The 57671-nt window shown below is 41.1% G+C and carries 43 protein-coding genes and 1 pseudogene (1 of these 44 cut by a window edge); 27 read left to right on the top strand and 17 right to left on the bottom strand.

The features are described from left to right. The 6 genes and pseudogenes from ACFG4S_RS06815 to ACFG4S_RS06840 all read right to left on the bottom strand — a co-directional run. Positions 1–5949, bottom strand: the 5' portion of a protein-coding gene (locus ACFG4S_RS06815; RefSeq protein ID WP_392534069.1) for an amino acid adenylation domain-containing protein. The gene continues 642 nt to the left of window position 1, outside the view; 5949 of the gene's 6591 nt are visible here — the first part of the coding sequence; the start codon lies at positions 5947–5949; its stop codon lies off the left edge, out of view. Positions 5950–5996: 47 nt separating this feature from the next. Continuing rightward, positions 5997–9920 (bottom strand): annotated as a pseudogene (locus ACFG4S_RS06820) (amino acid adenylation domain-containing protein); the annotation flags it as partial. A gap of 479 nt (positions 9921–10399) precedes the next feature. Continuing rightward, a complete protein-coding gene (locus ACFG4S_RS06825; protein WP_392534070.1) occupies positions 10400–10792 on the bottom strand; it encodes a hypothetical protein in 393 nt (130 codons plus the stop codon). Positions 10793–10977: 185 nt separating this feature from the next. Continuing rightward, positions 10978–12687 (bottom strand): aconitase/3-isopropylmalate dehydratase large subunit family protein, encoded by a 1710-nt coding sequence (locus tag ACFG4S_RS06830; protein ID WP_392534071.1) that lies wholly within the window; start codon positions 12685–12687, stop codon positions 10978–10980. Next, positions 12684–13766, bottom strand: coding sequence for an isocitrate/isopropylmalate dehydrogenase family protein (locus ACFG4S_RS06835; RefSeq protein WP_392534072.1), 1083 nt, complete (start codon positions 13764–13766; stop codon positions 12684–12686). The genes ACFG4S_RS06830 and ACFG4S_RS06835 overlap by 4 nt, the downstream gene beginning before the upstream one ends. 41 nt (positions 13767–13807) lie before the next feature. Continuing rightward, on the bottom strand, positions 13808–15955 hold the full coding sequence (locus tag ACFG4S_RS06840) for a patatin-like phospholipase family protein (protein WP_392534073.1): 2148 nt from the start codon (positions 15953–15955) through the stop codon (positions 13808–13810). Between the two features lie 830 nt (positions 15956–16785). On the opposite strand from ACFG4S_RS06840, the gene ACFG4S_RS06845 reads away from it, so the two are divergent. Then, positions 16786–18465, top strand: a complete 1680-nt coding sequence (locus ACFG4S_RS06845) for a protein kinase (protein ID WP_392534074.1) — start codon at positions 16786–16788, stop codon at positions 18463–18465. Between the two features lie 93 nt (positions 18466–18558). Then, the gene (locus tag ACFG4S_RS06850) at positions 18559–20718 is read left to right on the top strand and encodes a protein kinase (protein WP_392534075.1); all 2160 of its coding nucleotides are present in this window, start codon (positions 18559–18561) and stop codon (positions 20716–20718) included. Between the two features lie 399 nt (positions 20719–21117). Here ACFG4S_RS06850 and ACFG4S_RS06855 read toward each other — a convergent pair whose 3' ends face one another. The 4 genes from ACFG4S_RS06855 to ACFG4S_RS06870 form a co-directional block, all read right to left on the bottom strand. Next, a complete protein-coding gene (locus ACFG4S_RS06855) occupies positions 21118–21735 on the bottom strand; it encodes an NUDIX hydrolase (protein WP_392534076.1) in 618 nt (205 codons plus the stop codon). A gap of 55 nt (positions 21736–21790) precedes the next feature. Beyond that, positions 21791–22375, bottom strand: coding sequence for a DUF4276 family protein (locus ACFG4S_RS06860; protein WP_392534077.1), 585 nt, complete (start codon positions 22373–22375; stop codon positions 21791–21793). Between the two features lie 11 nt (positions 22376–22386). After that, on the bottom strand, positions 22387–23559 hold the full coding sequence (locus ACFG4S_RS06865) for an AAA family ATPase (RefSeq protein ID WP_392534078.1): 1173 nt from the start codon (positions 23557–23559) through the stop codon (positions 22387–22389). Positions 23560–23698: 139 nt separating this feature from the next. Then, the gene (locus ACFG4S_RS06870) at positions 23699–24901 is read right to left on the bottom strand and encodes a phosphoglycerate kinase (RefSeq protein WP_392534079.1); all 1203 of its coding nucleotides are present in this window, start codon (positions 24899–24901) and stop codon (positions 23699–23701) included. Positions 24902–24990: 89 nt separating this feature from the next. On the opposite strand from ACFG4S_RS06870, the gene ACFG4S_RS06875 reads away from it, so the two are divergent. The 16 genes from ACFG4S_RS06875 (at position 24991) to ACFG4S_RS06950 (ending at position 40934) form a co-directional block, all read left to right on the top strand. Then, a complete protein-coding gene (locus ACFG4S_RS06875; RefSeq protein ID WP_392534080.1) occupies positions 24991–25398 on the top strand; it encodes a universal stress protein in 408 nt (135 codons plus the stop codon). A 546-nt stretch (positions 25399–25944) separates the two neighbouring features. Then, a complete protein-coding gene (locus tag ACFG4S_RS06880; RefSeq protein ID WP_392534081.1) occupies positions 25945–26634 on the top strand; it encodes a PEP-CTERM sorting domain-containing protein in 690 nt (229 codons plus the stop codon). Between the two features lie 688 nt (positions 26635–27322). Next, positions 27323–28384 carry a uroporphyrinogen decarboxylase gene (hemE, locus tag ACFG4S_RS06885; protein WP_392534082.1) on the top strand — a complete coding sequence of 354 codons (1062 nt, stop codon included), beginning with the start codon at positions 27323–27325 and terminating at the stop codon, positions 28382–28384. Positions 28385–28550: 166 nt separating this feature from the next. Further along, on the top strand, positions 28551–29489 hold the full coding sequence (locus tag ACFG4S_RS06890; RefSeq protein ID WP_392534083.1) for an NAD-dependent epimerase/dehydratase family protein: 939 nt from the start codon (positions 28551–28553) through the stop codon (positions 29487–29489). 22 nt (positions 29490–29511) lie between these two features. Continuing rightward, positions 29512–30267 carry an ATP-grasp domain-containing protein gene (locus ACFG4S_RS06895; RefSeq protein ID WP_392534084.1) on the top strand — a complete coding sequence of 252 codons (756 nt, stop codon included), beginning with the start codon at positions 29512–29514 and terminating at the stop codon, positions 30265–30267. A 578-nt stretch (positions 30268–30845) separates the two neighbouring features. After that, positions 30846–31886 carry a phosphate ABC transporter substrate-binding protein PstS gene (gene pstS, locus ACFG4S_RS06900; RefSeq protein ID WP_392534085.1) on the top strand — a complete coding sequence of 347 codons (1041 nt, stop codon included), beginning with the start codon at positions 30846–30848 and terminating at the stop codon, positions 31884–31886. Between the two features lie 185 nt (positions 31887–32071). Further along, a complete protein-coding gene (gene pstC, locus ACFG4S_RS06905) occupies positions 32072–33073 on the top strand; it encodes a phosphate ABC transporter permease subunit PstC (protein WP_392534086.1) in 1002 nt (333 codons plus the stop codon). 98 nt (positions 33074–33171) lie between these two features. Continuing rightward, the gene (pstA, locus tag ACFG4S_RS06910) at positions 33172–34053 is read left to right on the top strand and encodes a phosphate ABC transporter permease PstA (RefSeq protein WP_392534087.1); all 882 of its coding nucleotides are present in this window, start codon (positions 33172–33174) and stop codon (positions 34051–34053) included. A gap of 105 nt (positions 34054–34158) precedes the next feature. Continuing rightward, the gene (gene pstB, locus ACFG4S_RS06915; RefSeq protein ID WP_392534088.1) at positions 34159–34938 is read left to right on the top strand and encodes a phosphate ABC transporter ATP-binding protein PstB; all 780 of its coding nucleotides are present in this window, start codon (positions 34159–34161) and stop codon (positions 34936–34938) included. A 327-nt stretch (positions 34939–35265) separates the two neighbouring features. After that, positions 35266–36048 (top strand): phosphate ABC transporter ATP-binding protein, encoded by a 783-nt coding sequence (locus ACFG4S_RS06920; RefSeq protein ID WP_392534089.1) that lies wholly within the window; start codon positions 35266–35268, stop codon positions 36046–36048. A gap of 343 nt (positions 36049–36391) precedes the next feature. Continuing rightward, positions 36392–37501, top strand: a complete 1110-nt coding sequence (locus tag ACFG4S_RS06925) for an NYN domain-containing protein (RefSeq protein ID WP_392534090.1) — start codon at positions 36392–36394, stop codon at positions 37499–37501. 195 nt (positions 37502–37696) lie between these two features. Beyond that, a complete protein-coding gene (locus tag ACFG4S_RS06930) occupies positions 37697–38401 on the top strand; it encodes an SDR family oxidoreductase (RefSeq protein WP_392534091.1) in 705 nt (234 codons plus the stop codon). Positions 38402–38507: 106 nt separating this feature from the next. After that, positions 38508–39659 carry a 4-hydroxyphenylpyruvate dioxygenase gene (gene hppD / locus ACFG4S_RS06935; RefSeq protein WP_392534092.1) on the top strand — a complete coding sequence of 384 codons (1152 nt, stop codon included), beginning with the start codon at positions 38508–38510 and terminating at the stop codon, positions 39657–39659. Further along, positions 39656–39814 (top strand): hypothetical protein, encoded by a 159-nt coding sequence (locus ACFG4S_RS06940; RefSeq protein ID WP_392534093.1) that lies wholly within the window; start codon positions 39656–39658, stop codon positions 39812–39814. Before hppD ends, ACFG4S_RS06940 begins: the two co-directional genes overlap by 4 nt. An 83-nt stretch (positions 39815–39897) precedes the next feature. Further along, positions 39898–40164, top strand: a complete 267-nt coding sequence (locus ACFG4S_RS06945) for a GNAT family N-acetyltransferase (protein WP_392534094.1) — start codon at positions 39898–39900, stop codon at positions 40162–40164. A gap of 77 nt (positions 40165–40241) precedes the next feature. Next, positions 40242–40934 (top strand): HAD family hydrolase, encoded by a 693-nt coding sequence (locus ACFG4S_RS06950; protein WP_392534095.1) that lies wholly within the window; start codon positions 40242–40244, stop codon positions 40932–40934. Between the two features lie 139 nt (positions 40935–41073). Here ACFG4S_RS06950 and ACFG4S_RS06955 read toward each other — a convergent pair whose 3' ends face one another. The 3 genes from ACFG4S_RS06955 to pdxA all read right to left on the bottom strand — a co-directional run bounded on the left by ACFG4S_RS06955 (position 41074) and on the right by pdxA (position 43172). Then, positions 41074–41571: a hypothetical protein gene (locus tag ACFG4S_RS06955; protein WP_392534096.1), complete on the bottom strand. Its 498-nt coding sequence runs from the start codon at positions 41569–41571 to the stop codon at positions 41074–41076. A 217-nt stretch (positions 41572–41788) separates the two neighbouring features. Next, entirely contained in the window at positions 41789–41929 is a 141-nt protein-coding gene (locus ACFG4S_RS06960; protein ID WP_392534097.1) for a hypothetical protein, read from the bottom strand. 139 nt (positions 41930–42068) lie between these two features. After that, positions 42069–43172, bottom strand: a complete 1104-nt coding sequence (pdxA, locus tag ACFG4S_RS06965) for a 4-hydroxythreonine-4-phosphate dehydrogenase PdxA (protein WP_392534098.1) — start codon at positions 43170–43172, stop codon at positions 42069–42071. 210 nt (positions 43173–43382) lie between these two features. Here pdxA and ACFG4S_RS06970 point away from each other — a divergent pair, with 210 nt between their 5' ends. The 6 genes from ACFG4S_RS06970 to ACFG4S_RS06995 all read left to right on the top strand — a co-directional run bounded on the left by ACFG4S_RS06970 (position 43383) and on the right by ACFG4S_RS06995 (position 48415). After that, positions 43383–43487, top strand: a complete 105-nt coding sequence (locus ACFG4S_RS06970) for a PetM family cytochrome b6-f complex subunit 7 (protein ID WP_094344256.1) — start codon at positions 43383–43385, stop codon at positions 43485–43487. A gap of 319 nt (positions 43488–43806) precedes the next feature. Next, on the top strand, positions 43807–44805 hold the full coding sequence (locus ACFG4S_RS06975; RefSeq protein ID WP_392534099.1) for an SDR family oxidoreductase: 999 nt from the start codon (positions 43807–43809) through the stop codon (positions 44803–44805). 130 nt (positions 44806–44935) lie between these two features. Then, positions 44936–45853: an NAD(+) kinase gene (locus ACFG4S_RS06980; protein ID WP_392534100.1), complete on the top strand. Its 918-nt coding sequence runs from the start codon at positions 44936–44938 to the stop codon at positions 45851–45853. A gap of 328 nt (positions 45854–46181) precedes the next feature. After that, positions 46182–46868, top strand: a complete 687-nt coding sequence (nblR, locus tag ACFG4S_RS06985; protein ID WP_392534101.1) for a response regulator transcription factor NblR — start codon at positions 46182–46184, stop codon at positions 46866–46868. Between the two features lie 328 nt (positions 46869–47196). Then, the gene (locus tag ACFG4S_RS06990) at positions 47197–47712 is read left to right on the top strand and encodes a DUF192 domain-containing protein (RefSeq protein ID WP_392534102.1); all 516 of its coding nucleotides are present in this window, start codon (positions 47197–47199) and stop codon (positions 47710–47712) included. A 475-nt stretch (positions 47713–48187) separates the two neighbouring features. Next, complete coding sequence (locus ACFG4S_RS06995; protein WP_392534103.1) at positions 48188–48415, top strand: DUF2949 domain-containing protein; 228 nt, start codon at positions 48188–48190, stop codon at positions 48413–48415. A gap of 396 nt (positions 48416–48811) precedes the next feature. On the opposite strand, the gene ACFG4S_RS07000 is transcribed toward ACFG4S_RS06995, so the two are convergent. Beyond that, a complete protein-coding gene (locus tag ACFG4S_RS07000; RefSeq protein WP_392534104.1) occupies positions 48812–49963 on the bottom strand; it encodes a pyridoxal-phosphate-dependent aminotransferase family protein in 1152 nt (383 codons plus the stop codon). Between the two features lie 978 nt (positions 49964–50941). On the opposite strand from ACFG4S_RS07000, the gene chlP reads away from it, so the two are divergent. Together chlP and ACFG4S_RS07010 are read left to right on the top strand one after the other, a co-directional pair. Continuing rightward, complete coding sequence (gene chlP, locus ACFG4S_RS07005; protein ID WP_392534105.1) at positions 50942–52162, top strand: geranylgeranyl reductase; 1221 nt, start codon at positions 50942–50944, stop codon at positions 52160–52162. Between the two features lie 331 nt (positions 52163–52493). After that, positions 52494–53198, top strand: a complete 705-nt coding sequence (locus ACFG4S_RS07010) for a choice-of-anchor K domain-containing protein (protein ID WP_392534106.1) — start codon at positions 52494–52496, stop codon at positions 53196–53198. A 511-nt stretch (positions 53199–53709) separates the two neighbouring features. Here the strand turns inward: ACFG4S_RS07010 and ACFG4S_RS07015 are convergent. Continuing rightward, positions 53710–54834 carry a site-2 protease family protein gene (locus ACFG4S_RS07015; RefSeq protein ID WP_392534107.1) on the bottom strand — a complete coding sequence of 375 codons (1125 nt, stop codon included), beginning with the start codon at positions 54832–54834 and terminating at the stop codon, positions 53710–53712. Between the two features lie 241 nt (positions 54835–55075). On the opposite strand from ACFG4S_RS07015, the gene ACFG4S_RS07020 reads away from it, so the two are divergent. Beyond that, the gene (locus ACFG4S_RS07020) at positions 55076–55801 is read left to right on the top strand and encodes a Uma2 family endonuclease (protein ID WP_392535927.1); all 726 of its coding nucleotides are present in this window, start codon (positions 55076–55078) and stop codon (positions 55799–55801) included. A 91-nt stretch (positions 55802–55892) separates the two neighbouring features. Here ACFG4S_RS07020 and ACFG4S_RS07025 read toward each other — a convergent pair whose 3' ends face one another. Both ACFG4S_RS07025 and ACFG4S_RS07030 read right to left on the bottom strand, forming a co-directional pair. Continuing rightward, positions 55893–56645, bottom strand: coding sequence for a phosphorylase (locus ACFG4S_RS07025; protein WP_392534108.1), 753 nt, complete (start codon positions 56643–56645; stop codon positions 55893–55895). Beyond that, positions 56638–57528, bottom strand: a complete 891-nt coding sequence (locus ACFG4S_RS07030; RefSeq protein WP_392534109.1) for a ferritin-like domain-containing protein — start codon at positions 57526–57528, stop codon at positions 56638–56640. The genes ACFG4S_RS07025 and ACFG4S_RS07030 overlap by 8 nt, the downstream gene beginning before the upstream one ends. Between the last annotated feature and the right edge of the window lie 143 nt (positions 57529–57671).

The following is a 57671-nucleotide window of genomic DNA, read 5'->3' on the forward strand; positions in this document are numbered from 1 at the left end:
GGCAAAGCTTTGCGCTAGGGCAGTCAACAGCACATCATTAATTTGAGTGTTGTAGGCAGAGGGTACATCTTGCAAGAGGGCGCGGGTTTGTTCTTCAGTTAAAGAAAGTGAGACAGAAACTGTTGAGGCTATGGTGTTGTCATTTATGCCTAAAGGATAATCTACTGGCAAGGCATTAACTTTCAAACTAGACTGACTTAGCCAATAATCTAGTTCATCTTGAATCGTCTTTGATTTTGCGTATTCTGTCAGGCGATCGCTCCAATATTGCCACGAAGTTGTCTTAGCTGGTAATTTAATCGCTTTACCCCGACTAATTTGCTGGTAAGCCGTAGCTAAATCTTCGAGCAAAATCCGCCAGGAAATGGCATCTACTGCTAAGTGATGGATGATGAACAGTAACCGACCAGGTTGATTGTTGCCTAACCTAAACAGTACTACTCGTGCGATGCCTGGGCTGGGCGTAGCCATCGCTCCAGTAGATAGATTTAAACTCGCTTGGAGTTCAGCATCCGCAGCTTTCATTGCTGTTTGTTGTTCTTCTGCCGACAGGTGTGACAAATTGATGACGCTAAATGACACAGTTTCTTGGATAGGAGCGTTAATCTGCTGCCAGTTTTCGCCTTCTTGTACAAACCGCAGACGCAAAGCATCGTGATGTATGAACAATTTTTCTACGACTTGCTCCAATAGCTCTGGTTGCATGTCTGGTGGCACTTCTAGCAGGGCTGATTGGTTAAAGTAATCGAGTTCAGGCAATTTCTGCTCAAAAAACCATTGTTGAATGGGTGTCAGCGCTACAAAGCCAGTTACTAGCCCTTGTTCGGCTTTGATAGAGCGAGTAATACCCGCCACGGCAGCTAACTCAGCAATGGTCTGGTACTGAAATAGCTGTTTGGGGGCAATTTGGATACCCGCTTGATTGGCACGGGAAATTACCTGAATACTGAGGATAGAATCGCCGCCTAGTTCAAAGAAGTTATCGTGGATGCCGACTTGTTTTAATCTTAAAATTTCCGACCAAATCGCCGCTAATTTCTCTTCTGTAGGAGTTTGAGGCGCAACAAAGCTATCTTCTGCGCTTCGGGAGAAGTCGGGGGTTGGGAGGGCGCGATAATCTACCTTTTGGTTCGGAGTCATCGGTAGCGCTTTCAACAGCACAAAAGCCGAGGGCAGCATATAATTGGGCAACTTTACTTTTAGAAAATGCCGTAATTCATCGGTGGTCGGTTGCGATTGGTGTGGAACAATATAAGCCACTAGACGCTTTTGTCCGGGAATGTCTTCACGAGCAATGACTACAGCCTGAAATACTTGTGAGTGTTGTCTCAGCACCATTTCGATTTCTCCCAATTCGATGCGGAAGCCCCGAATTTTTACCTGATCGTCAACCCGACCAAGATATTCTAAGTTGCCATCTCGGCGAAATCTTGCTAAGTCCCCTGTTTTGTAGAGCCTCCTGCCTTCTGCCAACCCTCCCGGACTCGTTGGTGGAGCCTCTCGTAGAGAAGAGGCTGCACTATCCTGAAATGGACTTTGGATAAATTTCTCAGCCGTAAGTTCACGACGTTGCCAATATCCTCTGGCTAATCCGGCTCCACCAATGTGCAGTTCTCCTGTAACTCCTATTGGCACTGGTTGCAAATATCGATCCAGAATATGAACTTGAACATTGCTGATGGGTCTTCCAATGCTAACCGAGATGCCTGTCGCGGTTAACCGGTCTAAGGTGGTGATAACGGTTGCTTCGGTTGGCCCGTAACTATTAATCAATTGGGGTGAATGAGAGAAGTGAACAATACTACTGTGCCAGTGGTTGACTTTTTCCAGTTGAGCTTCTTCTCCACCAATAATCACCATTCTCAGACTTTCGGGAATTCGGGAATCTTCAGGGGTAAGTTCTGCTACTAACTGGTGCCAGTACGCTGTGGGAAGATCCAAAACAGTTAACTGCCATTCTCGGCAACACCGCCAAAATTCATCGCTGGAGTGCAACATCAGTTCGGTTCGCAGTACTAATGTTGCGCCGACTGAAAGACCAGGAAATATTTCTTCAACGGATGCATCAAAACAGATAGATGCAAATTGCAGCATCTTATCGCTTGCATTAATTCCATATTCATGGATGGCGGTCATGACAAAATTCGTCAATGACTGATGTTCAATCATCACCCCTTTGGGTTTACCCGTAGAACCAGAGGTGTAAATAATGTAAGCAAGGTTATGGAGTTCAACGTTACTAGTAGGATTGGCTGTACTGTGTCGAGCAATTATTTCCCAGTCTGTATCTAAACAGATGGTTTTTCCGGCATAATCTGGTAATTTGCCCTGGAATCTTTCTTGAGTCAGCACAATGCCCAGTTGCGTATCTTCGAGAATATCAGCCAGTCGCTCTTGGGGATAAGCTGGATCGAGGGGAATGTATGCACCCCCCGCTTTGAGAATTCCGAGTAAACCAACAATCATCTCCAAAGAACGCTCAACACAGATACCGACTAAGGTTTCTGGTTTGACTCGCAAACTTTGCAGATGGTGGGCTAATTGATTGGCGCGATCGCTCAATTCGCGGTAAGTTAACTTTTGACCTTCTTGCTGAATAGCTACAGCATCAGGCGTTAACTCCACCTGAGCCGCAAATAAATCGTGAATACACTCTTTAGTGGGATAATCCCTATGAGTCTGATTCCACTTAGCCAGTAACTGCTGCTGAGTCTGCGTTAGCAGTGGTAATTCTGAAACTCGCTGCTCTGGGTTAACAACAATCCCTTCTAGTAAAGTTTGATACTGCTCTGCCATCTGTTGGATTGTGGGAGCGTCGAATAAGTCGGTGTTGTATTCCCAAATAACACTAATTCCCTTCTCTCCATCATGGTGGGGAATCAGAACGACATCAAGATCAAACTTTGTTGATTGGTTGCTAAGGGCTACATTCGTGGTGATGTTCAACTCTGGGAGAGTTAAGTCTGGGCGAGGAGAATCATGGAAACTGAACATCACTTGAAACAGGGGATTATAACTCAAGTTCCGGATTGGCTTGAGAACCTCCACGACCTTATCGAAGGGTAAATCTTCGTTAGCAAAGGCTTCCAGACTAACTTGGCGGACTCGATCCAGTAACTCCCGAAACGTGGGATTTCCAGACAAATCGGTGCGTAAAACCAGGTTATTGACGATCATGCCAATTAATTTTTCTGTCTCCCGCATCCGCCGATTGGCAACAGCTGTCCCCACACAGAGATCGTCCTGTCCGGTGTAGCGGTGCAATATTACTAAAAAAGTTGCCAGCGTCGTCATGAATAAGGTGATTCCCTCTTGACGACTGAGAACTCTCAAAGATTCGCACAAGCTAATGGGCAACTCTACCCTGACTTGAGCGCCGTTGTAAGTTTGTTCTGCTGGGCGCGGGCGGTCTGATGGTAATTCCAACAGGGGCGGACTACCAGATAACTTTTGCTGCCAATAAGCTAACTGTGCTTCGGCTTCCTGGCTTTTAACCCACTCTCGCTGCCAATGGGCATAATCTGCAAACTGGAATGTTAATTCCGACAGTGGGGAAAGATTACCTAAACAGAAGGCTTGATAAAGTTCCACGAACTCATTCAAGAACACATTATTGAAAGACCAGCCATCATGAACCATGTGATGTTCGATGTGGATCAAAAGATGGTCTTGGTCGCTCAACTTCAACAATAACCACCTAACTAACGGCAGTTGATCTAAGTAGAAGGGCTTTTGCACCTCTGCGTTAAATAGGCGCTGAATTTCTGCTTCTTGCTCGGACTCAGGAAATGTCTGGAGGTCTACCACCGTTAACCTAATTGTTTCGGCTGGGTGGATTACCTGAAATAAGCGTCCATCTATTGCCGGAAAAGTCGTGCGGAAGATTTCATGCCGTCGGACAATCTCATTGAGGCACTGCTCTAATGCTGCCACATCTAGTTTTCCGGTGAATCGCAGAGTTACCTGAGCTTGATAAGCAGTACTTTCAGGTGCTACTTCTTGGATAAAATATACTCGCTCTTGAGCAAAGGAAGCAGGCAAGTATCCTGACCGGGAAATTGGCTGCATAGCAGGACGTTGCAATTCCTGCTTGAGGTGGCTCTGCTGTTCAATTACCCCAGCTAGACCCGCTATGGTAGGATTGGCAAAAATGTGGTGAAAGAATAACTCTACTTGGAAACCTTCGCGGATGCGGGAAAGCATCTGAGCTGCTATTAAAGAATGACCGCCTAAATTGAAAAAATTGTCATCGATTCCGATCTGCTCAAGTCCCAATAACTCAGCCCAAATGCTGAAGAGTGTTGCTTCAGTGGAGTTACGAGGGGCGATAAAGGTTTCTTCAAGATCGGGGCGTGTGCGATCGCCAGCTGGAAGATTTTGGCGATCGACTTTACCATTGGGAGTCAGGGGCAAGGAGTCGAGGATTACAAAGACTGCTGGCACCATGTAGTTAGGCAGTTTTTCTTGAAGAAAGCGTTTAAGGGTAGTGGCGATCGCGTCAAGTTTTTGATTAGGCACAATATAGGCAACCAGCCGTTTATCGCCAGGGATGTCTTCACGAGCAATCACCGCTACCTGGTTGACATTCGGTTGCTGAATTAAGAGCTTCTCAATTTCATCCAGTTCAATGCGGAAGCCACGAATCTTCACTTGATTATCGACTCGCCCCAGGAACTCAATATTACCGTCTGGTAAATAACGCGCCAAATCCCCAGTTTTATATAATCTACTTCCTTGTGCATCCTCAAAAGGATGAGGAATGAATCTTTCCTGGGTTAACTCTGGACGGTTTAAGTACCCTCGCGCCAAGCCATCACCACCAATATATAATTCACCAGGAGTACCAACGGGAACTGGTTGCAGATTTTGATCGAGAATATATACCTGAGTGTTGGCGATCGCTCGACCAATGGTCAGTTGAGTGTCACCAGTATATTCTGCTACTGTGGCACAGACTGTTGATTCCGTTGGTCCGTAAGCATTAAAAAAGCGCCGCCCTTGTGACCATTCAGCAATCAACTTCGGATTACAAGCTTCTCCGGCGACGATGAGGATTTGCAAGTTTGGCAATTCCGCTATTGGTAACGCTGCTAGTGCTGTGGGTGGTAATGTTACCTGAGTTATTGATTGCTCGCGCAAAAATTGCACTAAATCTGTTCCTGGCCGCAAGGAATCTTGAGTTCCAATGTAAAGGCTAGCTCCTGAACACACAGCCATGAAAATTTCCCAAACTGAAGCATCAAAGCTGAAAGAAGCAAACTGGAGAACACGGCTGTTTTGGTCTACATCAAACAGTTTGATTTGTGCCTGGATTAAATTACACACACCTTGATGTTGAATCAGTACGCCTTTGGGTGTTCCCGTTGAACCTGATGTATAAATTACATAAGCCAGATTTTCTGGTGCAACCCCACTACTAAGATTCTCGTTGCTCTCTCGCTGAAAAGATTCCCAGTCAGTATCGAAACAAACTAACTTCACCCCGCTTGCAGTCAAATCTTCAACGAATTTTTCTTGGGTTAACACCACCTGCACTTGTGAATCTGAGAGCATGAACGATAAACGCTCTTTGGGATATGTTGGATCTAGCGGTACATAAGCTCCACCCGCCTTGAGGATGCCCAACATTCCTATAATCATTTGTAGCGATCGCTCAATGCAAATCCCTACCAGCACCTCTGGTTTTACACCCAAACTTTGTAGATAATGCGCTACTTTATTGGCTTGGTAGTTCAACTGTTGATAAGTTAGTTGTTGGTCGTTAAACACAACAGCGATACTATCTGGAGTTTTTTCTACTTGCGCTTCAAATAACTGATGTATACATAGATGTTTAGGATAATCTACCTTTGTATCATTCCATTCAAATAATATTTTGTATAACTCACGCTCAGTTAAAGCAGAAGAATCATCAATAGATTGAGTAGAGCTAATTACCATTTCCGTCATAGATTTAGTATATAAATTGCGATAGTAGACTACTAAGTAAACTCAGATTATTTGGTTTTACTTTTGTTGATTTTGGCTATAAATTTATCAAGTTGATTTTGATTGACTCTGGCCGCAGAAAAATCAGAAGGGGTATAGCCTTGGGACTCTTTTAACTGACAATGAGCAATCAACTTTCTTAATGCTTCCATATATTTAAAAGCCAACCTTTCAATAGTGTCTCGCTTGTGAACTTTATCACTATAAGCAAAGTCTATTTCTAGCTTTCCTGAATGAATTAATCCGCTTACTGCCAATAGATGGCTGCGATTTCCTCGCTTACTCTGCTCTGATTTCCACTCTTTGACAGATCCAAACATTGCCGATGCAGATAGTACTTGGTCAACCCCTAAGTCTAAATTTCTGTCTGAAATCTCTGGAGCAGGTAAAGCACGATAGTCTAATTTCCCATTACGAGTAATCGGTAGCTTTTCTAATGGAACGAAAGCAGAAGGAACCATATACAGGGGTAACTTCTGTTTGAGGAATTGGCGAATTTCATCAATTTGAACTTGTCCTTGATTTCCAACCACATAGGCGACGAGACGCTTATTACCAGGGATATCTTCACAGGCAATGACGACAGCTTGAGCCACCTGGGAATGTTGATTTAAGACTGTTTCAATCTCACCAAGTTCAATCCGAAAACCGCGAATCTTCACTTGGTTATCAATTCGCCCAAGGTATTCAATATTACCATCAGGCAAGTAACGAGCCAGATCGCCTGTTTTGTACAAACGCTCCTGTGAGTGCTGAGTGAGGAGTGCTGTTAGCGGTAGCGGGGCGTTTAGCCCGTGCTGAATGCTGTTAGCGGGGCGTTTAGCCCGTGCTGAGTGCTGAGTGAGGAGTGAAGAAGATGAAGAAGAACTTTGTCCTCCTTGTCCCCCTGCCTCCTGCCTCCTGCCTCCTGTCTCCTCCAAAGGATTAGGAATAAATTTTTCCAATGTCAATTCTGGACGGTTCAAGTAACCCCGCGCCACACCTGCACCGCCAATATGAAGTTCTCCTGGTACTCCAATAGGTACAGGTTGCAAGTATTTATCCAACACATATACCTGAACATTACTAATGGGTTTGCCAATTGTCACATCTTGACGATTGAGAGCGTTTTCTGACAACTCAGATAAGGTTGCAACCACAGTGGTTTCAGTCGGACCATAACTATTAACCAACTGAGGATAATTACCTACCAATTGATGCCACATCGCAACTTTTTCTGGTAGCACTCGCTCTCCGCCGATAATAACCAGCCGTAGTGAATCAGGTAATGATAAATTCTCGCTGGCTAATTCACTTACTAACAAATGCCAGTAAGCCGTTGGTAAATCCCATACTGTTAATTCCCAATCTTTTGACTGCTGTACAAATGCTGAGACAGACTGCAACATTTCCTCGTTACGCAGTACTAGTGTCCCACCGCTACTTAAACAGGGATAGATTTCTTCGGCGGCAGCATCAAAACTAATTGAGGCAAATTGAAGAATGCGATCGCTTTGTCCGTCGTAGGTATCGCACTCTGTTAGTTTATATTGGGCGATCGCCATCTGGGTAAAATTCACCAACGAATGATGTTCAATTAGCACCCCTTTGGGCTTTCCTGTGGAACCTGAGGTATAGAGTTTACCTTCAGAAAACGCTTGATATAGGGTTAATAATTCTCGCAAAAATAAATTGAATGACCAACCATCATGCACCATGTGGTGTTCAACATGAACTAATACATATTCTTGGTCACTTAATTTTAATAAAGTCCAACGAATTAAGGGTAATTGACTAATATCAAAAGGTTTTTGAATTGCTTCATCGGTCAATCTTTGTACTTCAGCTTCCTGTTCAGATTTAGGAAGGCTTTGCAGGTCAATAACTTGTAATTTTACAGGTTGAGGAGAATGAATTACTTGTACCAGCTTTCCTTCTACTACCGGAAATGTGGTGCGGAAGATTTCATGACGGCGCAAAATTTCGCTAAGACTTTGTTCCAGGATAGATATATTCAAATATCCTTTGAAACGCAAACTCTCTTGAAATTGGTAAGCGCTCATAGAGGGAGCTAATTGCTCAATGAAATATACCCGTTCTTGGGCAAAGGAAACAGGTAAGTAACCCTCGCGTGAAATTGGCTGAATTTTAGCTAAGGGGGATGAATGTTTTAATTGTTGCTGGACAATAATCTTAACTAAATCGTTGATTGTGGGGTTATTTAAGAGTTGCCCAAAGGATAGCTCAACTTGAAAAACATCCCGTATCCGAGACAGAATTTGAGTGGCGATTAGGGAATGACCACCTAACTGGAAAAAATTGTCATCGACTCCAATCTGTTCTAACCCGAAAACTTGACGCCAGATTTTGGCGATCGCTTCTTCCTGGTCATTACGAGGGGCAACAAAGGTTTCGTGCAGTTTGGGAGCGGGAAGTGCTTGGCGATCGATTTTGCCATTGGGGTTGAGAGGTAAAGCATCTAGGGCAACAAAGACTGTTGGCACCATATAGCTTGGTAGCTTCTTTTTCAAAAAGCTTTGCAGATTAGTGCAGTTAATCTCCGTCTTTTGGTAGGGGACAATATAACCTGCTAGGTATTTGTTGCCAGGAGTGTCTTCACGAACAATGACTACGCTTTGAGATACGTGGGAGTGTTGATTGAGGACGGATTCAATTTCTCCTAATTCGATGCGGAAGCCATTAATTTTTACCTGATCGTCAATCCGTCCTTTAAATTCTAGGTTACCGTCTGGTAGATAACGTCCTAAATCACCAGTTTTATATAATTTTGAATTGTCAAAAGGATTTTTAATAAATTTTTCTGCGGTCAATTCTGGACGGTTCAAATAGCCCCGTGCTAGTCCAGCACCGCCAATGTATATTTCTCCTATTGTTCCAGTGGGGACTGTATGCAGGTTTCGATCCAATACATAAACTTGGATGTTATCCCCCATTGGTTTGCCAATAGGTATTTCTGTTCCCTCTAGTTGGGTGTAGCTCAAATTTGATAAAGTGCAGGTTGTCGCTGCAATAGTAATTTCAGTGGGGCCGTAGGAATTAATCAATTCAGGGAAATTCCCTACAAACTTCAGCCACATCCTAACTTGTTCTGGCAACGCACGTTCCCCGCCAATAATCACCAAACGTAATGATTCGGGTAATTTTATTTGACCAGTGACTAATTCATTTACTATTAAATGCCAGTAAGCTGTGGGTAAATCCCAGACAGTTATTTGCCAATCTTGAGATTTCTGTACAAATGAGGCTACAGAACCGATCATTTCTTCTCTTCGTAGTACTAGAGTTGCACCACAACTCAGACACGGATAAATTTCTTCTGCGGATACATCAAAACTCATCGAGGTGAACTGAAGAATGCGTTCGCTTTGCCCGCCGTAGGCATCGCTGGCGGAGATTTTGTATTGAGCGATCGCCATTTGGGTAAAGTTCACCAATGATTGATGTTCAATCATTACCCCTTTGGGTTTTCCAGTTGACCCAGATGTGTAGATGACGTAAGCCAGATTATTTGGTTTTACTGTGTTAAAAAGATTCCAATCGCTCTCGTTAGCAATCTCATCCTGGTGATTATCTAAACAAATTACCTGGTCTGAATAATCAGATATTAGACTAGACCATTTTTGTTGTGTTACCAAAATAGAGATTTGAGCATCTTGCAGCATGAACTCCAATCGTTCGGCTGGATAGGCGGGATCTAGCGGTACATATGCACCTCCAGCTTTGAGAATTCCCAACAAAGCTACAATCATTTCTAGGGAGCGATCGAGGCAAATTCCAACCAAAACCTCAGATCCTACCCCTAATTTTTGTAAATAATGAGCGAGTTGGTTAGCTTTAATATTTAATTCTTGGTATGTCAGTTGCTTCTGCCCACATTCCACAGCTACAGCTTGCGGAGTTCGCGCAACTTGGGCTTCAAATAACTGATGAATACATTGTTTAAACATAAGCTAGTATATTGCAAAATTCAGGTTGAGACTTTTAAAAAGTACATCCAAGTCTTCTGTTGACTAACCTTTAAACGAATTCGTAATTACAAAATTCAGATTTTATCTGAGTTTATAGGTTTGAATTTGGTACTGAATTTTAGATGTACTACCAATGAAGAATTACATGTAATAGACCTCTTGCATAAATATTTTTTGTCTCACGCAGAGGAGCCAGTGCGTTGGCTGGCTCTGCCGACTTGTTCGCGTAGCGTCTCCGACAGGAGAAGCAACTGGCGTCGCGCAGAGGCGCAGATAACAGGGAAAAAAGAAGGAATTTTGCAAGAGGTCTAATGATGGAATTTGAGAGTTTACTCCGATGAAATCGGACTCAGATGCCATTTTTTTATTTGACAACAATTAAGCGCGATCGCACTTAATTTAGTAGCAGCTTGCCGAAAATATCAATGAATGGAGCAGTGATATTATTCCTCGACAATTTCAATTGTTTTTGGCGGCTGAACTTCTTCCGCATCAATATTGATTTCTGGGCTAAGTTCATTTTTCAATCTGAGTTTTAGCTCCTCGGAAATGGGTAAATCTTTAATTTCTTTGAGGAGATATCTCACGGATTCGGTTTTACTACGTTCTGTATAGATGGCTTTGAGAACAGCTTCAATTCCATATCCGGCTACAGTATCTCCTAACACCGTGATTAGACCGAGTATTCCTATACCTCCGACAATACCAAGGGGTCCTCCCAAGGCTGTGAGAGCAGCAACAATGGCAGCATTACTACCTGCTGATGTGACGGTTAAAATTACGAGAATTATACCAGGAAGACCCAGACCAGCTAGTTTTTTAACGATTTCATCCATTGTAATTACCTAAAATCCTTGTTTTCTTGATTAAGACATTAATAAGGGTAAGAGAACAGAGTCTTTGTAAATAAAGAAACCTCTCTAAAAACCTAGACTAAGCTAAATAAGAGTCATTCACACTAAGATTGAGTTAATATTTTTTGAGTTTTATCTCTATTTACTCCGATTTGAGAGTTCGATCTTTAATCAAAGCGATCGCTAATTTTTCCATTAACAGCAGATATAGCCACTGTTCTTGGTGAGGCTAAATAATTTTTGCCTGTGGGATCGCCACTGCGTCCTTTAAAATTGCGATTGGTTGCATAAATTCCTGTTTCTTCTTTTGCTAAAACTCCAAGTCCAGAATTGATACAAGCTCCACAACCTGTCTTGAGAATCTGCGCCCCTGCTTGTTCAAAAATATCGAGATAACCCAATTTTTGGGCTTGTTCTCGAATTTCAATGGTTGCAGGTACAATAAACAAGTTTACACCGTCTGCTAGTTGGCGACCGTTCAAAACTTCAGCTGCCTGAGCTAAATCGTAGAGTTTACCTCCTGTACAAGAACCAATAAAAGCTTTAGTAATGGGAATGTCTTCTAACTGACTAATGGCGACTACTCGATCGGGTTTTGGGGGACGTGCAACTTGTGGTTCTAAATCACTGAGATCGAATTGATAAATCTTTTCGTACTCAGCATCACTATCGCCGCTAATCTCTGCAAATTCTTCTGAAGTTCGGTTTTTTAAATACTCACGAGTTACTTCATCAGGAACGATCAAACCACAGATTGCTCCACACTCTACAGCCATATTAGCTAGAGTCAACCGTTCATCAAAAGGCAGTTGGGTGAGGATCGATCCTCGAAATTCCATGACTTTACTAGTAGCACCAGCACAGCCGATTTGTCCCAAGATAAATAAGATAATATCTTTGGCACTGATTTGGGGCGGTAAGGTTCCAGACAACTCAAATACTAAAGTTGGAGGAACACGAATCCACATATCTCCTGTGGCATAAATATTCGCCATATCGGTTGTTCCTACCCCCGTAGAAAAGGCTCCCAATGCCCCGTAAGTGCAGGTATGGGAATCTGTACCAGCAATTATCATTCCTGGCCGGACAAATCCTTTTTCTGGGAGTAAAACGTGACAGATACCTGCTGCTTCGCCTGGGGAAACTACATCAAATAAGTGGCATCCTTGGACTTGAGCAAACTCAATCATTTGTTGGTACATGATATGAGCTTTGTCATCAGCACGGATGTCGTTGACTTGGATAAAGTGATCGGCTACCAAAACTACTTTTTGGGAGTCCCATAACTTTGCTCCTTGGCCAAACTGTTTATAAAATGTCTTGGCTACAGGTCCAGCTACCGCATCATGGGATAATGCTAAATCGACCTGAGCAAAAACCACTTCTCCCGGCTGGACGTAGGAATTACCAGAAGCTTTAGCTAAGAGTTTTTCGACTAAAGTCATGGGGCGTGGCTTAGTCAGGCTAGGGGGAATGGTGATGTGTCCCTGACGACGCAGCTGATTAAAAGACATTAACCCACCGGCTGCGGCGATCGCCTCAACTACAGGATTCTCCTGTTTTTCCCCTAAAATCTCTAGGGAAAGTCCAATATTAATGCTATTGCGATAAAAAATTTCTGCAAACGATCGCGCCCGAATCTTTTCAATTCCCGCAGCTTGCAGCGCAATGGGGGCAATTTCTCGACTGGAACCACAGCCAAAGTTTTCTCCAGCTTCAATCACATCGTATTTTAGGAGTTCACCTTCGCCAATAACATGTTCTAATGCATATTGTTTTAAGCTATCGGGGCGATCGTTTGTCGCCCGATTGGCAGGAATAATATCATCGGTATTGATATCATCTCCAAGGTGCAAAACATTGTTTGTCTTACTCATGCATGAATCACTCCTAATTGAGAATGTTGCACCGCTGAAAGTTCTTCTAGCAAAAGGTCAACTAAGGTTGCAGTGTTGACTAAAATTTCTTCTCCTTGGCTAAACAAATCAGCCGTTCGGTATCCCTTAGCTAAAATTCGGTCTTGAGCTGCAATTATTCGTTGAGCAGCTTGGATTTCGCCCCATTGTTGCAGCATTAAAATACAGGCTTCTAGGGTGCCGAGAGGATTCGCAATTCCTAACCCGGCAATGTCTGGTGCTGTACCGTGGATCGCTTCGTACAAACCAAATCCATTCGCGTTCAGACTCGCCGATCCTAATAAGCCAATTGAGCCAAGTAATGCGCCGCCAATATCGCTGAGAATATCTCCAAACAAATTCCCCGCCAAAATGACATCAAACCGTTGGGGATTAATAACCATTTGCATAGCTAAGTTATCCACCAGCATTGGTTCGACGACAACGCCGGGAAACTCTCTAGCTTCTTCTTCAACTAGACGAGTCCAGGGCAAATGAGGTAAGGCGTTTTCTTTGTGAGCTACGGTGAGTAATCCTCGGCGGTATTGGGCTTGCTCTAAGGCTTTGCGAGCAATCCGACGAATTTCCTCATCGTAATATTGCATCGTATGGTATCCGTAAGCTCCGCGATCGTCAGAGGCTCGTCCAGATGCTCCAAAATAGATTCCACTAACGAGTTCTCGAACGATGAGAATATCAAGTCCTTGGACTTTCTCTGGTCGAAGACTAGATTTATGCAGCAGACTGTTAACGCTACGAATCGGGCGAAGGTTGCAAAAAAAGTCGAAGTACTTTCGCAGTTCTAGCAATCCGCCTTGGCTAACTGCACCAAATACAATTCCATCGGCTCCATCGCACAGTTTGGCGGTGGCTTGAGGAAAGTAACTACCTAGTTGCTCAAGAGCAGTTGCACCGAGCCAACCATAATCTACCTGCAAGCTAAATCCTTCAATCTTAGCGACCTGTTGCAGAATTTTTAAGGAAGCTTCCACAACTTCTGGTCCAATTCCTTCCCCAGGAATAGCGACGATCCGATAAGATGGCTTACTTAAATACCCCATTTGCACTTCAATACCTCGTTAGCGGAAAAATAGCATTCTCTTTAGTTTGTTAAAATGCTACACAATTCATCGATTTCTTGACTTTTTTCTTGAATCAATATATTACCTAAAACTTGTAGCTGTCGCACATTTTCTAGCTTGACATTATCTATTTCTTCGAGTTCACTTTTTAAGAATGTTTGGAATCGATAATAAGAAGTTTTATTGCCTTTATTCTTAGCCTCAAACAATCGCTCTAATTCTCCAGCGACTACTTCACTACCACCGTCAAGGACAATATTTAATAGTGGTTTTGCCCATTGTAATAGTCCCCATTTTTTTACTTCTTCATAACCATAGACGCTTGTCAGGGAACCAGTACCCAAGGATACTAATAAGATATCCTCTATATTCAGGACTTGTTTGTTTTCTTCTCGACTAATTTGCGCTTCTAAAATAGCCAAATTAGCCGGATTATTGGCGACTACTCCACCATCGACTAAAGTATAGAAACCGTTGGTATTATGGGAGCTAGAAACGCGATAGGGAGCAAAATAAGTCGGAGTTGCACTCGTTGCCAATGCCGCATCTGTAAGGGTAAAACCTAAGCACAACTTGCGAAATTTCTTCGATTCTGTCTGTTGTTTTTCCAGCTTGTTGGTAAAGAATATGGGAATTCGCTGCTCAATATCGTAGCTAGTGACAAAAACTTCTTTGAGATTATTTTCTAAAGGAGAGTCACCAAAAAATTGCCTGATAATTTCTTCTCTCCCCTCCGAAGAATATTTGGGTTGGACGAATATATCCTCTAGCTGACCGAGTACTTTTTCCCAGAATGGCTCGTAAAATATCTCAGCCCCATATTCGAGATATATTTGCAGGAGATCCTCAGCACTATATTGAGCGGTTGGTGAGGTATCAGTTGCTTCTAAATTTATTCGGGGTTTAGTTAATCCCAGTGCGAGAATTCCGCCGCTAGAAGTGCCAGAAATTAAATCGAACAAACTGAAAATTGGCTTTTGTGTCCGCTTTTCAATTTCTGCCAGGATCATTGTCGGGATAATACCGCGAATACCGCCGCCATCAATGGCCAGGATTTTATATTTGGGATTAGCTTTTGTATTCATAGTTTTTGGCGATCGCTCCTGAGTTAATGTTTCTGGTTCTTTGATACTGGCTGAAACTTGAGTTTCCTTCGTTTGGGTTGTTTCGGCTTTCCCCTCTTTTGCTGGGGGAGTTGAAATCGCAGATTTTTCGCTCTGTTTTTTTGTCCCTTTTTTGCCTTTTGGACTGACAGTTGTCGCGCCGCTAGAAACGCTAGTTTCCAGGGTGGGGGGAACTTCAACTGACTCTTGCTGCAACTCACCTGAGGCGATCGCAGTTACTTCAACGGAGACAACCTCTGCAATCAACTGGCTTTCTTCCTCCAGCACCACAGTTTCTCCAAGCTTTTCCAGCTCGTAACTACTTGCTATCTGGTCTTGTCTTTCACTCTCGTTTGATGATTGTGTAATTCCAAATGGAAGCTCTGCTATATCCCAATTAGGGTTACCACGCAAGTTTCCATGATGGCCATTTACAGTCTGATCGTTGACGCTTGTGCCTTGTCCTTCATTTAATGTCCAATAAGCGACTAATCCCGGTTCATTCCCAATTAAAGGTTGAGACCGATGATTCTGGATTTCTACTGGCGGACAGGGGTAATTCCAGACGCTAATATTAGCTAATTGACCTGTGAAATATATGTTGTTGTGTAAAGTCGCACCCAGAGTCACAGAACTAGTTGCTTTGTTTAAAGATTCACCTCTAAAGTGGCCAAAATACTCACTATCGTCAAGGTATATGCTTAGTTGACCTTTATTAAAAACAATGGCAAAGAAATGCCATTGTCCGATAGTTAATTCTCCATTGCCAAAAGTTGTAATTTTCCTCTCAAGATTTTCATCAATGAATATATCTAGGCTCCCTGATTCACTAATGCCAAACTCAAAATTATCACTATATCGATCTGAAGAACGGGCAAAAAAAACATTGCGTGTCCCGTATGTAGTGGATTTATTTGTTAGCTGATGAGGATTCAACCATCCTGAAATTGTAAAGGCTGAACTTCCCTGAGCAAAAACACCACCAAAATCATTTTTCCCAAAATCTATGTAATCATCTTGACCATCAAATGTCAGAACTGATTGGCTATATACCTGGTTTGTCACGAGATTTTAATCTCCAAATTTAAGATAATTCGTAATTTTAATTAATAAATGAAATAAATGCATATCTTATGAGAAATAGTTAACCCTAGTAGTAGATATCTTGAACGATATCGTTAAATGTATTTTTACTTCGGAAACTATTGATTAAAAAAACTAATTTTCGATAAAAGTTTTATTAAATGCTCATGTTTTCTAACTAATAACAATTGAGGTAAGAGTCTGTAATAGATAACTTATTCTAAATTAGAATTGATTTGTTCCAGTGAAACTAAATATTAATTTTTTCATTCTAATAGACTACTTTTTTAATCAATCGTGCTTAAGTCAGACTTTCAAATAATCTCAGCTTTATCAAGAAAATGCAATAGCAGTTCAGATAATATAAGCGGACACTTAAGACTATCAAGTGGACAGTTAAGACAGTTAAGACAGTTAAGTGGACACTTAAGACAGTTAAGACAGTTAAGCAAAGAATTAAAATTTTTAAAACAGTTAATAAAGAATAATTACCAACTGTAATTTCTTTGGTTATATCTAGGAGGCGCACAATTGGCCATCTGAAGCATCTCGGGAGTGATTGAGATGAGAAAAAGGCAGTGAGTGATAAAAGCTACACATAATTAAATTTGTGTATTGATATTGCTGTGCCCCTACATAGTTGTGTTTTTGTAGGTTATGTTAGCGATCGCCTACATTAAGTATTGGTCTCTATTTAATCCACATTCCTTAGGATTCGGAATACTGTGCCCCTAACCTTTGCTAAGATATCCGAAAATAAGGGTATGTCCGTTGTAGTCACTGAATAAAACCTTAACTTATCCTTCAGCACCATGCAGGTCTATTGCAGCAAACAACACACAAATACTAATGGTAACCGCTTTTGTACCCATTGCGGCGAGCCATTAGCTCTTGTTGTGGGACAGGTTATAGATAATCGCTATCAAATCATCCGTCAACTAGGACAGGGCGGCTTTGGACGCACCTACTTGGCGGAGGATAAAAATCAATCCCATCAAACCTGTGTGCTGAAGGAATTTGCGCCCCAAGTACAACAACAACAAGATTTACAAAAAGCTAAAGAGTTATTTGAGCGAGAAGCTAATGTCCTCAAAAAACTCCAGCATCCGCAAATTCCCCGTTTTCACGCTTCGCTACAAGTAAAAATAGGTACTAGAGATTTTTTCTTTTTAGTACAAGATTATGTGGATGGTGACAATTTCGATCAATTATTAGAACAGCGCCAAAGTCAAGGAAAAGCCTTTAGTGAAGAAGAAATAATTACCTTACTCCAACAGATTTTACCAGTTTTATCATATATCCATTCACAAGATGTAGTTCACCGTGATATCTCTCCCGATAATTTGATTTGGCGGCGTTCTGATAATCTACCAGTGCTGATTGATTTTGGTGGTGTCAAGCAATTGCCAGCTTCTCAAGGTTTTTGGCAGACTAAACTGGTGGGAAATAATACTTTGTTAGGTAAAAAAGGTTATGCGCCAGAAGAACAACTACGGCAAGGTAAAGTATTTTTAAGTAGTGATTTATACTCTTTAGCGGTAACTACTTTAGTCTTGCTGACGGGGCAGGAACCACAAAAGTTATACGATAGTTATCAGGGAATTTGGTATTGGGGAAAGCAAATCCGAGTGAGCCCCAAATTAGAGTCTGTATTAAAAAAGATGCTGGCTTATAAACCGAGCGATCGCTACCAAAGAGCCGAGCAAATCCTCAAAGATTTACCATCGCCAAATGCTACCCAACCACCGAATAATTATATTACCAAGATTAAAACGATGGTAGTTGCTCCGGGAAAGCAACGCGCAACTGCTATTATCAGTAGATTTCAGAATAGAACACAAGCCATTGCTAAACCAATATCTTTTCCCCTTTGGATTCGCCCTTTTATGATGAGTTTAGGGGCGACGGCTGTAGTTGGATTAACTTTGGCGGTGGGAAATGCACTTGTTCGGAGTATAACTTCAATCACTATCCCATCTATTTCATTACCGCAAATTCCCCAATTACCGGGTAGTAAACCAACCAGCGACAAAGGCACAAGTCGCAATCTCCAGGAAATTATCAATCGTCGCCAACAGCTAGAAATTACTGAAGGATTTTTTATTCCCTTTGTGGATAATTTATTTTATACAAAAAAACCAGAATTAAAGGGACGTAGCCTAACATCTAAACCTGAAGACGCTGGTTTACGAGATGAATGGTCTAGTATTGCTGACGATTTATTAAACAAAATAGAACAGGCTAACCTCAGTACAGCATCTCGTCAAAAACTGGGGAAATATACTGCACAAGATTATGAAATATGGCGACGACAAGCGCGATCGGGGCAATTGGGCGATTATACAATCGATCGGCTGAATAAGGAAACAAATGAAAAGTTTGATCGGTTGTTTCCAGACCAGCAGCGTGGGAAACTGAATCAACAGACTTTCGGTCAAATTTGGTATGCGATCGCTGCCGATCGAGTCGATAAAGTACAATCTGGCAAGTAAGGGGACTGGGGACTGGGGACTGGGGATTGGGGACTGGGGACTGGGGACTGGGGATTGGGGAAGACTCACTACATGACAAATGACAAATGACAAATGACAAAATTACATTGTTCTCAAGGACATGAAAATTCCCCAGGTAGCCGCTTTTGTCTCCAGTGTGGTGAAAAATTATTGGACACATTTATGAGTTATGGTATACAAGCAGGACTAACTTTAGGCGATCGCTATGTGATTGTGCGTCAAATTGGTCAAGGTGGTTTTGGACGCACTTATTTAGCTGAAGATGTCAATCGTTTCCGCGAACTTTGTGTTTTAAAAGAATTTTCTCCCCAAGTTCAAACCGCTTACGTTGTCCAAAAAGCCGAAGAACTGTTTGAGAGAGAAGCTAATGTTCTCTATCAGCTGCAACATCCGCAAATTCCCCGCTTCCGCGAACTCCTTCGGCTCAACTTAGGAGGCAAAGAATATCTGTTTTTGGTGCAAGATTATGTAGAAGGGGAAACTTACAACTCTTTGTTAAATACCCGAACAAAGCAAGGTTTGCGTTTTACAGAAGCCGAAGTACGTCAATTGTTGCTGCAAATTTTACCTGTGTTGGAATACATCCACTCACTAGGGGTAATTCATCGAGATATTTCTCCAGATAATTTAATGCTTCGTACTGTTGACAAATTGCCAGTATTAATTGATTTTGGTGGTGTTAAACAGGTAGTAGCAACTGTAGCTTCGCAATATTACGAACCTGGCGTAGTGGCATCATCTCCATCACCAACCCTATTAGGTAAAATCGGATTTGCTCCCCCAGAACAGATGCAAACTGGGTTGGTATCTCCCCACAGCGACTTATATGCTTTGGCTGCAACAATGTTGGTTTTACTGACAGGTAAGTTACCCCAAGAATTAATTGATACTTATAATCTTACCTGGGAATGGCGGCGAGAAGTTAGCATAAGTCCCCTGTTGGGACAAGTATTAGATAAAATGCTATCAGCCAGACCAGGCGATCGCTATCAATCTGCAACTCAAGTACTCCAAGCTATCAATCCGCCCCCAGTCAACTATCCCCCCAATCAATATCCCACTTCACCACAAACTACATCCGGCACCATCGCTATCTCACCCCCTCCCCCATCCCCCTCATACTCCTCATCTCCCTCATCTCCCCAATGGACACTAACAAAAACCTTCCTCGCAGCCCTGTTAGGAGTTAGTAGTGTTGGATTAATTTTGTGGGGAGTGAATAGCAGCCGCAATCCTGTTAAAGTTGAACCTAATCCCACAGCCAGCCCAATCCCAACCAATAATCAGCCAACCGATCCTTTAGCGCAATATTCACCAGCCGAACGCCAGCGTAAAGAAAAATTAAGCGATCGCCGTCAACAATTGGGTATTGACTCTAACTTTTATGTGAACTTGGTGAATCAGGTTTTTTGGGACAAAAATCCGAGTTTAAGGGGACGCACACTTAGTAATGGTCCAGAAGACGAGAGTTTGCGAGCAGAATGGGATAAAACAGCTTCCGAATTGCTGGAAAAGCTTGCACCATTGAGTAATAAAGCACGTCAGCAACTGGGAACTTATACAACTGCTGAACGCGATCGCTGGAAAGTGGAAGTCAACAAAATCAACGTTGGTAGTCGTTCTTTGTATGATTTGGGCGACGCAGCTTTCTTCAGTGTATTTCCAGAACAACGCGATCGAGATTTTACCAATCAGCCCATTGGACAAGTTTGGTACGGATTTGTTAGCGATAAACTCAGTGCGATCGTTGCTGGTAGGGCTTTCGAGAAACTTGCCTTTGAACCGGGTGCCAAGAGTAAAACAGCCAGCGGTACTCTGCAACCTGGTGGTGGTAAAGTATTCATTGCTAAACTTGCCAAAGATCAAGCTCTGGAGTTGAAGCTAGAAGCAAATTCCCAAGTTTTGTTATCAGTCTATTCACCGTCTGGCAAAATCAAACTTTTAGAAGACTCTACTCAGCGCACTTTGTCAAGTAAATTACCAGAAAACGGTTTTTACGAGTTTGTTGTCGTTTCCACAGCATTGAAATCAGTAGATTATCAACTCACCATTACAGCGGAAACTCCCACGTTAACACCGACGCCTACGCCAACTCCAACTCCTACGACTACTCCAACTCCTACACCAACACCCACACCCACGCTAACACCTACGCCAATACCCACGCCCACGCCCACAGAAACCTCCATACCTGAACCTACACCAACACCGACTGCTGAGACAACGCCCTAATGTTTTTGAAAGAGGGTGCAGGGACGCAAAGATAGGGAACACAGAGAATACTTTCACCCTGTCTTCCACTCGCAATACGGTTCGGATAAGCAGGGGAGCCAATTGAAGGAACTACTAAGCTGTTACGCATAAAACTAGTACATTTACCTGATGATGGTTGACGGTTGACTGATGACCGATAACCGTCAACGATTATAAACAGTAGACCTCTTGCAAAAGTGCTTTTTGCAAAAGGTGGGAAAAGGGAAAAGGTTAAAGGGGAAGGTGGGGTCCCCTCTGGGGATAAGGGGCGGGGGAAAATACAAAACCTTTCCCCCTTTCCACTTTCCCTTTTCCCTTTTCCCTTTTCCCGACTTCTGCAAGAAGTCTAGTGTTTATATAATTTAGACGCATATCAGCTTAATCAAAGTCTGTCGGTAAATCTGGTTGGCGATAATGCTGGAAAAGTCGGGTGATTTGGGCTGGCGTCACACGTCCAAGAGAAAGTTCTGGTAACGCATTTTCTGGAAAAAAATCTACTGCTTCAGTTTCAATACTTGATGATGGAGAACCACCAATAATTTCACATTGAAAAAATAGCTTATAGACAGAAAAGGGAAACGGTGGATGTCCCTGTTTGTCTCTGTCATAAACTGCTAGTAATTTGATAGCGCGTGCTTGATATCCAGATTCTTCATATACTTCTTTCACAACTACCTCGCTGGGAGACTCACCAACATCAGCCCATCCACCAGGTAAAGTCCAGCAACCGTCAGATATTTCCTTGACTAACAAGATAGTATCATCCTGAAAAATACCTGCGCGTACATCAACCTTAGGAGTTGCATATCCGGCTTCGCGGCTAAATAAATCAAGGACATAGCTATGTTCAACATTTGAGTGATTAGCGATGATTTCTGTGGCGATCGCTCTTAATTGTTTGTAGCGTTCGAGATCGTAAACGCCTTCAGAATAAGTTAAACCATTTTGGGCGATCGCTTGTAACTTTTGCGCCCATTCCAGCCATTTAGTTTCCACGGTTTTTTACACTTTTTAAGTAAGTAAACATCACCAATAATCCAAGTATGAAGTTTCAGCTTATGATAGTTTTTAATCCATCTCGAAAAACCTGAAAACTTTTAGAGAGGTTGTTTTCTATATTCATGTGCGGAGAAACTTTATGAGCAAAGTCTATCTTTTGCAAACCTGTCTGATATCCATATTGTTTCAAAATTCGATCTAGTTGCTCCCATGTACCTCCAGTTATAGCATCTGGATTACGAAATTTAGTTTTTTGCGACAAAGAAGCAGGAATCCGTTCATATTCAACTCGTATTGCTTGTACATCACCCAGAAACCATGATTCCAGTTCTTCTACAGCAATTCTATGGAGAACAATATTTCCTTTTTGTTTGGTTACTATACTACTAGCATTACAGAGTTTATTTTTTAATTCTTGGCAATTATCTCTATCTTGATCTACTATAATCACGATTCGCCAGTCATCAGGTATAAATTTAGAATACGCTTGCATACGTTCAGGTAATTTCTTTAATAGTCTGTCTTTATTTTGAAAGTTATGGATTTTAAATGTATGAATATTACCTATGATTTTGGGTACAATAAAATTTAAAGTAACTTCGGTGGAATATTCTTCTACTAAAAATTCTATATGCATGATTGATATTACTAATAAGGTAATCCTCTAAGATATCCCTCAGACCAAAGATCACCTAAACCTGCTTGGGATTCTATAAAATGCTTGGCTTCAGGTATTTGGTCAGCCCTTGTAACAGTTGCATAACCCTTGTCATCACGTTGGAAAATCCAAAGTTGTCCAGCATCTTTTATTGTGTTAACAAAAAATGGTGAGTGAGTAGAAACAAATACTTGTGCGCGTTGCGAGTAAGCCTGAGCTTCCTCACTTAAAGAATCAAGAAGTCGATGGTGCAGTCCATTCTCTGGCTCTTCAATGCAAAGTAGTTGAGGAGGATTAGGGTCGTTTAATAATATCAAATATGCTAGTAATTTTAGTGTCCCATCTGAGGAGAACCTAGCTAGAAATGGTTTGTTAAAAGGTGCATCTTTAAATAAAAGAGCCAATCTGCCATCAATTGTTGGCTCCGACTCCACTTTTTCTAACTGAGGAACACGGCTAGCCAGTAACTTCAAAATTTTAGATAAAGTTTCCTGATGTTCATCAGCAAGGTATTGAACTACATTGGCAATATTGTCTCCTTCACGAGAGAGATGTTCCATTGCACCAGCAGTTGCTAGCTGACGAGCTTGATCTGGTATGAAATAAGAAAGAAACCATCCCTCAATAAAACGGCGCAAACTAGCAATTCGTGGATTATCCGATAATTGACCTATAGTTTTAATGGCAAGAGAACTTGGATCATCCATTTGATAATGGATTCTCCTGTCATTTATTTCTGGATTTTCACCACTAATTACTTCACCTCCACCATTTTCAAACTTAAGAAAATCAAATGGTTTTCCATGAGAACCGCGCTTCCATTTCAGAGTTTCTCTTGAAATAATTGGCGCTCCATTTTGTAAAGCAATAGCCACTGTATACGTGATTTTAGGAGATTTATTATCTTCACGATACTTAATTAAAATTTCGATTTCTTGACCTTGACAATCACGGGAGATAACCTCTTGAAATCTTCCTCGCTTTTCTAGCGCTTTACGAACATTGGTAGTTAGGCAATCCGACAAGAAACCTATCACATCAAAAAAAGTAGTCTTGCCACTACCATTAGGGCCAAGGAAAACAGAAAAAGGTTTGATATCTTTTAGGGTTATATTTTGGAGAACTCTATAGTTTTTGACTGAAATTTCTTCAATTCTTGCCATTACAAAATCACTTCCATAACTTTGGTCGTATGGTTGCAGAAATATTAACAAAAATAGAAAGGGCACAGTACAACTGTACCCCTACTAAATTTGCAATCAACTTAGTTGAGCTTAACAATAGCTTAAGAACTAACTTTAATTACGCATCATCTAAAGCTGCAATTCCAGGTAATACCTTACCTTCAAGCAACTCTAAGCTAGCGCCGCCACCGGTGGAGATGTGGCTCATTTGATCGGCTAAACCGACCTTTTCCACAGCCGCTACTGAGTCGCCGCCGCCAATAATAGTAGTCGTGCCAGTTTTGCTAATTTCAGCGAGGGTATGAGCGATCGCTTCTGTACCTACTGCAAACTTATCAAACTCAAACACACCCATTGGTCCGTTCCAAATTACCGTTTTGGTATCTGCAAGGGCTTCTTGGAAAACTTTCACTGAGTCTGGACCAATATCCAAGCCCATACCATCATCGGGAATATTCTCAATGCTGACGGTTGTGGCGTTAGCATCGGGAGCAAACTTGTCTGCTGATACGATATCCGTAGGTAACAAGAAGGTAACGCCGCGTTCCTTAGCCTTAGCTTCCAAAGTTCTGGCTAGTTCTAGCTTGTCTTCTTCTACCAATGATTTACCAACACTCAAACCACGGGCTTTATAGAATGTGAAAATCATTCCACCGCCGATAATTAGCTTGTCGCACTTCTCCAGCAACGTTTCAATCACGCCAATTTTACTAGAAACCTTGGAACCGCCAATAATTGCCGCCAAAGGACGTTGGGGATTTTCAATGGCGTTTTGCAGATATTCCAATTCCTTCTCAACCAAATATCCAGCCACAGAAGGACTGAGGAATTTAGTCACACCTTCAGTAGAAGCATGGGCGCGGTGTGCAGTACCAAAAGCATCATTTACATAAAAATCAGCATTAGCTGCTAATTTTTGGGCAAATTCTGGATTGTTTTTCTCTTCTTCTGGGTAAAAACGGACATTTTCTAGTAAAAGCACTTGGCCATTTCCCAAAGCTGCCACCTTGGCTGCAACTTCATCGCCAATGGAATCATTAGTTTTAACGACTTCTTGCCCCAGTAACTCAGACAGACGCTTGGCAACGGGAGTTAGGCGTAATTTTTCATCTACACCCTTGGGACGCCCAAAATGGCTTACTAGAATCACCTTAGCGCCCTTCTGAGTCAAATCTCTGATGGTTGGCAAAGCGGCGCGAATGCGAGTATCGTCGGTAATGTTTCCTTGTTCGTCCACAGGCACATTGAAGTCAACCCGCACCAAGGCACGTTTTCCAGAAATATCAGCCGAAGATAAACTTGCTAAACTTTTTTTGGACACACCAAACTCTCCTGATTACCTTTTTGTTATTGTTTTGAAAGTAGAACCATCCAGATTTTACCGGAGTCAGGGGTCCCCAGGTGACAGAGATGTTTAAAACAGTCCTATTTCCTATCGATCAAAGCCGGGAAACGCGGGAAGCTGCTGATGTAGTTACCAACGTTGTCCAAAAGTACGGTAGTCGCTTGGTGCTGCTGTCTGTGGTAGAAGAACCACCTCCAGACGCGCTGAGTGCCGATCCGATGGTATCGCCAGAGGTTGTTGCCAAATTGCTAGAAACTGCCCAATCTTTGTTTTCTGGGCAAGGAATTCAATCCGAAGTTCTGGAAAGGCAAGGTAAACCAGCTTTTACTATCTGCGATGTCGCTGATGAAATTGGAGCAGATTTAATCATTATGGGGTGTCGGGGGCTAGGCTTGACTGAAGAGGGAGCTGATGATAGCGTCACCACTCGCGTAATTAACCTTTCCCCTTGTCCAGTGTTAATTGTGCCCTGAAAACCTGTAGCGTGCGTTAACACAGTGTAACGCACCGCCTAAAATGTCTTGAACCATTTTTGTATAGGGGCTTAATCAAAACAACTTGCCTTTAGGAGATTAACTTTCATGACGTATATCTCCCGAAAAACTCTCAGCTTTAAAGATTTTCGGCATTGCATAAATGCGGGATGAATCAGCGAAACACAGGTATTTCTCGATACTTTAAATAATAAATTAACAATCATATTGAATGTTTAATTCGCTTCGATGCGTTTCTTCTAACAACTAGAATTGCACAAAATAACCTTCACATAATCTTTAAAGATATTTTAGTATATACACCGTATCTTTTGTCAGTCATAAAAATCAAAATAGAGTTATAAAGCATCAAGATAAATTTACATCTTTGAGCTTGTTTAACCCAACAACAGTCATATATAAAGACCTGATAATCTTTATCATTATCTTCTAGTTTGTTGGAGTTATGAAACCAGCTTTCATAGCTAGATTTCAAGAAAAGTTCAGTCTTAATTATCTTTGTGTTCTTCAAGATTTATTACTAGAATGCTGCAAAAAATCTCTTTGGCTTTACTCGGAATAACTGCTGTAGTCATCAGTGCAAATCCAGCTAGTGCCGTAACTCTACAAGTCAACGCTGGCCCATTTTCTAGCTACGCTGATGCCAAAACTGTCACCTTTGACGATGGGACAGCAAACGATCCTAATGGATTTCTTACTTACTCTAATATTACTAGCAACATTGTTCAAGGTAGCGTTTCTAGTCAATACGCCTCACCTTATGGGGATAACACCAAATTTCTCACAATTTCTCCATCAGGTAGTAATGTTGCAGGCGACAGTGGTTTTGTTAATATTAACTTCAAAGAAGCTGTTAATTACTTCGGTTTTTATGCAGGTTCATTGGATGATTACAACTTTGTTGACATTTACAAAGGTAATCAGTTGTTAAAGACTTTTAGTGGTGCAGATGTGCCAACTGCTATAGCTAATGGTAGTTGGACTAGCTCTGAAGCTAATATGTTTATCAATCTTGTAGCTGATACAGGAGAAACATTTGACCGAGTTGTGATGCGCTCAAATGGTATTGCCTTTGAAACAGATAACCACGCTTATAGACTAGCCAGCCAGAGCGTTCCCGAATCTAACGCGATGTTAGGTGTGTTAGCAATAGGTGCTTGTGGTATGACTTCTCTCTTCAAACGATTAAAACAGAAAGTGACAGTGAAAGGATAAATTAATCAAGATACCGATTGAAAATCCTTAAGGATGTGTCTCTGCGCTTGGCGTAGAGACACATTTGTTATTTGTCATACAGTTTTCCTCATACGTTTCCTTGATGTATAAGCGACAGGTGCCTTTTTATGTAGGACTCAAAGCAATAATTTCAGGGGATAAGCTAAAAAACAATAACTTGTAGCGCTTGCTGGCATTGTTTTTATGTAGGACTCAAAGCAATAATTTCAGGGGATAAGCTAAAAAAAATAACTTGTAGCGCTTGCTGGCATTAGATTAATACTGTAGCAAGGCAACCGAGCGCTCATATCCAAAATATTATCAAATATTACTAGTCCTGCACAGCGCAAATAAACCACCCATTTGAAATGTCTACAACCCTTACGCAATCATAATTACGAATTAGGAATTATGAACTTGTACTGAGCGTCTTACCCTGAGTTTCGACTACGCAAAAATCGAGCGACTTGCACTGAGCGGCGTCGAAGTGAGTCGAGATTCAACTACCGCGAAGCTGTTCGCGCAGCGTCTCCGACAGGAGAAGGGAGCCGAAGTATTACGAATTACGCCTTGCAGTACTAGTATGCCCTCCTACTCACCTTTTCCTGAGAACCTGCTGGAAAAGCGTAATCCGAGAATGATAAGCTAAACAGTGGCATAAATAAAGTGACTTAGGATGAAGTGATAAATGGGTGTTTCTTTAACAACTCCTCATCTCTTACGTGCTGCTCGTGGTGAAGTAGTAGATCGTCCCCCTGTATGGATGATGCGACAAGCGGGGCGATATATGAAAGCATATCGAGACTTAAGAGAAAAGTATCCTTCGTTTCGCGATCGCTCGGAAATTCCAGAAGTAGCAATTGAAGTTTCCTTGCAACCTTGGAAAGCCTTTCAACCAGATGGTGTAATTTTATTTTCTGACATTGTTACCCCATTACCTGGTTTGGGCATTGACATGGACATTGCGGAAGGGAAAGGGCCAATTATTTACTCGCCCCTCCGCACTCAAGAACAAATTGACAGTCTGCATCCCCTAGAACCAGAAGCAGCTCTACCATTTATCAAGACAATTTTGCAAGCCCTGCGCTCCGAAGTAGGCGATAAATCAACGGTGTTGGGCTTTGTGGGTGCGCCGTGGACATTAGCAGCTTATGCAGTGGAAGGAAAAGGTTCCAAAACCTACTCCATCATCAAAAATATGGCATTTTCCGATCCAGCGATACTGCATCAACTGTTAGCTAAATTAGCAGATGCGATCGCCATCTATGCCCGCTACCAAATAGACTCCGGTGCCCAAGTGGTGCAAATGTTCGATTCTTGGGCGGGTCAATTGAGTCCTCAAGACTATGACACCTTTGCTCTACCCTATCAACAGAGAGTTTTCCAGCAAGTCAAGCAAACCCACCCCGATACACCGTTGATTTTGTTAGTGAGCGGTAGTGCAGGTGTGTTGGAAAGAATGGGTCAATCAGGTGCAGATATAGTCACTGTAGACTGGGCAGTGGATATGGCAGATGCACGGGCAAGATTGGGCAAACAAGTCAAAGTTCAAGGAAACCTTGATCCAGGCGTGTTATTCGGCTCTAAACAGTTTATCCGCGATCGGATTTATGATACCGTTCACAAAGCTGGTAATTGGGGTCATATTCTCAATCTCGGTCACGGTGTTTTACCAGAAACTCCAGAAGAAAATGTCGCGTTCTTCTTTGAAACCGCCAAGGAACTGAATCTTGCGGGAGTTAAAAGTTAGGAGTCATTCAATTTTAGATTTTAGATTTTAGATTTTTCCTTCAATCCGAAATCCAAAATTCAAAATCTAAAATTTCTAGAGTTATTAAGTTATCAGTTGCAATTTGGAACTTTTAACTTTATTCTTAACTCTTTAATTTTAACTCCTAATATTTGATAAATTTTCTATGAGCCAGAAACGGATTTTAGTGACTGGTGCAAGTGGTTGTATAGGTCATTATTTAGCAGAAGCCTTAATTAAGGAAACAGATTACGAGCTATTTCTGCTAGTTAGAAACCCAAGTAAACTGCAAGTTGATACTCAGGCACGTCCAGGTATCAATGTTTTGCAAGGTGATATGCAAAACATTAGCCAATTTGCCGATTTGCTATCAACAATTGATACAGCAGTACTCACCGCCACAGCTTGGGGTGGTGAGCAGACATTTGAGATTAATGTCAACAAAACTATAGAGTTGATGGAACTGCTAGATCCAAATAAATGCCAACAAGTAATTTATTTTTCGACAGCTAGCGTTTTGGATCGGCACAATCAACCACTCAAAGAAGCTGGGGAAATTGGTACAGATTATATCCGTTCCAAATATGAGTGTTTACATCAAAAAGAAAAATTAAAAATAGCATCTAAAATCACCACAGTTTTTCCCACTTTAGTTTTAGGTGGTGATGCGAATAAACCCTATTCTGCTGTGACATCGGGCATTTCAGAAGTAACAAAATATATTAATTTGATTCGCTTTCTTGATGCAGATGGTAGTTTTCATTTTATCCACGGGCGAGATATTGCTACTGTAGTGCTATATTTAATCGATCATCCTCCTGAAAACGATCGATCGCGTATGTTTGTCTTAGGTCAATCAAAATTAACTGCTAATCAAGCAATAGAAGAAGTTTGTGCTTATTTGGACAAAAAGATTTACTTTCGCATTCCCGTATCTATAGCGTTAGCAAATTTGATTATTGTTTTGTTCCGCATTCAGATGGCTGCTTGGGATAGATTCTGCATGAACTATCGGCATTTCAGTTATGAAAATGCGATTAATCCTAGCAGTTTTGGTTTGCCAAATTACTGTGCAACCATGACTGATGTTTTGAAAATAACTTGAGGCAAAGTTTTTATATAAAGTCGTGATTTCTAAAGCGTTTATTCAGGAACAGGGCAACGGACGGCTCCGAGAAGAAGAACAGCGGGTTGTTGAGGAGCTTAACCGACGTACAATTCCAGTTACCTTTTACACTGAAAAGCGTATTCGTCGCAAGCAGCTTTCGCTTGATGATAAATCCTTAGTTGTTGGAGATATGCCCTGTATTTCTGGAGCATTGAAGCAGCTTTCCATTCCTGAACCTGAACCGAATGATTATCCGGCTTCATTAAGTGAGTTTTTACATCGTCGCGTCTGGCATTCGACGCTTGGGGAATTGGAATTAGGGCTACGAGATGGCAACTATCCAGCGACATTTGCCAAACCAGCCAAACGCCGCAAGCGTTTTACAGGGTGGGTGTTTGAGTCTGATTACGATCTGTCTCAGGTTTACAGCGTCTCACGCCAAGAAAAGGTGCTGTGTTCTGAGGTTGTCACTTGGCTCAGTGAGTACCGAGTTTATGTTGTTGATTCAGAAATTAGGAGCGTGGATTACTATGCTGGCAACATAGAAGTTCCGATTGATATTGAAGAGGTATGCCGAGCCATCGAAGCATTAGATAAAGCAGGTGAGTCCTATGCAGGTTATGCAATCGACTTTGGAGTGTTGGCTTCTGGTCAAACTGCTTTGGTAGAAATGAATGACGGCTTCGCGATCGGTGCTTACAGTATTGATAGCAAAAACTATACTGATATGATTTGGGCAAGGTGGGAGGAACTTCTGGCACAGCGCGAAGGTTAACACTTCAAGGTGTAACTTTGGTTATAGCGACCTAATTTTGGGTTATTCGTACAGATATTTATGCTATAGCAATCCTAAATGAGTTGTGAAAATTTGCGTTCTCCAGATCCCCGACTTCTCAAAGAAGTCGGGGATCTAATTTTTCGCGAATGATTTAGGACTGCTATATGGCAATCCTAATTTGATTTCGTTTAAATCACAAGGCTTCAGATCCCCAACTTTTTTAAATGAAGTCGGGGATATAGTTTTTCACGAATGATTTAGCATTGCCTATCAATTCCAGCAACTCACCAATAAACACACATTTTCTATCTATTTTGTACTTAAGTTATATTTTTTTAATTGTGTTGTGAGTCCTTTTTAAGGATTGAAATTTGACTTTAATTTTTCATCAATATGTTATTGCTAAATCAATCTAATCAATTAAATATAAATAGGTAAAAAACTGTTTAAAACTAAAATTTAAACGCAGTTTAACTTGCTGTTTATCTATCGTTAAATTATTGTTAACCATAAAAAATGTAGCTTATTTAAGGCTGTGATTACAGCAGGGAAATATTCCTTTAATCAGAGGTAATATGATTTTTTCGACCACCATCTTGAATCGTGTCGTTGCAACTTCATTAGTGACAACTTCTGTTGCACTTAGTCCAATATTTGGGGCGATCGCCCAAGCTGAAACACTCAACGGTGCAGGAGCAACTTTTCCGGCTCCGCTTTACGAACGGTATGCTCGTGAAGTTAAGAAGAAATATCCAGATTTGAAAATTAACTACCAAGCAATTGGTAGCGGCGGCGGTATTCGTCAAGTGACTGCTGGAACCGTTGACTTTGGTGGTAGTGATGCTGCAATGAAAGATGATGAAATCGCTAAAGTCAAGAACGGTGTAATCTTAGTACCCACAGCGGGCGGTGCCGTTTCTGTGGTTTATAATATTCCAGGCGTTAACGATCTCAAATTGTCTCGTAGTGTGCTACCAGCAATTTTCTCAGGTCAAATTAGCAATTGGAATGACGCGAAAATTAAAGCTGATAATCCAGGTGTTAATCTACCAAATCAACCAATTAAATTTGCTGTTCGCGCCGATGGTAGCGGTACAACTTTCATTTTTACTAACCACTTGAGTACAATCAATGGTTATTTTAAAGGTAGAGTTGGAGCTAATACTGCTCCTAAATGGAATCTACCAAACGTCCTCAAAGGTAAAGGTAATCCTGGGGTAGCTGCCATAGTAAGTCGCACTCCTGGTTCTATAGGCTATGTTGAATATGCTTATGCTCTCAAAAATAATCTGAAATCAGCATTGGTACAAAATAAGAACGGAGAATTTGTTGCTCCTTCTTTACAATCTGCAAACGCAGCTTTGTCTACTGTCAATTTCCCTGATAACTACCGCGTTTTTGTTGGAGATCCAACACAAGGTTATCCCATCGTTGGCCTTACTTGGATGATGGTTTACAAAAAGTATGCTAGTGCTGCCAAAGCAGATGCAATCAAAAAATGGATAAATTGGGTATTAAAAGATGGTCAACAATATAATGATGACCTCAATTACACCAAGATTCCATCTGATGTGGCAAATCGTGTACTTCAGACAGTGAATAGTACTGTGAAGTAATCTTACTACTTTATTCTCCCAGTAGGGTTGGCAAATTACTATTAGTGTAAACTTAAGCAACACCCTTTTAGAATCTGGTAAATATTGTTAGTAAATATCATTTCCAGGCATAACCTGGAAATTCTTTTTTAGGGATATTACTGTTTGTCAACTCTACTTAAACGCAAACATTTATTTTATTTATAATGGCAAATTCATCGGAACCAGCCGACAAAAATTCATTACATCAGTCAAATCTAGATGATGAAAGTCTGAATCTGACAGTTATTGGTGGCAAAAATTTCTGGTTTGATCAAGGATTTACACGGCTAGTATACTTTTTTGCCGTGGTGACGTTTGCAGTATTATTTGTAATGACTTGGGTAATTTACCAAGAAGCTATACCAGCCATTAAAAACTTTGGATTGGGCTTTTTCTGGGGTCAAGATTGGGATACAGGTAATGGGATTTTTGGTGCATTACCTTATATCTATGGAACCTTAGTAAGTAGTGCGATCGCTATTTTATTGGCTGTACCAGTAGGAATTGCAGTCGCGTTGGTAACAAGTGAAAATTTCTTACCTTCATGGCTGCGAAGAATCTTAGCATTTGTTGTGGAATTAATCGCAGCAATTCCTAGCGTTATTGTTGGCTTGTGGGCTATTTTTGTGTTTATTCCAGTTTTGGAACCTTTAGAAAAGTGGTTAGGCAACAGTTTTAAATTCATACCACTATTTAATACGCAAGAACCTTCTGGAACAAATATGTTGACTGCTGGAATTATTCTAGCCATCATGATTTTGCCAACAATGGCAGCAATTACTCGTGATGTGTTACTGGCAACTCCTAAAGAATTACGTAGCGCATCTATGGCTTTAGGTGGTACTCGTTGGGAAACAATTTTTCGGGTTTTGCTACCAGCAGGATTTTCTGGAATAGTCAGTGCGGCAATGCTCGCCTTAGGACGTGCTTTGGGTGAAACAATGGCTGTGACAATGGTAATTGGTAATTCTGCTCAAATTAGTCTTTCTTTGCTCGATCCAGCTTATACAATCCCCTCTGTATTAGCTAATGAATTCGCGGAAGCAGAACCAGGGTTACATATTGGTGCTTTAAGCTATTTAGGATTAATTTTATTTGGGTTGACTCTAGCTGTAAATATTGGGGCTGTATTATTAGTGAAATGGTTTGGGAGAAAAAATAATTGAAGAAGAACTTTAAATTCCGAATCCAGAATTAATTATTATGCGTAATTGCTAATTTATATAGCAACTGTTTTGTTTATCAACCAAAAATTTGGAGAAATATGAGTGGTTACATTGAGCCGGAAACTGATGAATCTATAACGAGAGAATTATGTAGCCCCTTACCAAAAGAGCGAGTAATATTTACCTATTTAATGAATGCGATCGCCTTTGGTTTGACAGGTCTAGCACTCATCCCTTTATTATCAATTTTATGGGAAATTCTTGTTCGGGGAATATCTGGCATCAAATCGGAAATTTTTGTCAAAGCAGTAATTGATAATGGCTTTGGCAATGCCATCCTGGGAACCATAATCATGGTATGCATTGGTGCCCTATTAAGCATTCCTACAGGAATAATGACAGGAATTTTCTTGGCGGAATTCGATCAAACCAACCCAATTACTAATTTTGTTCGTTTTATCAGCAATATACTCACAGGTGTACCTTCAATTGTTGTAGGTATATTCGCTTACGGTATAATCGTTTTGGCAACTAAAGGATTTAGCGCGATCGCAGGTGGTTTTGCTTTAGCTGTGATTATGCTCCCCATAATTATACTGACAACAGAAGAATCGTTGAAACTTGTTTCCACATCTCAACGCCTCGCCTCTGCTGCTTTAGGTGGAACTCGCTTCCAAACTACTTTTCGCATTGTCCTAACTACGGCAATTCCCGGAATTACAACAGGCATTTTATTAGCTGTAGCTCGTGCTGCTGGTGAAACAGCACCTTTAATTTTTACTGCTTTATTTAGTTTAGATTGGTCAGAAGGATTGTTAAGTCCAACAGCTTCCTTACCAGTATTAATTTTTAATCTCTACAACGACCCAGACCCCGAAAAAGGTCAATTAGTATGGACTACTTCAATAGTTTTACTGGGCTTAATTGTATTTGTCAGTATCGTCTCTCGGTTAGTTATTAACCAGAGAAGAATCAAATGAAGAGTGCTGAGTGCTATTAGGGATAGTGGGGCGTTTAGCCCATGCTGAGTAGTGAGTCAGGTAAAAACCAATTTTTTTTGTTTTTGTTTCGCACCTTGGGTAAGTATGAGTAACCTAATTCCAGCTATCAAAGTAAAAAATATCAGTTTTTACTACGGGACAATTAAGGCGATCGAAAAAGTATCAATAGATATTTATCAAAACCAAGTAACTGCAATTATCGGTCCTAGTGGTTGTGGTAAATCTACATTCATTAAAATTCTTAATCGCATTAGTGAATTAGAAGGACCTGTAAAAGTTGAAGGGCTGGTAGAATTTTTTGGTCAAAATATTTATGCTCCTCGTGTCAATATCAATCGATTACGCCGCCAAATCGGGATGGTGTTCCAAAAACCGAATCCTTTTCCCATAAGCATTTACGAAAATGTTGCCTATGGTATGCGAATAGCAGGTAGGTATCCAAAAGTAGAATTAGATGAAATTGTCGAGTCTGCACTTCACAGCGCTGCTCTTTGGGATGAAGTCAAAGATAAGCTAGATAAATCAGCTTTCGGGCTTTCTGGTGGTCAGCAACAAAGATTATGTATTGCTCGTGCTTTAGCAGTTAAACCGAAAGTTCTGCTGATGGATGAGCCTTGCTCGGCTCTTGACCCCATCGCTACCATGAAAGTAGAGGAATTGCTCCATAATTTGCAATCTCAGTTAACGATCGCGATCGTTACCCACAATATGCAGCAAGCTGCTCGCGTCTCTGATTTTACTGCTTTCTTCAACACCGATGAAAGTCGCATTGGTCAGATGGTTGAATTTGGTGCCACAGAGCAAATCTTTAATAACCCACTTGACCCTCGTACCCGCGACTACATTTCAGGACGTTTCGGTTAAAAAGTCATTTCTCATTTGTCGTTGTTTAAGCTAATCGTCATTTAAATATTTGCGTTTTTCAGTCCCCGCTTCTTTCTAACGAAGCCGAATTGTGCAACTTAAAAGCACATTAGCTTGTTTCTTTGCATATCCCTTTGTTAATTTTCTCAAAGCTAATTTTTGTTACATAAGTTAATACAAACATTTAGTAAGGGTGTGTTTGCTATATATCTACTGTATATCTACGTAATTTCTATGAAGACCTCCTTTTAGGAGTAACATAGTGAAACAGTGCTGCTGATTTGTACTGTTTTACTTAGTTAAGTTTGTTTCACACGTTTTGGGAATATGAGTAAACTAATTCCAGCCATCAGAGTCAAAAACTTCAGCTTCTATTACGACACTCAAAAGATAGTTGAAGGCGTGTCAATGGACATTTACCAAAACCAAGTCACGGCAATTATTGGTTCTAGTGGTTGTGGCAAGTCTACTTTTATTAAATCGTTAAATCGGATGACTGAATTAGAAGCAGAAGTAAAAGTTGAAGGAAGAGTAGAGTTTTTTGGACAGAATATTTATGAGCGTCGTGTCAATTTAAGTAGGCTACGGCGCCAAATTAGTATGGTTTTTCCCAAGCCAAATCTTTTTCCTATGAGCGTTTATGATAATGTTGCCTATGGGGTTAAATTAGTTGGATGGCATCCGAAAGTAGAATTAGACGCGATTGTTGAATCTGCTATCAAAGCTGCCGAACTTTGGGAGGAACTGAAAAATAAATTGCACAAATCTGCTTTAGAGCTTTCCGGGGGACAACAGCAAAGATTATGTATTGCCCGCGCTCTAGCAGTTAAACCAAAAGTTCTTCTAATGGATGAACCTTGTTCAGGTCTAGATCCTATTGGTAGTATGAAAATTGAGAGTCTGATCCATAACTTGCGCTCTGAATTGACAATTGTGATGGTTACCCACAACATGCAGCAAGTTACTCGCTTATCTGATTTTACCGCTTTCTTTTGCAGTAATGAAAATCGGATTACTCAAATGGTTGAATTTGGTACTACAAATAAAATCTTTACTAATCCTCTTGATTCGCGTACCCGCGATTACGTTTTTGCCCGCGTCAGTTGTTGAAGTATTTTTTAACTTCTCGGGTCTATCATATAATATTGAGTGGGAATTATGGATTGAATTTAATTCCCACCCATTTTGATTTTTTCTGATGATTGGTAATCCTAACTAAGTTGACAGCATTTTTTATACTATATATTGCAGAGAAGTATTTGCTTGAGACCACCTGAGTGAGAAAATGAAATGTCCCCGATGCGAATCTACTTCATATCGTAAAAATGGTCGTAGGAATGACAAGCAGAATTACCTCTGCAAGAGTTGTGGTAAACAATTTATTGAGCCTATATTCCCTCGCGTGTTGGAAAGTGACTTGCTTGCTAAGGGCAATGGACACAATCAACTATCTATGCCTGAAGCTGGAGAACTCCCTTTAGTAAAAGAACTAGCAGAAGAAAAATCTACTGAAAAAAGCCTGAGCTATTTATTAGCTGAAGAATTAATGCAAACTATATTATCACCTGATTGGTTAGAATCTGTTGCGTTAAGTCAATTTATCCAAAAAATTCAGGAAAAAACGCAAATTAAGCATCAATTAGAAACAGGAATATCTCTTTTACTTTTGGATGCAGAAAACTTAAAATTAGATATTAATTCCGAATCATTTTTAGCTAGTGTATGTGAATATCCTCTCAAAGTTAAAATAGCATTTGCTAATTGGAAAAATTCAAGTATTGGTAAGCAGGATATTGAACTATATAATCGTGGATATCAACTGGTTCATGTCCCTGGAGGTAAGGATAGTGCTGATGCAAAAATGATTGCATTTGGTGCTTGTATCTTACGCTCTTATCCAACAGTTGCAGAAATCTTAGTCTGTTCTGGTGATGGAATTTTGATGCACCTCTGTAACGAACTTCAAAATCAGGGATTGATTGTCTATTGGGTACATAGACAAGGACAAAGTTTGCATATAGAAAATCGTAATACTGGCAAATTAACTCATTATTCTATAACAATGACCACAGAAGTTCCATCTTTGGAAAAAGTGGTCGATCAAATTCAAGATTTAATTAAAAATGAACAAGATTCAATCAATAGTCGATTACAAAGTTTAGCAGCTATTGCCAGTTTATTTGAAGAAAGATGCAACATCAATTATACTCATCATCAAAAACAACCACAACATGAAGAAATAACTTCTATTTCACAGGAGTTATCTAGACAATTTATTAAAGATGGTAAAAAAGAATATTTTGGTCAATTTTGTGATGGCGAAACATTAGATAAATTCATGTTAGAAATTATTCAGGATATCAAAATAAAGTCTCCCAATACTAAAGTATCTATCTCAAAGTTAGGTACACAGATACAGAAAATAACCGGAGAATCTCCTAATGCAATTGTTAAAAAATTAAAGTTAGGTGCTAATTTTACTAAATATTTAGAATCATCTCCAGCATTTACATTAAAGGCAAGTGGTAGAGAATATGAAGTAACACCAGTACTCTTTGAGTAAGTACTTTCTGGATACCTACTACTGGTCTGTCGCAAAGGTTTTGAGAGGTTTGTAGTCAGCACTTGAGTGCTTGAAAAATCAAAGACTAAAGTCTAACTTATTTACCCAGCATACTTATCTTGACAGGCTACACTGACAACTTCAGTCCATAATTAAGTATTATGTAAAAAGATGTAAAGAAATGTAACTTTAAAAATGCAGGATAAAGTCGTTGTTATTGTCGGTGCTACTGGTGGTATTGGTTCAGCTTTAACACGCAAACTTGCGCCTACTGGAGTACGGTTGGTACTGGCTGCTAGAGATGCGGTTCGTTTAACCACACTGGCTGCGGATTTCCCAGGGGAAGTTTTGACCGTTCCCACGGATATTACTGACCCCCAACAAGTAGATACTTTGATAGAAAAAACTGTTGCTGAGTTTGGTCAAATCGATATTTTAGTGAATGCAGCTGGTGCTGGTATACTCAAGCCTTACAACAGCCTGGAACCTGCTGATTTAGACAAGATGCTAGATGTCAACTTAAAAGGCAGCTTTTACACTACTCAAGCGGCGGCGGAAGAAATGCAAAAGCGCAAATCGGGTCACATCTGTAACGTGGTAGGAATTCTTGGTAAGCATTCGATGGGGATGGCGGCGGCTTATTCTGCTTCTAAGTTTGGTGTTGTCGGTTTCAGCAAGTGCATGGCAGAAGAACTTAAACGTTTTGGTATCAAGTTCACGCTATTCTACTTTGGTGGGGTAGATTCTCCTTTCTGGGATAACGTCACCTTAAAAGTAGACCGGAAAAAAATGCTTAGTCCTGAAACTGCTGCCAATGCGATTTTTTTCGCTCTTTCTGCCGAACCGCAAGCTGTACCAATGGAAATTAACATTCAACCTGATAGTCATATGTTCTTTTAGAGTGGCAGTACGTCTACATAATTCTTGCTTAGGAAGGACGTGAAAATCTAGCAAAAAAGGCAAAATTTACAGATATATAAACTTTTATGCTGGATTTTCCGTATCTATGAAAATTGATCACGTTCATTTCTATGTAGAAGACGCCAAAGTATGGCGGGATTGGTTTGTATACCATCTTGGTTTTGAACCAGTAGCCGATCGCCTTAGTTCATTTCACACTTGTACAGAAGTAGTCAAAAGTGGTGATGTCTGCTTTTTTCTGTCTTCACCACTGTTACCCACAAGTCCAGTAGCTGAGTTTCTGCGTCAATATCCGCCTGGTGTTGCAGACGTTGCTTTTGCTGTGGAAGATGTAGAAGCAGCGATCGCTCTTGCTCAAAAACACGGTGCCACAGTCCTACAACCCATCCAGGAAAAGAATTTAGGTACAGCATCCCTTAAGTGGAGCAAAATTGCCGCTTGGGGTGGATTGACTCATACGCTGATAGAAAGAGAAGTAGGAGGAGATGGGGAGGCTAGACGTGGGGACGCACTGAAAGAAGAGGCTAAGAGGCAGACGGTAGGGTGTACAGGAGACGAATTTTCCACCTGCTCACTGCTGACTGCTTCTTGTGTTACCACATCCTCTTTAATTACCGCCATAGACCACATCGTATTGAACGTAGCAATTGGTGAATTAGAAAGTGCTGTTACTTGGTATGAAAAGATCCTCAATTTTCAACCCCAGCAAGTATTTAAAATTAAAACCGATCGCTCTGCTTTACACAGCCAAGTAATGGTTTCGCGCAACGGCAAAGTCCAATTGCCAATTAATGAACCAGCTTCTAGCAACTCCCAAATTCAAGAATTTTTAGATGTCAACCGGGGACCAGGTATTCAACATATTGCTTTGCGGACACCTAATCTTGTAAGTGCGATCGCCAAATTTCGTGCCAATGGTCTATCCTTGCTCTCAGTTCCCCAAAGTTATTACACCCAACTACAACAGCGTCCAGGACTTCCATTATCAGTTTTAGAACTTGAGGCGATCGCCCAACAAGAAATTTTGGTGGACTGGAAAGAATATACTCCTGTAGAAGGAGGACATCCTGCACCCTTATTACTGCAAATTTTTACCCAGCCAATTTTTGAACAGCCGACATTTTTCTTTGAGTTTATTGAACGGCGTTTTCAAGCTCAAGGTTTTGGCGAAGGTAACTTTCGCGCCTTATTTGAAGCGATTGAAAGCGAACAAATTAAACGTGGTACTTTGCAATGATGCCTGAGTACAAAATATCAATTGAAATTCAGCCAGAATCCAAAGAAGTTGACTTTGTAGACAAGCAACTTCACGAATTTAATGTAGGCAAGATTAGACCTCTTGCAAAAGTGCTTTTTGCAAGAGGTGGGAAAAGGGAAAAGGTTAAAGGGTAAAGGGTAAAGGTTAAAAGTTTTTTCTTTCCCCTTTCCCTTTCCCCATTACCCTTTAACCTTTCCCCAGACCAAAAGGGAGATTATTGGGTTTAACCGAAAAGTATTGTATCGGTACTCTCTGGATTAGAGAATATTTGAGAGGTGATGGATATGGAAAAGCACTTCTTTTAGCAGCAGAGCAAGAGGCTGTTAATCGTGGTTGCTTAAATGCATATGTTTTTACTTATAGCTTCCAATCTCCTCGATTTTATCAGCACTTGGGCTATGAAGTTTTTGGAGAGTTAGAGGATTTTCCTCCAGGTCATCGTCGATACTTTTTGAAAAAGTGTTTACAAAAAATGCCTAGCTAAATGAATAGTGCAGATTCTTGGTCTAAAAATAGCCACATAGCTGCGATAATTTTAATGAAAATTAACATTTTGCGGCGATGCTAAGACTGATTACTGACTTCGACGGGCCAATTATTGATGTTTCCGAACGGTACTATCGCGTTTATCAATTTTGCTTAGAAAAAACCCGTCGTCCAGACCAAGTGGTGCAAGAACTTCCCAAAGCAGAGTTTTGGCAGTTAAAGCGTAAGCGTGTTCCCGAAAAACAAATTGCCTTAAATTCTGGCTTAGACGAAGCCCAAGCACAAGAATTTGACCAATTGCGGCGGCAAACTGTGCATACACAACCTTACTTTGAGTATGACATTCTTTCACTTGGTGCGGTGGATGCACTGTTAAAAATTCAACAAGCTGGAGTTGATTTGGCAGTTATGACCATGCGCCGAGTTCGGGAATTAGATTATGCTTTCCAAAAATACGATTTAGCGAGATTTTTCGCGGAAAATCGTTGTTATTGTCTTAGTAATGACTATGTGAAAACTCGTGACATCGAAGATAAACCCTTGTTGATGGCCAGAGCATTAGAAGAACTACCTCCTGCTGCTGATACTTGGATGGTGGGAGATACAGAAGCAGACATCACCGCGGCAAAAACCCACGGTGTAAAGGTGATGGCTGTGGAATCTGGAATCCGCGATCGCACTCAATTAGAACTTTATCATCCCGACTTAATCGTTAAAGACTTAAGTGCTGCTGTAGATTTAATTCTAGAGCCTAAAGGTTTGATCTAGAATTAGTGCGATCGCTTATCATCTGACCGTTACCTAAATATTTTTACTGAGGCTTGACTGTATAACTGAGGTTAATTTAGGACATTAATACCAAACTGACTCGGTGATTTTGTGCTTACATGAAAAGGATTACATAAGTTTAGAACCGTAGATCCTGTGAATTAATCCGGCGAAAGGACAAAGACCAGCGATCAGATACAATCGGAAGTAGTTCATGGTGAAGATTAGAATAAAACTTGATAACCTGACTATCTTCAAGGTGATATTTATTACTATACCCTTGAGTATCAATGCAGAAAGTAGCACGTCCAATATTGACTAGTGCTACCAGAGGTTCAAAAGCGCGGTGGTCACGGTGTCGTTTCATGCCAACACCTGGAGGATAATGGCAGAGTAAGGCAGAATTCCATCCTGGAAGAATGCGATCGCCAAGTCGATTAACCCTCGCATCCCAGTGTCCTTTCTTGATTTTCGCATTAGGCTTTAGTAATATTACCTCGTATCCAAACCATTTGTGAGTTCGATCAAAAGCAACCCGACTAGAAGACATTGACTTCATGCCAAATTGATGATTAGTCCAATCATGAAGACTTTGAAGGTCAGTACGAACGTATCCAATAGTTATATCGGAATTCATTATTAACTCCTAAAAATCAAAATTCATTAATCCAAAGTGAAAAAAAGGAAGAGCTGATTCGTAAAGAAAATCTTAAGGAGACTCAACTCATTACTAGGTTTAAGTTTCAGCGAATAAGTGCTGTATTAACTAAAATTCCTGAAACCCTTACAAGGTAAGTATTTTACTTGAGTTTACAAATTAGCTCTAACTCAGCTTCATAAATGCTTCCGTCGTCTCAGCTAATGGTTGCAAAGCCTTTAAGTTTCCGCCACCGTCCTGAACCATAAGTTTTACGCAAGCGTTCGAGTTCACGAATGGAGTTACCGACAGCAATTATTTCAATATTGGTGATGTCTCCGACAATTTCAAAATTCAAGTAAGCATTACTCCTAGTAAATATTGCAACAAAGAACTTTTAACCAAATCGGATAAGGTTTTTTGATGAAAATTATACATAACAAAGACGCGATAAATCGCTGTCTCTACAAAGGACTAATTCTTGTAAAGACGGCGATTTATCGCGTCTCTTGCCTTAACCGAACCGTATTGACTGCCAACCTTTGATTAACTAACTCAGCCGCTAAATGTATCGCTGCTTTCATACTCGTAGCATCAGCAATTCCCTTACCGGCAATATCAAACGCTGTTCCATGATCGGGTGAAGTCCGCACAAAAGGAAGCCCAATAGTAGTATTCACAGCGCGGTCAAATGCCATCAACTTTACAGGAATTAAACCTTGGTCGTGGTAAAGTGCCAAATACCCATCAGCCGGATTTTGGATGTGAGAATTTCCATACCAGGCTTGACCAGGCTTAACCCACATGGTATCTGGCGGTATCGGTCCATCTAATTGCAATTGTGGTCTATTTTGCCGCTCTTGCTCCAACCAGGGAATTAACCAATCTTGTTCTTCACGTCCCAATTGTCCCTGTTCGCCACTGTGTGGATTTAAACCTGCGATCGCTATTCTCGCTTTTTTTATCCCAAAGTCTTTCTCCAAGCACTCCACCAGCAAATCTAATTTTTGTGTCAACAACTGCGGTGTTAATGTATCGGCTACTTGACTTAGAGGAATATGTGTGGTAGCCAGTATTGCACGAAGTATCCAATTAGTATGGGGCGATCGCGCTACAAATAACATTCCAAAACGGTTAACACCCGATTTTTCGGCTAAAAGCTCGGTTTGTCCGGGATAATTATACCCTGCGGCTTTCCAAGCAGATTTAGCGATGGGTCCTGTGACAATACCATCAAAATTACCAGCGAGTGTTTTGGCGATCGCATATTCCATATAAGCAAAACTAGCTGCACCACTGGCCGCATTACCTATTCCTGGGATAATTTCACGTTTAATTTCCTCATTTAACTGCACATCAATTATTGAGAGGCGATCGGGATTTGCCAAAGGTGGTAAATTCTCAGTTAAATTCAAGTTGTGATAAGTCTGTGCCACCAAATCTCGGTTACCAATCACAGTAACGTCGTATTTTTTACTAATTTCCGGATCTGCTAAAGCTTTTAAAATTACCTCTGTCCCAATTCCCGCCGGATCTCCCACCGTCAGCGCCAAACGCGGAAGATTTTCTTTGTCCAAATTTACTAAATTATCTTGATACATAAAATTTCTTCATAATGAATGATGAACTTTTCTCTCATCTTTCTGATCTCTATCATCTGTCTGCACAGTAAGGATTACCTGCTAAATCAGTAGAGATTACCCGCTAAACTAGTTTAAAATTATTTACACAGGTCTAATGCCACAGCAACTAATGAAAAGCTTCCGGTAGACCTAGTTTACACACCATTTTGCATAAGGAGAATCACACCAATGGGCGGCGAAATTTTGAATGCAGCTCTATTGTCTTTCGGTTTAATCTTCGTAGGTTGGGGCTTAGGCGCGTTGTTACTCAAGATTCAGGGCACAGAAGAATAGTTGAATGCTGAGTGCTGACTTAATGAGTTAACGCGATGTGTAACTTTCTTTTGTTCCCCCCTTAAGAAGGGGGGCTAAGAAAAACTTGCACACGGCGTGAGTTATTATTCTTATTCTTGTCTCCCCATTCCCCATCCCCCATTTCCCATTCTCTTTTTCATCCCTAACTAGGAAAAAAAGTTGTTCGCTAATCGGACAGCTTTTTTCTCATGAGTCTCTCCGATAAATTAATTTTCTTAAAAAAGATGTAAACTTTTGTTTACATAGGTTATTCTAATAACATTCTTTTCATAAAAAATTAAGATATATTACGACCCTCATGACATTATTAATCGTCGGTGCCACTGGCACCTTAGGAAGACAAGTGGCTCGTCGTGCTATCGATGAGGGATATAAAGTACGCTGTCTTGTCCGCAGCAGTAAAAAAGCAGCTTTTTTGAAAGAATGGGGTGCAGAACTCGTACCGGGAAATTTGCGTTACCCCGACACCCTCGCAGAAGCATTACAAGGTGTCACCCAAGTCATTGATGCCTCAACATCTCGCCCGACAGATTCCCTAAGCATCAAACAAGTGGACTGGGACGGCAAAGTAGCATTGATTCAAGCAGCAATTGCAGCAGGTGTAGAGCATTTTATCTTCTTTTCAATTTTGGATGCCGAGAAATACCCAGAAGTGCCGCTGATGGAAATTAAGCGGTGTACAGAACTTTACCTGGCAGAATCTGGCTTGAATTATACCATCTTGCGGCTAGCTGGTTTTATGCAAGGGTTAATCGGTCAATACGGGATTCCCATTTTGGAAGCACAACCAGTTTGGGTGACTGGCAATTCTTCTCCTATCGCTTACATGGATACTCAGGACATTGCTAAATTTGCTATTCGCGCCTTGAGTGTGCCAGAAACCCAAAACCAAGCTTTTCCTGTAGTTGGTACTCGTGCATGGAGTGCCGAAGAAATCATCAACCTGTGCGAACGCTTATCTGGAAAAGAAGCCAGAGTAACGCGGATGCCAATAAATGTACTGCGTGCTGTGCGTGGCTTAATGCGCTTCTTTCAGTGGGGATGGAACATAGCAGACAGGCTGGCGTTTACAGAAGTATTGGCTAGTGGTAGACAGTTAAATGCTTCAATGGACGAAGTATACACAATATTTGGCTTAGATCAACAACAAACCACAACTCTCGAAAGCTATCTGCAAGAGTACTTCAGCCGAATTATGAAGAAGCTCAAAGAGCTAGACTACGAGAAAAATAAAAGCAAAAAACAGAAGCCGAAAAAAACTCCTTTTAAACAGTCTTCAAAAGTCAATAGTCAATAGTCATTAGTCAAGAGACATTAGTTATTGAAATCTAGATTCTAAACATTAGACTCTAAATTAATGACTACATGGTCAAAAATGTGTAACGATTACAAAATACAGAGCATCGCCTAAACTTGGATATTTGAGTGTGCCGAAAGCAGGCATTATCTATAATGACGTTAAACCGATAGCAAGTCGTGTCGCTATCGAGTTGAAAGACAAGCTAACCGCTGTCGGTTGGAATGTATGTGTAACATCGAGTATTGGTGGGATACTGGGCTACTCTACCCCTGAGAGTCCTGTACGCCACACCCCCATAGATGGTCTGACGCCCCCTGGTTTCGACTCAGATATGAAATTTGCAGTCGTGCTAGGAGGAGACGGTACTGTTTTAGCAGCGTCTCGTCAGGTAGCGCCTTGTGGTATTCCACTGTTAACAGTAAATACCGGTCATATGGGATTTTTGACGGAAACTTTCCTAAATCAATTGCCCCAAGCACTAGAGCAAACGATGGCGGGTGAGTATGAAATTGAAGAACGAGCCATGCTCACCGTCAAAGTGTTTCGGGGAGATTCAGTGCTATGGGAAGCTCTCTGCTTGAATGAAATGGTTCTGCATCGGGAACCTTTGACCTCTATGTGCCATTTTGAAATTGCCATAGGGCGTCATGCGCCAGTAGATATTGCAGCGGATGGTGTAATTGTTTCTACGCCTACTGGTTCCACAGCTTACTCATTGAGTGCTGGTGGTCCGGTAGTAACTCCTGGTATACCTGCTTTACAGCTAGTACCCATTTGTCCACATTCCCTAGCCTCTAGGGCATTGGTATTTCCAGATACTGAATCTGTCAACATCTACCCAGTCAATATTCCTCGGCTGGTGATGGTGGTGGATGGTAATGGGGGGTGCTATATCCTACCAGAGGATCGAGTATATTTAGAGCGATCGCAATATAGTGTGCGATTTATTCGCTTGCAACCTCCAGAGTTTTTCCGAATTTTGCGGGAAAAACTCGGTTGGGGATTACCACATATCGCCAAACCAACTTCCGTAGAATTGCCGTAATTATTTGGATATTGGGCATTGGGCAAAAGAAGGCAAAGGGGCAGAGGAGAAAGACTTACTATAAATTCCCTCATCTCCCCGATCTTCCCATGCCCCACTTGCAACTCCCCTTCTTCCCGATTTGATACTGGAGGAATGGTATTTGGAGTTAGTTATTAAGATTGCATCCGAGAATTTGATGGGTGATACCTGAATGTGATAAGACATCCTTAGCAGCATGTCAAATCAGGATTGTTCTGTCACACATATTCATAATTGCACTTTTAACTAATGTAAAGACTTTCTCACAAACGTTTTTACAATCCCAAATCCAATATCCCAAATTGTTATGACAGTTGCTCAAAGTCCCTGTGTTTTGGTGATTGAAACCGATGAGAACCTAGCAAATCAGCTGTCTTGCGATTTGCAAGAAGCCGGCTATGAATCAATTTTGGCTCATGATGCGACTAGTGGATTTCAACACTGTCGCGATCGCCAACCTGCTTTAATTGTTTTAGACCGGATGCTGGCTGGAGAATCAGGACTCTCATTGTGCAAAAATCTGAGAAGCATTGGTATGCGATCGCCTGTGTTAATTTTAATGGCAAGGGATACAGTTGACGATCGTGTTGCTTGTCTAGAAGCTGGAGCCGATGATTACATCCTCAAGCCTTACCGCTCAGAAGACTTTTTAAAGTTAATTCGTCTGTACTTAAAACCCGATGTAGATACCACAGAGCAATTACGCTTTGGGGAGTTGATTTTAGACATAGCAACTCGCCGCGCGATACACAACGGACGACCAATTGACCTGACAATGAAGGAATTTGAACTATTAAAATTCTTAATGGAACATCCGCGTGAGGTCTTAACCCGCGAACAAATTCTGGAAAACGTTTGGGGTTACGACTTTCTCGGTGAATCCAATGTAATTGAAGTATACATTCGCTACTTACGTCTAAAAATCGAAGATGAAGGTCAAAAACGCCTCATACAAACAGTGCGAGGTGTCGGATACGTTTTAAGAGAATCATAGTAGCCACTTTCAGGGGCTGACAAAAAATAAATTATTCATCTTGTGGGGTGGGTATGTTTTTTTATTTGTCAGTCTCTTATTACTGCCCAGTCATAAATCTGTAGAGACGTTTCATAAAATCTCTCTACAATATGTTTTTAACCCGCGCAGGAGGGTTTTGACTGTGTAGACACGCTTTGCATTTGCCCTTTTAGACTTCAGTTGACATTTATGCATTAATGTGGTGCGAGATTCATTTACCTAATTCAGATGAGAATCACTATATTCAAATCCAAATCGCTGTAAATTCTGTAAAATTGATATCTAAATTACAAAATCGAAAACTAATATGACTCGTTGGCTAAGTTTGCTCTCGATATTTCTGGGTATTTTGCTAATGGGTTGTTCCATGCCAACAACAGCTATACCTTCCACTCCTACATCTAGTTCTCAAGCTCCAGCACCAAAAAATTTAGGTCAAACACTACCAATTTCTGCTAAAGTAATTGTCCCCAATGGCACGACAATTCAGTTAGAAGTGGCAAAGAGTCCACAAGAGCAACAGATGGGGCTGATGTATCGAGCAGCTTTACCAAATGACCGAGGAATGCTTTTTCCGTTCCGTTCCGCACAACCGGTCAGTTTTTGGATGAAAAATGTACCTGTGGCCTTGGATATGGTATTTCTAAAGAATGGTGTAGTTAAATATATTCAAGCTGCTGCTCCTCCTTGTGCTAGTGAGCCTTGTCCCACCTATGGTCCTAATACACCAATTGACAAGGTGATTGAACTTCGATCTGGAAGAGCTGCCGAATTAAATTTAAAAGTTGGTGATACTGTGAAAATCGACTGGAGCAAGCTCTAATGCTTTCTTTAGAACTAAAGCTATCAACATCTATGTTTTTTTTGTAAAAAATGTCACTTGATGTGGTATAAAAGTCACTTGTAAGGCTACTATTTAAAAACTGTGGTAATAATGTAAAATCCTACCGTATCCAAGCTAAAATCGCAGTTTTAAAGTTTGGTGGCAAAAATATTCCCTTGGGCGTAAGTGTAAATAGTGGCCAATAGGGGAGTATAGGCTATGGAATCTTTGTTGCTACATGTGTAACTAACTAAAACACAGAAGTAAACAAGATGGAGTCAATTTAAATAAGTAAAAATACTGCTTGAATCTCAAGCGGATGATTTGTAGAAAAATTTTTATTTCCCAGACCCTCTATGAAAAGCCTCTTTTTCAGGCAGATCGAGAAAACTGGGTTTAGGTGTATGGCCGATAAAGAAGACAAGTGACAGATAAAATATTGGCTACTGGCTACCAAGTAATGGTGAACTGATATATGACAATACACTCTGCACAAGGAGGTGAGATACAAATGTCACCATCGAAATATTCTCGACTTATTCATTTTTTGCAAGAAGATTTGGCAATTTCTGCAGCTTCCTTAGCAGTGGCGCTTCGCCACCGCGAGCAAGATCCAGGTCCTTTACCCATGATTCTTTGGCAGTATGGGTTGATTACTCTAGAGCAGTTAGAGCAAATTTATGATTGGCTAGAGACAGCATAGTTAGCGAATTTAAAATTCAAATTTAAAAGGGGGAAAGGCGATGGTGTTAGCTTTTTGGCTATTAACTGAATGGAAATTAAAGTGAGGGTAGTTTATGAGTAGCTCATTCAATAGAATGGAGGTATGTTATATCCACTCTAACTTATACAAAGGTTGATATATGAGGAAATTATATCTGGCGTTTTTTAATCATTTACATACAAATAAAAAGAGCGAGTTGATGATTTAACTCGCTCTTTTTATTTGTCATTTGTTCTTTGTAACTAATAGACCTCTTGCAAAAGTGCTTTTTGCAAGAGGTGGGAAAAGGGAAAAGGTTAAAGGGGAAGGTGGGGTCCCACCTTCTCCTTTTCCCGACTTCTGCAAGAAGTCTAATGACCAATGAATGATCGGTGACTATTCTGCAAACACTTTAACTGCTGCTGCGATACCAGAACCAGGGGTGAAGTCTTCATAGCCAAGTTCTCTCAGACTAACTTCTAAGGATGCTATGCAGCTGAGGATATCGCGATCGCTCACAAAACCCAAGTGACCAATGCGGAAAATTTTGTTACTCAGATGGTCTTGACCACCTGCTAAGGCAATATCAAACCGCTTTTTCATCACTGACCGAATTTTATCAGGTTCAATTCCCTGTGGCGCTACAGCTGTAATCGCCGGACTGGCGTAACTATCTCCTGCTAACAGAGGTAAGTTCAATCCTTTAATGGCGGCGCGGGTAGCATTTTTGAGCCGTTCGTGTCTAGCAAATATTGACTCTAAACCTTCTTCTTTCATGATTCGTAACGTCGTGTGCAGCGCTACGATCAAGTTCACAGGCGGCGTAAATGGAGTTGTATTTTTCGCTGTGGCTTTGCGATATTTGCCTAAATCCAAATAATATTTCGGTAGTTTCGCGGTTTTGTAAGCTTCCCAAGCTTTGGGACTGACAGAGACAAAACCCAATCCTGGGGGAATCATATAACCTTTTTGAGAACCGGAGGCGACTATATCCAAGCCCCAAGCATCTACAGGTAGATTGAATGCACCCAAGCTAGTGACGGCATCAACAATAATTAAAGCTTCACCGTGTTCTTTCACATGACGGTTGATGGCTTCTAAGTCATTCAACACACCTGTCGAGGTTTCGCTGTGGGTAATGATTACAGCCTTGATTCCCTTTTGGGTATCTGCTTGGAGTTTTTCGGCGAATACTGTGGGGTCTAAGGGTTTTCCCCATTCAACCTTAACTTCTTCTACATTCAAACCGTAGGCTTGACAGACTTCTACCCAACGTTCGCCAAATTTACCATTAGAACCAACTAAAATGCGATCGCCTGGAGAGAAAAAATTAATTATGCCAGCTTCTACAGCACCCGTACCACTGACATTTAGCATCAGCACATCATTTTGAGTTTGATGCAGCCACTTGAGGTTTTCTGTTACCTCTGCCAATATGTTGCTAAATTCACTAGTGCGGTGTCCAATGGGATGCTTGGCTAATGCCAGTAAGGCAGCTTCTGGCACCGGTGTTGGCCCAGGAATCATCAGCATCAGCTTATCGTTCATGTGTCTATCCTAAAGTCAAATAAAAGTCAAAATTGTCGGAAGTTGGCTAACTCTGGTAGCAAGTTCTAGATTTTTTTCTACAAGTTACACTCAGTTTGTCACCAGTCTTGTTGTGTATTTTCTAAATCCATAGTCAAAGTATCGTGGAAGTTAATCAACGGTCAGCTTGACCTTTGCAATTTCTTTATATGAGACCTTAACTCGAATAATACTTCTGTTCCAGGAAATCTTACCACACACCTAGAACCTCAATTAAGTATTCAAAAATTGTCTTGATTAGGCATAGGGTATGACACATTGGGCATGATACCCTTTATCAAACCCACGATATTTTATTTGCACTCGAATTTAAGCGATCGCCAAGATATTATCAGTTTTTATACTGTATTTATAAATTGCCATCATACTACTTAGTGTAATTTGCTACTCTTTATGATGAATCCTTTTTAACTAGTGTCAGTTGATAAAGTGTCACTCACCAAAACCCTGCTTTTGTCACAAAAGAGATATTCTTAGTTAGTGCAAGGAGTGATACCATTTCACCACGTGTTTGTTACAAGTTATCCCCGCAATACTACTTCCTAAGAAGTGTTGCAGATTTCAAATGTTACATCAAACTAGTGAGTTGGTAAAAACTTATACGGGAAAGCGCTTGAGTGAGCAAAACTCTCAAGTGCTTTTTCGTGTATTGAATGTAACATCTAATTTGTTAAGCATAAAAATAAAAGTTTTAAATTACACATATACATAGAGAGAAACTACTATGTATTAAACCTAAAAATTTTTGGATGTCCCCAATCATTCCATAACGCCAGAAATTTTTGTGATTCCCGAAATTCCTGATTTTCCATGCCGCTTTTTGTATCGAAAAATTAAGGAATATTGCATTTAAGTCAAAACCTGAAGGTAAGGCGGCAAATCACCAGAAAGACCGTGATAGTATGCTCAGGGTAAATGTGAAGATTGGGAGAAAGACCTTTGACACTACGGGTTGCTGTTATTGGGTCAGGCCCTGCTGGTTCATCTGCCGCTGAAACACTGGCTGCCTCTGGGATTGAAACCTATCTGTTTGAGCGGAAGCTAGACAATGCTAAGCCTTGTGGGGGTGCAATTCCCCTGTGTATGGTGAGTGAATTTGACCTACCACCAGAAATTATCGATCGCCGGGTACGGAAGATGAAAATGATTTCGCCTTCCAACCGCGAAGTTGATATCAATCTGGTAAATGAAGAAGAATATATAGGAATGTGCCGCCGGGAAGTGCTGGATGGCTTTTTACGGGATCGTGCGGCAAAACTTGGTGCAAATTTAATTAATGCCACTGTTCATAAACTCGATATACCAGGAAACAATACCGAACCCTATACCATCCATTACGTCGATCATACAGAAAGTGGTGCAGAAGGTATTGCCAAAACCCTAAAAGTGGATGTCATTATTGGGGCAGATGGGGCGAATTCCCGCGTTGCTAAAGAAATGGATGCTGGGGATTATAATTATGCGATCGCTTTTCAAGAGCGGATTCGCTTACCCGCAGACAAAATGGCATACTATAACGACCTCGCGGAAATGTATGTCGGCGATGACGTTTCTACTGATTTCTACGCCTGGGTTTTCCCCAAATACGACCACGTAGCTGTCGGTACTGGCACAATGCAAGTCAATAAAGCCAGCATCAAACAATTACAAGCTGGCATCCGCGCCCGTGCATCCGAAAAGCTGGCAGGTGGTAAAATCATCAAAGTCGAAGCCCACCCCATTCCGGAACATCCCCGTCCCCGTCGTGTTGTTGGTCGCATCGCGTTAGTGGGAGACGCTGCTGGTTACGTTACCAAATCTTCTGGTGAAGGTATTTATTTTGCTGCTAAATCTGGGCGGATGTGTGCCGAAACTATTGTAGAAACATCTAACAGTGGTAGCCGTATTCCTACAGAAGATGACCTCAAAGTTTACCTGAAACGTTGGGATAAAAAATACGGACTCACTTACAAAGTGCTGGACATTTTGCAAAGTGTGTTCTATCGTTCCAACGCTACCCGCGAAGCCTTTGTGGAAATGTGCGATGACCTCGATGTACAGCGGCTAACATTTGATAGCTATCTCTATAAAACAGTTGTCCCAGCTAATCCCATCACCCAACTGAAAATTACTGCCAAAACCATTGCTAGCTTACTTCGTGGTAATGCCCTTGCACCCTAACTGAGTGCTGAAATGTAGAGCAGATAATTCATAAATTATGAATTATCTGCTGTCTTTTAATAAAAAATTAACCTAATATTAACTTGAGAGTTAAAAAATAATCAAGCAAGTTGCTACGTATAATAAATTTACTACGATCGCAAAAGTAAAACTTTGGAATAATTCATAAAATAAGATTAATAAATATAAATTTATGAATAAGATATTGTTAACTATATAAATATTTCATAAAAACTACAACAAGATATTGGCGTATTTTCGGTAAATTTACTACGGTAGACTGGAGACTTACTTTAGAGAAGCTCCAGGATGATAATTAAAACCTAAGTTTATGAAACTGAGTTTAGTTTTTGCTACTACCGTATCTAGTTTTTTTGTGAGTGTAAGCACAGCATTTAGTTTTGCTGCTCAAGCAGATGCTTTCGCTTTTTCTGGTATCTCCACTGGTACATGGGGACAACCCACTCCAGGAAGCCTTGATACTAATCCCATATATACAGGTGTGGGAAGCAACACGTTTACTTGGGGCGAACCTTCTTTGCCGTCTACACTTCCAAATAAACTAATTTTTGATGGAAGTTCATTTTCACCAGATATCAACTCTGTATTCAAAATAGGTGATTTGAGGTACTTTAACGAAACAGTACTCAAAGGCACAAGTGTTGAATTTGTACCTTTAAATCTCAATGTATCCGTTAACCCGCCTGTTGGAATTAACCAAGTTTTTGACTTTAACTTCCATCTGGTAAATACACCTAATACCTCAACAAATCCTGACGAGAATGCAGATTTTGTATTTATAGACACAAATTTACGTGCGAATACTTTCACGTTTGAAGGCAATAAATACACACTTGAACTAACTGGTTTTAATCCAGATGTTCCTCAGTTGAGTATTAAGGCTAATGAAGGAGGCACGACTACAACGGCAGTTTATGCCAGAATTAAGGCCATACCAGAACCTGGAGCAATAGTTGGTCTATCCCTACTAGGAATATACCTGATACCCCGTAAAAAATCCTTGCAGAGCAATTGAAGAATACAAAATGGGCTACTACGCCCCGCTGCGCTAACAGAACTCAGGACAAGAAAGTGGGAGATTCATACTCGCCACTTTTTTGCATTGAAGATTGACATTGAAATGCATAACGAACTTCCAAATAAAAAATACTCAACTACTTCTTGTGGTGTGGGCGACTACTTCTTGTGGTGTGGGCGACACCAGCGCCCGTCAGTAAGGGCGGACAAGATGTCCACCCCACAAGATTGGATAATTTATTTCTTGGTAATCTCTAAGTGATTCCCTTCCCGCACCATACGGGCGCAAATGTTTCGTTACGAGTTTGTGCAATTAATAAAAAAACTCCCTCAGAATTCAATACTTTTCGGTTAAACCCAATAATCTCTTTTTTGGTCTGGGGAAAGGTTAAAGGGCAATGGGGAAAGTGAAATTACAAACCCTTTCCCTTTCCCCTTTCCCCCTTAACCGAAAAGTATTGCCTCAGAATTTCTGACGGGAGTTAAAGAAAGAATATTATTTAAAACAACTATGCAGGGTTAAGTTGGGTTCGGCTTTGCAATAGTCGAATAATTTCAGCTTTTTCTAAGATTCCAACCAAGACGCCGTTCTTACTAATTACAGGAAGTACGGTTACTTTTTGTTCTTCAAGTAGCTGCATAACTTCTAAAAGAGGTCGATCGCTTTGAACTGTGGTAGATTCTGTAATTGGTCGCATGACTTCTTTGATTTGAGTTTCTGACCAGAGTACAGTAGGAATGCTTCGTAAATTATCAATACCGATCGCACCTACTAATTGTCCATCATCATCAATCACTAAAAACCGATTCCAATTTTGTCCACTTACAACCCGCTCATCAGCAAACTCTCTCAGGGTAAGATTAGCAGATACAACCGGGCTATCGGCAGTTACAGCATCTTCAGCCGTCAAACCTGTGAGTTTCTCTTGCACTCTGGCAAATTGAGCCGCATTACCAGCATTTTGCAACAAAAAGAAGCCGATTAACAAATTCCAGAAGTTACCGAAGTTGCCAAATAATACTAGGGGAAGTATACCTGAAAGAACTGCTACCCAACCAAAGATTTGTCCAACTCGACTGGCAAAAGTTACACCTTTATAAGGATTGCCTGTAATCTTCCAAACGATCGCTTTCAATATATTTCCACCATCTAAAGGCAAGCCAGGAATCAGGTTAAACAGCGCTAATGCCAAGTTAACAGAAGCTAAAACAGCTAAAATTGCCGCTAGCGGTCCTGATGCAGAGCTAGTAACACCAATCGCTGTAAGCGCACCAAAGAGTAGTAAGCTAACTAGAGGTCCAGCGATCGCTACCCAAAAAGCTTCACCTGGAGTTTTCGACTCTTTTTCTAAACTTGCTAAACCGCCAAATATAAATAGTGTAATGGATTTGACATCAATTCCCTGACGAATAGCAACGAAACTATGTCCTAATTCATGGGCGACGACAGAGGCAAATAACATCAGCGCTGTCATCAATCCTAGTAACAAAGCCAATCCCGCAGACAATTGGGGAAATTGCGCCCCCAATCCACTACTATAGCTCCAAGTTACCAAACCCAGAACTAAAAACCACGATGGATGGATGTAGAAGGGAATTCCGAAGAGATTACCAACGCGAATTGTGCCATTCATGTCGTTCACCTTTGATTTCAACTGTGAGAGGTTTGCTTTTGTTCCTCTCGTGTCTTTAGTGTAACGAAGTGTTAAGCAATTTTAATCTTTGCCATAGTAGTGGTGTCCGTCCGTAGAGGTGTGGTTATTGGGAATTGGGCATTGGGCATGGGGCATTGGGTAAAGAGCAGAGGGAGAATGACAAATGACCAATGACCAATGCCCAAATAAAATAAAGATAAATCAACAACCAACAATGCTTATGGCAACCCAACTTGGTGAAACCAAATCATCAACTCAACTGGTGATCTCTTGGGAAGCGTTACCGAACGATTTTCAGCTAGAGGATAAACCAGTGGAAAATACAGGTCAGCCAATCTTGGCTGGTGCTTTGCGTGAAAGCTTAGAAATTAGTGGTTTCATCCAATCCCAGATGTTAATCGCCTCAAATTTTGGACTGTGTGCCACAATCAACGGACAATTTATTATCAAAGCACCTGATTGGGTTTATGTGCCATCAGTGAATCAGATTTTAAAAGAACGCAAAAGCTATACACCAAACTTAGAAGGGGATATTCCGGCGGTGGTGATGGAATTTCTCTCAGATACCGAAGGGGAAGAATATTCATTTAAGCGAACTTATCCCCCAGGAAAATGGTTTTTTTACGAACAAATTCTTCAAGTCCCAATTTACGTAATTTTTGACCCAAATGGCGGTTTGTTGGAATTTTATCAACGGGAAAATGGACGCTATGAGTTAAAACAACCTGATGAAAATGGTCGTCATTGGATTGATTCAATGAGTTTATATTTAGGAACGTGGCAAGGAATAAAAGAAGCGCGAACGGGTTATTGGTTACGGTGGTGGGATGCAGCAAGTAATTTGCTACCTTGGGCGGTGGAACAGATTGAACAGGAACGTCAACAAAAAGAACGGCTAATTGCTTATCTACAATCTCAGGGTATTGACCCGAATCATTTACCTTAAGTAAATCGGTGTAATTAAAACTAACTGATAGAAGCCGTCCTTTGTCATTGGTAAACTTTAATTTAAATAAGATTTATCAAAAAAGTATACTTTAATTATTTCCGCCTTCAAACAACAAATTTGTCACTGTCTCTAACACTTTTAATGCTTTTAATGAACCTCTAATTAACCGAGTAGCAGCAATGGGTTGGCGAAGCATTGTCATCGCTAGGGGCAAAGGACGCAGGGAACCATCAGAGTTGATTGCTGGTGTGAGATCGGGGATATCGTGCTGACAATCGTCGCTGACTACTCGCAACATTGCCACATCTACCCCAGCTGTATTAAAAAACTCTAAAGCGGTAAATCCTTCCATATCAACAACATCAGCCGCCAAAGTCTCACCCAAACGTTGTTTTTCAGCCGCAGACGAAATTACCCGATCGCTCGTCAATGCCTTAACTAAATTGAGTGCTGAGTTCTGAATGCTGAGTTTTGAGTGCAATTGTGCTGTGAAAGAGCGATCGCATTCTTGCCGTTTTCCTTCATAAAGGCAATCCTGATACAACACAATATCACCAACACCATAGCGATCGCTCAAGCTGCCACATAAACCTACAATCAGCACTCTCGCTTTTACAATCCGAATCTGATTCTTCCCCTTGTCCCCTTGTCCCCTTGTCTTCTTGTCTCTTTCTCCAATTCCTGGGGATTGTTGCAGATATTCAAGTAAAGGCTTCATCCCAACAGGTATGGGTAATACCGTTGGGATGGAACCATTCACGCCGCGTAATCCGCGACACACGGCTTGATATTCTGCACCCTGAGGAACCAGAATTGTATCAATGGGCAAAAAATTAGGCACTAGCGCTCTCGATATTTTGCAGTTTGCGTTTAGGTATTAATTGGAGAGTGCGGAGGGCGATATTGGCAAGTCTGGGCAATAATTGCGGTTGCAGTAATCGAGGGTCATATTTGCTCATCCGCCGCTGATTTTCCACCAAGCAAATTTCCAGAAATTTTTCTAGTGTGAGGTCTTTGGTAAAGATGTTGGTAGCAGTGGGGACAAAACTAGTCCTGCTGGCGTCAGCATCGCTAAAGACGGCAATCAGATTGCTGAGTGCCTTACCATAGTGCCAGAGGGTTTTGGCATTCCGTAATGGGGTAAATCCCTGGCCACGCTCAATTTGTGTATAGGTAAACCAGTTGATAAAAAACACGATATGGCGTGTCTCTTCATCTATGATGGGATCAAAAATAGTGAAGATTGACTCTGGAAAAACATCAGCTTCACGGGCGATCGCAAATAGCCCGTAAGCAAAAAAAGTATCCAGACACTCTTCAAAGCCAAAGCGCGTAAATGTTGGCTCAATATTTGGGGGAATTTCAACGGGGGGACGTTCTGGCATTTCGATGCCGTAACGGTCAATTAATGTTTTGAGGAGGCGAGCGTGACGTAATTCTTCTCTACCTTGCAGAGCGATCGTAGCTTGTAAAAGCGGATCGCTTAAGGTTTGTGCGTAACCACTAACTATTGCTCCGGCTTCTCGTTCTATATCTAGAGCTTTCTCCCAAAAGGGAATACTGCGTAGCAAATTCAAAGCTGCATCATCCAGATCTGGCCAGGGAAGATTCTCAGGTTCGTATTCCCTGTAGCTTTCGGTAAAGCTCCGACAGAATAATTCCTTATGCTCGACAGAACCAAGTTTCATGGCTAAAGTTCCATTTTGTACTAAAAATTTTGCCACATCTGAGTCACAATAAGTAATATACCTAACTTGATGCAAGTAGCATATTAGCAATTGCCAAAAGGCTGGCTAGGATTGGATTTTTTCATTTTGAATTTTGAATTTTGAATTGCTTAATAATTGTGTCATCCGCACGATAATTT

Origin of the sequence: Nostoc sp. C117, from assembly GCF_043099735.1 — a bacterium.
Classification (GTDB): domain Bacteria; phylum Cyanobacteriota; class Cyanobacteriia; order Cyanobacteriales; family Nostocaceae; genus Nostoc.

Excerpts from the sequence above, each read along its gene's own strand:
- ACFG4S_RS06850 (WP_392534075.1), top strand. The coding sequence starts at position 18,559 with ATGACAAAATTACATTGTTCTCAAGGACATGAAAATTCCCCAGGTAGC.
- ACFG4S_RS06995 (WP_392534103.1), top strand. The coding sequence starts at position 48,188 with ATGACAATACACTCTGCACAAGGAGGTGAGATACAAATGTCACCATCG.
- pstS (WP_392534085.1), top strand. The coding sequence starts at position 30,846 with ATGATTTTTTCGACCACCATCTTGAATCGTGTCGTTGCAACTTCATTA.
- nblR (WP_392534101.1), top strand. The coding sequence starts at position 46,182 with ATGACAGTTGCTCAAAGTCCCTGTGTTTTGGTGATTGAAACCGATGAG.
- ACFG4S_RS07000 (WP_392534104.1), bottom strand. The coding sequence starts at position 49,963 with ATGAACGATAAGCTGATGCTGATGATTCCTGGGCCAACACCGGTGCCA.
- pstA (WP_392534087.1), top strand. The coding sequence starts at position 33,172 with ATGAGTGGTTACATTGAGCCGGAAACTGATGAATCTATAACGAGAGAA.
- ACFG4S_RS06825 (WP_392534070.1), bottom strand. The coding sequence starts at position 10,792 with ATGGATGAAATCGTTAAAAAACTAGCTGGTCTGGGTCTTCCTGGTATA.
- ACFG4S_RS06940 (WP_392534093.1), top strand. The coding sequence starts at position 39,656 with ATGATGCCTGAGTACAAAATATCAATTGAAATTCAGCCAGAATCCAAA.
- ACFG4S_RS06845 (WP_392534074.1), top strand. The coding sequence starts at position 16,786 with ATGCAGGTCTATTGCAGCAAACAACACACAAATACTAATGGTAACCGC.
- ACFG4S_RS06860 (WP_392534077.1), bottom strand. The coding sequence starts at position 22,375 with ATGCATATAGAATTTTTAGTAGAAGAATATTCCACCGAAGTTACTTTA.
- ACFG4S_RS06930 (WP_392534091.1), top strand. The coding sequence starts at position 37,697 with ATGCAGGATAAAGTCGTTGTTATTGTCGGTGCTACTGGTGGTATTGGT.
- ACFG4S_RS06890 (WP_392534083.1), top strand. The coding sequence starts at position 28,551 with ATGAGCCAGAAACGGATTTTAGTGACTGGTGCAAGTGGTTGTATAGGT.
- ACFG4S_RS07010 (WP_392534106.1), top strand. The coding sequence starts at position 52,494 with ATGAAACTGAGTTTAGTTTTTGCTACTACCGTATCTAGTTTTTTTGTG.
- pdxA (WP_392534098.1), bottom strand. The coding sequence starts at position 43,172 with ATGTATCAAGATAATTTAGTAAATTTGGACAAAGAAAATCTTCCGCGT.
- ACFG4S_RS06925 (WP_392534090.1), top strand. The coding sequence starts at position 36,392 with ATGCCTGAAGCTGGAGAACTCCCTTTAGTAAAAGAACTAGCAGAAGAA.
- ACFG4S_RS06875 (WP_392534080.1), top strand. The coding sequence starts at position 24,991 with ATGTTTAAAACAGTCCTATTTCCTATCGATCAAAGCCGGGAAACGCGG.
- ACFG4S_RS06880 (WP_392534081.1), top strand. The coding sequence starts at position 25,945 with ATGCTGCAAAAAATCTCTTTGGCTTTACTCGGAATAACTGCTGTAGTC.
- ACFG4S_RS06955 (WP_392534096.1), bottom strand. The coding sequence starts at position 41,571 with ATGAATTCCGATATAACTATTGGATACGTTCGTACTGACCTTCAAAGT.
- pstC (WP_392534086.1), top strand. The coding sequence starts at position 32,072 with ATGGCAAATTCATCGGAACCAGCCGACAAAAATTCATTACATCAGTCA.
- hppD (WP_392534092.1), top strand. The coding sequence starts at position 38,508 with ATGAAAATTGATCACGTTCATTTCTATGTAGAAGACGCCAAAGTATGG.
- ACFG4S_RS06830 (WP_392534071.1), bottom strand. The coding sequence starts at position 12,687 with ATGAGTAAGACAAACAATGTTTTGCACCTTGGAGATGATATCAATACC.
- ACFG4S_RS06990 (WP_392534102.1), top strand. The coding sequence starts at position 47,197 with ATGACTCGTTGGCTAAGTTTGCTCTCGATATTTCTGGGTATTTTGCTA.
- ACFG4S_RS06865 (WP_392534078.1), bottom strand. The coding sequence starts at position 23,559 with ATGGCAAGAATTGAAGAAATTTCAGTCAAAAACTATAGAGTTCTCCAA.
- pstB (WP_392534088.1), top strand. The coding sequence starts at position 34,159 with ATGAGTAACCTAATTCCAGCTATCAAAGTAAAAAATATCAGTTTTTAC.
- ACFG4S_RS06920 (WP_392534089.1), top strand. The coding sequence starts at position 35,266 with ATGAGTAAACTAATTCCAGCCATCAGAGTCAAAAACTTCAGCTTCTAT.
- ACFG4S_RS06835 (WP_392534072.1), bottom strand. The coding sequence starts at position 13,766 with ATGGGGTATTTAAGTAAGCCATCTTATCGGATCGTCGCTATTCCTGGG.
- ACFG4S_RS06975 (WP_392534099.1), top strand. The coding sequence starts at position 43,807 with ATGACATTATTAATCGTCGGTGCCACTGGCACCTTAGGAAGACAAGTG.
- ACFG4S_RS07015 (WP_392534107.1), bottom strand. The coding sequence starts at position 54,834 with ATGAATGGCACAATTCGCGTTGGTAATCTCTTCGGAATTCCCTTCTAC.
- hemE (WP_392534082.1), top strand. The coding sequence starts at position 27,323 with ATGGGTGTTTCTTTAACAACTCCTCATCTCTTACGTGCTGCTCGTGGT.
- ACFG4S_RS07020 (WP_392535927.1), top strand. The coding sequence starts at position 55,076 with ATGGCAACCCAACTTGGTGAAACCAAATCATCAACTCAACTGGTGATC.
- ACFG4S_RS06950 (WP_392534095.1), top strand. The coding sequence starts at position 40,242 with ATGCTAAGACTGATTACTGACTTCGACGGGCCAATTATTGATGTTTCC.
- ACFG4S_RS06970 (WP_094344256.1), top strand. The coding sequence starts at position 43,383 with ATGGGCGGCGAAATTTTGAATGCAGCTCTATTGTCTTTCGGTTTAATC.